Source organism: Arthrobacter sp. Soil_N43 (assembly GCF_057655195.1).
The window spans coordinates 1-57,671 of sequence record NZ_JBDGML010000113.1 but is presented as its reverse complement, the minus strand read 5'-3'; the positions used below and the strand labels follow the sequence as shown (position 1 = coordinate 57,671).

Sequence of the window (57,671 nt, the reverse complement as noted above, 5' to 3'; positions counted from 1 at the left end):
CGGGGCCACAACGCAGGCCAACATTTGCCTCGCCGTCGGGCGCTATCGGACAGCCTGCGGGCGTCCGGGGACGCCGATTCCCTACCGGGGCGCAAGTCATGCCGCCCTCCCCCGCACCCACCATGAAGAAGTGAACAGCCAACGATGCGCCAAAGAAACTCGCACCAAATTTTTGCCAGGTCATGTTCGCCGAGCCAAGAACGCCCATGAACTGGTATCGAACAACAACCCGTCCACCCAGGAAGGCAAGGATGCAACCGGCCACAGCAGCGGCCAGCAATGAAAAAGGCCCCCGAAGGGGCCCATAAGTGAACACTTTGTGCACACTCAGAGGCTAAAAAGCCCCTGAACAGGGAAAACACTGTGCCCGAGGTGGGACTCGAACCAGATTCTAGCCCTTGCAAATGCGGGGAACTCCTGAAAACATCGCCAATCCGAGCCAGTTCGAGGGCAGTACGACCGGGACCGACCCGAAAAGTGTTGACATTGTCAACACTTCCTTTTATTGGACTTCAGGCCCTTGCACACGATAGCCGCGCTCCCCCACTGAGGAGCGCGGCAAGGTTTGAATTCGTGGCTTTGTGCGCGATGTGATTCTGCAGAGCTTCCGAGCTCAAGGGCCGGTGCGGGGGCGCTTCCAATTACTGCCACTATCGAAGCCGGGCGGACGGGGCTGCCACAAGCCGAGTGTCGATGAGCGTCAGCGTAGGTGCGTTCCTCATCGTCATCGAAGGGACGCTTTCCCCGGCCTCGGCGCTTTCGCCTTAGGATCAAGTACCTATGACGATCTCGGGGGCTATCTTTTGGGCAACGGGAGTCCAGAGATCGATTTCAACATTTGGTGATTCGACACTCACCACGAGAGAGTACCGAACTCCCCGTTCACTCTGGTCGAACGCTCCCCTGTCCTTCCACCATCCGGCGACAGGGTAAACGGCGATCGCCTCCTTGTTGGCGAGCTCGACTGCTGGGCCCATCCAGATGTCCGTATGCAAGGACCCTGGCGCCTGTTGTTGATTAGTTCCAAACAGCCAACGTTGCTCCGAGGCACTACTGACCTGGAGTCTTGTTTCACCTTCGGTGCGGGCCCGGGTGTTGATGCGTTTTCGAAAGTCTTGGATGCTCTCAGTGGGCCGCCGAACTGCGAATCGGAGCCCATGGGATGGGTAAAGATAGCGTCCTGACCACCCTCTGCTTGACGGATTCGGCTCGATGAAATAGGAAAGGGTGACCCGCAGCTTCACTTCTACTTCTCCAAGGCCCTCCAGCTCGGCTTTGGGCCATGGAAGAGCATGAAGATTCATCTCCCTAGCTTTTCCGGTATTGGAGGACCCCTCACGTTCATAAGGTCGGATTTGAGCCTCAGCGATCAGGGTGAGAGCGTCGGCAGCGCTGCGCAAAGCTCTCTCGCCGCTCGGAACGCCCATGCCATATCGGCGCAGCCGGCTTACTTTTTCTGTTTTTGTCCGAGAGTCATTCAACTCAGACAGCATCGCAGGAGTCCACTCAGCTGAATGAACAACTAGGGCCCGTACGGTCTCCGGCCTAAGGTCTGGATAGGCCGCCATTACATCAGCTGCGATTGCGGCCACTTGGGCAGTCGCTGCGGAGGTGTCCCGGGTCGTCGTAAAGGCTCCTTGTCCCAGCCTCTGAAGTCGAGTGGTCAAGACTGCGAGACTTTCCGGGGTGTCAGCACCTGTACGGTCGGACGAAACCGCTACATTTCCACCTTCCGCAACAACGTCAGGCTTAAATGGCCACTTCTTTCGATCAAAGGTTACAGAGGTCCGGCTAACAGGTGAGAGCTGTCCTCGCGGAGAAAGCGGAACATAGCCCTCGAAAATGGGAAGAGCCCCCGACATATCATCCTTATCGGTGAAAGCCCCGACCGTCAGGCCGTTCCACGCCTGCGCAGGATCTTCGATCGGTTCCAGATCGCTGCGCTCCAACGGGTCGTCCGCGGGTGAAATGTCTCGGATGTTTCCTGCCGAGATCACAAATAGTCGCGGCCTGGCCGGTTGATCTCTATCGAGATACGTGAAATTAGGGTCGCTGTCATCGATGCTTCGCCCGTAGGAGAGTGCATCGATAGTCGCAGACCATGAAGTTGGCTTTCCATTATCCCGTTCTTGAGGCCCCAAGCCGTCCCCGGCGTGAGGTCTTGGGACTGTGACGGCAAGCATGAACACTCGCGGACGGTCAGCGTTCTGAATTTCCGGGCGATCGACGGAACGGGCGGTGATGGCCGCATAAAGGTCGCGCTCATTCGATCCGGAGTCGGGTAGGAACTTTACCGCTTCAAGTCGGTGAAGTAGGCGCACATCCCTGCCGGTGGAAAGGGCCTCCTGAAGGTCACCATAGAGTGCAAGACCCGCCATTTCAGTTCCGTGACCGAAGACGGGACGACGTTGCCACATCGCGTCAGCAACATGCGAGTCCTCATCACTCAGAGAATCTGCGAGGAGGGGATGTCCAGCTTGGACCCCGGTGTCGATTACACATACTGCAGGAGCATCGTCACCCGCAGTCTCTAACCGGTCTAAGAGATCTTGCACCCAGCTGGCTTGCTCCGAGGCAGGCATCTGCGTCAGAACCGTCGCAACGTCGTGCGGGCGTCGTAGCTCAGCGATATCGTCTATGGAGGTGAACATGTCCGCCAGTTCTTCAACGGTCGCCTGAAGCAATATCACCGTCCTGTCTCCGAAACCGATGTAATGAGCGCTCGTGGAATGACCGTGTTCTCTGGCGTAGGACTTGAAGCGTTCGAGTGCACGGCCATCCCGTTTCCGAAGCCAGACTTCCCACCAGTATCGGAGTCCGTCATTCTCAGGGAAGAGCTTCTTGGGCTCCGTCCACAGTTCCAAGATTGTCGCGCGCCTGATCGACTGGATGCCCTCCACCAGCGCAGCATTACGCACGCGGGCCAACCCTGACGTTTCTACATACTTCGCCAGCCGGTCGAGAAAGTAGCCCTTCTTACCCTCGGGCACATAGACCGTAGCCAACTGGACGATGCCAAAAACCGTCGTCTCTTCGGAAACGGCTACAAGTTCGGGCTGTTCGCCACGCCCTTGAGGGTCGAGACTCTGCAGGGCAAGCTCAAGGCCTGGAAACGAAACAAACGTGATATAGGTGCCGGCAGGTTCCGTATCCGCATCTGCCTCTTGAGGGGCGAGTGCTGCTGCCAACTCGCGCTGGAGTCGACGCCCGTGATTGTAACGCTCTAGTTGAAACGGCTCCGCATCCCGGCCGCCACCATTGCCTGTCAGGGTGAACGGCTCGCTAACTGGGGACGTGGGCACGAAGAGATGAGACCGATCACGATTCGCCATAGAGATGCTACGAACTCATGCCCGGCAGTTGTTTCGGAGAGCGCTCCAAAAGGGCTGTGACTAGGTCCTCCGTCAGAATTTGCGTACGGCCGGAAAGTACTGTTCGCTTCGCGGCATGAGCAGCTGCGGTGGCGATCTCAGCTTGGTTCAGCCCGACTGCAGCATCAAGAATTCGGTTCCAACCGAGATTGCCTATTTTAAAATTGGCCAAACGATTCTTGATGACTTCTTGGGCAACCACACCGTCAGGCAGCGGAAAATTGATAATCGTGTCAAATCGACGGAACAGGGCAGCATCAAGAAGCTGTGGGTGGTTCGTTGCCGCCACAATCAGGCTCTCAGAGGTATCTTGCTCTAGAAACTGAAGGAACGAGTTCAGGACTCTCCTGATCTCACCTACATCATTAGCTGCCGCACGGTCACCCGCTAGCGCATCGATCTCGTCGAAAAGATAAACCCCGCGCGACTCCGCAAGAGAATCGAATACTAGCCGCAACTTTGCCGCCGTTTCTCCCATGAATTTAGTGATGACCGAATCGAGTCGAATGGAAAAAAGTGGAAGCCCGAGTTCTCCCGCGATTAACTGCGCGGTTGATGTCTTTCCCGTGCCAGGCGGTCCAACAAGAAGCACTCTTCTCACGGGCACTAGCCCATGGCGCACAAGCTTGTCGCGCTGGCGCTGCTCCAAGAGCAGGTGCTCAAGCCGCTCCCGTACATCAGGCGTGAGAGAAAGATCGCCCAGGCGAACGTCCGGATAGGACACCGAAAGCAGGGACGCAAGCTCTCCGCGGGGTTGGTTGACTGGGACAACGGCAGCGATTCGGGAGGAGGCGTCCGCACGCTTGCGTAGCTCGTCGACCAAATCGCGGAGTTCGCGTGCAAACTTGTCTTGCCCTGCCCGAGCGGCCTTCGCCGCAACTTGCATCGCCACAGAATAGAATTGTGGATCGTCGCCGTCGGCATGACTCTTGATGAGTGCCTTTAGCTGGTCATTCGTTGCCACAGACTCAGCCTCCTATCAGCACTCAAAGTCGCCTCGTCAGGTTGGCCAGGCTACAAGCATTCTATTCTCTCCCTGGCTCTCCTTAGAGCGTAGGCTTGTCGGATGGGGCAGGATGCCTCATACATGGTCCCCAGATTCCATGGCAGAAGCTTCCACACGGACGGTGTCTTCCCGCCCTAACATGCCCGCAAGAAGCAGGGTAAGGACACCGAGTAGGTACAAGACGGACGCCAGCACGACGACCCCAAGGAAGTCGTTTTCGAACCCGAAAACAACAGTGATCAAGCATATGGCCAGTGACAAGATATTGAGTACAACTGCCGTCTCTCGCCATCCTGTAAGTCTTCGCCTCCACTTCCGCCGGGGAATCTTGACGGGAGACAGTCTTTCCTCGAGAGCCAAGATAACCAACAGCGCCGGAATGACCTGCGCAAACAATCCTGCAGCAGAGGTATCGAACGTCATGGACGGAGCCTAGCCGAAGCCAAGCGTCGAAATGTGCAGAGAGCCGCCGACGCAACGTGTCGGCTGCCGGAAACAACGGTGTCTCGTTCTAGTTAGTCACTAGCGGAAGCCTAGCGCCTCACTATTCCATCATTGGAACTCTGGAGCTGTCACCTCCCACGCGACGCTCACGAGGAAATGGCAAGCCAAGGCCCACCAGGACGAAAAGCACTGGTTAGTTGCTGGTATTAGACGCCAAGCCGTCATAACGGCTCACTTTTCGACCGTCACAGACATCGGAGCCGTACTTGCCTCGCATCACCTACGACGGTGCATCGTCGGGTCGCCAGAGTCAAAGGCGGCGACCGAACCTCGCGGGCTTCGCCACGAAGCCTGTCTTGGGGCCACCTGTTACAACGCCGGTGGCTTCACAGTTTCAACCAACTTTGAGTTCGGGCAGACCGATGGCATGCTGACGGAATGATTGAATCTTCCATCATTGAAGGCGTCGAGAACAAAGACCTGATCACCGCTGGTGCAGGCCTGATCGGCGTAGTGATCGGTGGTCTAGTAACGGCAGCAGGGCAGCATGCTACTCGGAGGCACGAATTCAGGCAGCGGATTCTCGAACAGGTCACGGAGTTATGCTCCGCCGCGCACGAATTTCAGACGAATGCGAACTCTCAACTCACACTTCTTGGCACCGCTCCTAAAGAAGTCATCGACGAACACTCGCGTCGCGTCAATGAGTCTTTGGTAGCAGTAACCAAGTGCGGTAACACTCTAAGCGTCCTTGCTGGTGGACCCATACAGCGGGCGAGCGTGCAGGTCGTGAACCGCGTTGTGGAAGCCCAGGACTACCTCCACCCGGCCCTGGGTGATGGAAGGGCAGAGGTCTTCGTAAATAAAGAGCAGTATCTCAACAACGTCAACTCCGCGCGCAACACTCTCATCAAGCTGGCGCGTAGGCGTCGATTTATGTCCTAGCCGGCGTCTCCAAGATCGGCGTTGAATGAAGCGTCTGAGCCGGCCCGAAATGAAACAAAGCCGTACACTTCGGACTGAGGCATGGTCGCTGACACATCATGAACATCCGCTGAGCCGTACTGAGGGGAAGGTCCGTTGCACTGGTCTGGCCATAGTTTCCTAGGGGCCAAATATGCCCGGCTCAAGCTTTGAACGCTCCGATTGCAGATGCCGCATATGGTCTGCAACATCACGCGCGTCAAAGTGCTCGCCGATCTGACCTATCAAGAATCCAACGCACTCGGTGATGCGGAGGCGCACCCGCCCCTCCAACGAGTCGGCCGGCACTCCGGAAGGATGGTTGAGACGAAGGACCGAGTACCGCAGTGCGCCAGCCCTCATAGCGTCCGCCCACTCCATCAATTCATCAATCAATGGCGCTGCATCTCCTGCGTCGAGCTTCCACTGCATGAGACTTTTTAGAATCCTGGCGTGAGCCCTTTTCGCCGCGGACTGATCTGTATCTGCTGACTCGTTTAGCTCGAAAAAGCCCTCCAAGACTTCAGCAGCTGCCTGAACGCGCCGGTTCTTAGCCTGCTCCAGAGTCTGCGCGGTTATCTGCTCGTTGGTTGCAATCCTTTGGGCGTTGATCTGCCGAGCGGTTGCCCTCCGCTGTGCAACAACTGTGACGATGATGACGACAAATGCTACAGCCGAGGAGATAAGAGCTCCCCAGAGGCCGCTGAGTAGGTTCTCGGTTCCACCTGTGGAGACAGTTGTCTTCGCGGCGTTGTCGATGTTGACGAAGCTGCTGGCTGAGAGAACACCACCGCTGGTGATGGACATCCAGCCCGCAAATGCCCATCGCCCAGGACCATTGTTCCCGCTGCTGGCGGAGTCTCCCACACTGTCCATCGGCGGGTAGAGATTCAGGCAAGCGTGGATGGCTCCCCCCAGCGCCACCATCAGCGCCCCGGCCAAAGCTGGACCTTGACGAAGGAACGCAGCTAGACCGAAAGCCAGCGTCGAAGTGACAACCGTCACCACCAAGCCAATAAGAAGGTGGAATTCGCCTCTATGAACTTCATCTTCGGCAATAATTAGGTCGCCCTCGGACTCCAGCTTTGAACAGTTTTCACACACCGCAGGATTTTATAGCTAAATAGGGGTTTCTTTGTAATTATCAGCTGGTCCGACGTGAAAATGCCCAGCGAAACGGCCCGCAAGATACATGGCATTTCGGTATGGAGAAGGCCGCCGAATAACCGGAACTTTCCCACCAGTCCGTCAGGGGGCCGATAGGGTGCTGTGGCTGATGACAAGCGCCTACCCTGAGGTGTTGCACGCGAGAGTCGTCGCGGGCGCTGGGGAGGTAGGTTCCTGTACGACTTGGCCTCCCATAGGCGTCTCTGGTGAGCGCAGATCTAATTCAAGAGATCGAAGTATGCAGGCCCCATGTTCCAATCGATACGGTGCAGCGGCGTGCCGGCCGTAGGATTCAACGCGCTGTACATCATCCCACTCCCCGCATAGATGCCCACATGACCCCAGTTGAATGGACCCTGCGGATTCTGCACCACTAGGTCGCGAATCTGCGGGTCGTCCGCCATTCGTCCCACCCGCTCCGCACGTGGAAGTTCGATTCCAACCTGTTGATAGATCCATTGAACAAAACCAGAGCAGTCCCTCGCCTTGAAAGCAGTGCCACCCCAGACATAGGCGCCTCCCACTCCCCTCTTGGTAAGCGGACAAAAGTCCTGCCGGATCTGACTCAAGCCCTCAGCTGGTACGACGTCGGGGCTGGCCCCGGCATGGTCCTGACATGCAGGAGCTGGTGCGTTCCTATCTAAGACATCCACGATTGCGGACGCTTGCGGTTCGATCGGGCGTACAGCTCAGGAAGCGTTGACACCTGCACCCCTTGGGCAGCCTGCCCTTTGCTCATTGAAGTCCAATCAGGGATTTCGAGGAGCCCGCGCGGACTTCCATGGTTAGGTCCCGAAGGCCCTCCAAAAAGGCCCGCGCGTTGCAGGCGATGTCCATCAGCTTCTGGACGCTCCCCCATCCCCCGGCAGGACGTTGCTGGGCTGAACCCAGGAGTCAAGGTTCCTCTATCCGCACGCCGTCGTGCGGATAGAGGAAAGACTCCGGTACGTCCTGTTGGCCGGTCCGGAGACTTGATTCCTCTAGCGACATCATGATGGCAATCACCAACGCCCGCGAGGCCAGCCGAGACCTCTGCCAACCGAAACGTACCCCTAGGCAAAGTTCATCTGTGCCGCTGAGGGCACGATGGGCCACACGATGGAAGCCGGCTCTGAATGCCTTCGCCACCCGTCATGGTCTGCTGTAGCAAAGGCCCAGCAGAGCTCACCGAAATGGCCCTGGAAGCTTCACATTTACACTGAATGGCATGATCAGACTGCTTCCCGGCGCTTCCCCGGACAACACGCTCAAGATGCTTACTGCCGCCGCGAACGACCTTGCCAACGTTTCCAGCGCCGGTTACGCCAGCGATCGGTACAACAGCTATCTCGAGTGGGCGACCCGGCATGGCAATCTGCTCGCCCATTATCTGTATCCCGATGAAGTGGGCCGGCTCGTGACCACAAAGCGCTACTGGTCACTACTCGCGCTTGATATTGTTACCGTCCAGCCCGGCACTCTGGCCGCGCTTGTTGGCGGGGAAGTGCAGCAGCGCAGCCTCAGTCTTGAGGAGGCCAAACGGAGAATTGAAGAGGATCTGAACCAGTGGGACGGCGGCAAGGCCGTGGCCGTTGTGCTCGACACCGGCGCTTGGTTGAAGTACTTCGACGACCCCCTGAGACATGACGAATGGCGTGAGCTGCTTGCCGAGCGTCCAGATGTCCCCTTGGTGCTCACCGTCCCGATGAAGGTCGTTGATGAGCTCGACGGCAGTAAGCGAAATCGCGCCGATGCCCCAAAGGGAGGCAAGTCGATCCGCTTCCGGGCGGGATTAGCCCTGAAATACCTCGAGGCCCACGCTGTCGTGCCAGGCGAACGAACGAAGCTCCACGAAGAAAGTATGGCAAGCCCGTCTCCGGCGTCGACGGTCTACCTAGCGGTCCTCGAACAGCCTCTTGACCAGTCACCTCTTCCCGACGCCGATCTGGAGATCATCGAGCGGGCAGGATCGATCATGTCGTATGCCAACCGGGTTCGAATGATTACCACTGACTACGGCATGGTCTACCGAGCAAAACAGGCCGGCATAGACGCCATCCGGGTCAAGGGCTACGAGGAGGAAATGGCTGATCAGCCCTCCGACCGTGACCGCGCAACATCCGGAAGGTAGGTAACGGGAAGCGGATTCGACTCAAATGCTTCGCCTGATCCCAGCCCAATGGAGCGATTGGTTGGTGGCGTAAAGCTTCAACGCGCCTGGGTTTCGCACTGTGATTATGGGTGCCGATTCGCCCACCTTCTTGTACGTGTCGAGGAGGAGAAAATCTTTGGCGATTTCGACGGGAAACGACCAGGCACTTGCCGGCCGTCGACAGCACGCTCGCCTGAAACAAACATCAAGTAGGGACCTCACGTCGCAAGCGTGCCGAAGCTGGCCGGGTCGTTGGTGCGCAGAAGGTCGAGATGGAACACGATACCGTTCATACACGGGGTGTTCGCGAGCGACACGCAACCTCACTGTCGTGGGCCAGTGGCTGACGCGCTGGCACGTTAAGCCAGGCCTGCTTACCGATGTGCTGGCCGGCGTTAAGTTCTTCGCCAAGCGGCTCCGTCGTAAACAGATTCATCAGTCCCCGGAGGGCCGACTTCACCGTTATGCCCGCCGTCTCTCTGGCACCGCCGGGACCCTGGGAAGGCCCAGCTGCGTATCCCCTAAAGGACCGCAACTCAACGTTAGTGTTGACACTGTCAACACCCTCCTTATCAGGACAAACCGCGCGGCCACAGCTCGCCTCAACCTGCAAGGGAGCGTTACACGAGATTTGGAGACCCAAAACCACAAGGTCATGTAGTACTCATAAATCCGAACCATGAACTGGTGTTGGACACCCACGCCCAACCCGACAGAACCGGAACGAGGAACCGCATAAAGCAAGCGCAGAGCAGGCGGAGGGCCCACCAGCCAGGGCCTTGGACCCGCCACCCATACACCTGAATAGGCCACCGCGGCGGCCAAGCCACAGCCCGCGAACCAACCCGTCAGATAACGCGAAAACAAGCTTTGTCAACACATCAAAGCAAAATCGCCTCTGACGAGGGAATATGTCGTGCCCGAGGTGGGACTCGAACCGCATTCCAGCCCTTGAAAACACTAGGAACACCAGAAAACATAGGCATTCCGAGCCAATCCGACCGATGTATAACCCAGTCCGAAGCCAAAAGTGTGGACATTGTCCACACTTCCTTTTTGCATATTCCGGCTCCAGACAACGGGCGTCAGGAGGGGCTTTTCTCTTGTGATAGTTATCGATGCTCCGCCCGGAACTCGGAACTGACAACTGTCGGTTGGAGACCGCGACACGTGGACACGGAGATTGCCAGATCTGAAGTGTGGCTGCCCCCTCTGGGGGGTCTCGCCGCGGGCGAGGCCGGCCTTCGACAGTAACAACCCAGACGTCCCCGGTTAGCGAGTTGCCGCGTGCCCGCGTGCCCCGAACCCAGAGCATGGTGCCGGAACCAGTCGTCATTTCAACATGGCAGAGAAGCAACTGGACGAGTTGGGCACCCGGCGGGGTCGGCCCGGGCTGATCTCATAGTCCCGCATGGTGACGCCAAGCAGGACCAAAGCTCCAGCCAGCACATCCACAAGGTCTGGTTGAACCTACAGGGACGCCAATGACGTGAGAGTTGTGGCGAGAGCGTCTGCCAGCTCCTTGCCTTTCGTCACGAAATGCTGGGAAAAGTAGTTGCTGTGCTCCTCGTGCTCGTGGAAATGGTGAGGAGTTAGGACGCCGGAGAATACTGGTACGTCCGTTTCCAACTGCACTCTCATAAGGGCGTCCACGACGCTTTGTGCGACAAATTCGTGGCGATAAATACCTCCGTCAACCACCAGGGCGGAGGTGGCTACAGCGTCATAGCGGCCGGACGCTGCGAGCCGTCGGACGTGTAGCGGAATCTCGAAGGCTCCGGGCACTTGGTGGGCATCGACATTGGTGATGCCCAGTTCCTTGAGCCGCGCCTGGAAGCTGTCGACTGCACGATCAACGATGTCGGCGTGCCATCGGGCACTAACGATCGCTACTCGGAAAGAGGAAGGGTCGAGACGTGACAAGGTGAAGTCCTTTCTTTGGGAGGCCATTGGAGGATTCTTTCACGCTGATAGTGACCTTGGCGGGTATGTGTCCAAGGTGTGGGCAGGCGCATGCTCACCGGTGGTGGTTTTGTTCCCGTCTTTCATTTGGATACTGACGGCCGGTTGCCGTGCCACCACGGGCCGCAGTTTTCGGCGTCGGTCGTTCCCATGTGGGAGTTACCCGATGACTTCGCCGGTTGCTTCGTAGGTCGCGATCTTGCCGATCCGGCGGATGTGGCGTTCGTCCTTGCTGAAGGGTTCCTGCAGGAAGGCATCGATCAGGGCTGTTGCTTCTTCCATGCTGTGTTGGCGTCCGCCGATGGCAACGACATTGGCGTCGTTGTGCTGCCGGGCCAGTGTGGCGGTGGAGTGGTTCCACGCCAGGGCGGCGCGAACGCCCCTGACCTTGTTGGCGGCGATCTGCTCGCCATTTCCGGACCCGCCCAGGACGATGCCCAGTGCGTGGATCCCTGCCTCCCGATCCTCAACTACCGCTAAGGCCGCGTTGATGCAGAACGACGGGTAGTCGTCCAGGGCGTCGTATTCCTTCGGGCCATGATCCGTCACGTAATAGCCCTTCTCCGACAGGTACCTGACCAGGTGGGCGCTCAACTCCATGCCGGCATGGTCGGTGGCGATATGGACGCGGGGAAATGCAGGAGATTGGGTGACTGTAGCTTCCTTTTCTTGTCATATAGAGCCGGGGTTTAGCGGATAGATGCTCCCCTGGGGCACGAGATGGGCCCCCGTCAACCCCTTCCGCGAACGAGTTCATTGACAGGCGGTTGTGGCTTGCGTAACATTATTGCACATACAGTCACTACTGAATGGATATGCAAAATGTTAACTGCAGATGCTTCCCAGGCCGCATCCTGGCGATCCCTCCGCCAGGAGGTGTTGGCCGGTGACGCCGACTTCCGCTCCGAGAAGTTGCACGAGCGTGCCCAAGCCACCCGCCGCTCGATCTTGAAAATGATCTCCGACTCCGGTCAGGGACACATCGGCGGAGACTTCTCCGTCACCGACATCCTGACGGTCCTTTTTGACGCCGTCATGAACGTCGATCCCGAGGATCACCGCAAGGAAGACCGCGACCACTTCATCCTCAGCAAGGGCCACTGTGCAGCTGCGCTGTACTCGACCCTTGCCCACAGCGGGTTCTTTCCCGTGGCAGAGCTGGACACCTTCATGGCGCCGCTGTCGGCGTTGAACGGGCACCCGAACAGGGTGAAGGTCCCCGGTGTCGAAACGAACACCGGCCCGCTGGGCCATGGACTCCCGGTGGCCGTCGGCACCGCAATCGGCGCCAAGCTGCTGGGTACCGGCACCCGCGTCTTCGTGGTCACGGGCGACGGTGAAATGCAGGAAGGCAGCAACTGGGAAGCGCTGATGTCGGCCTCCCATCAGAAGCTGGACAACCTGACCCTCGTCGTTGACCGCAACCGCCTCCAGCAGGGCGCGCGGACGGAAGAAACAAACGGGCTGGACCCGCTCGATGCCCGGCTTGCCGCCTTCGGCATGGAAGTACGGGTCGTCGACGGCCACAACTACAACGAACTCATCGAGGCACTGCGCCCGTCCACCACAGGCTCCCCCGTCGCCATCATCGCCAACACCATCAAGGGCAAAGGCGTCTCCTTCATCGAAGACCGCGTCGAGTGGCATCACAAAGTACCGTCCAAAGAACAAACCCTTCAGGCTTTCCAGGAGCTGTCATGACGACAACCACCGTGCAAACCGACGCACCCACGTTCGATAACCGCCAGGACTTCGCGGACGAACTCATCAATCTGGCCCGCACCAACGACCGAGTGGTCGCCGTGTGCAACGACTCTGTGGGCTCCAGCAACCTGACGAAGTTCCGTGAGGAGTTCCCGGACCGGCTGATCAACGTCGGCATCGCCGAGCAGAACATGGTGGGCGTCGGCGCGGGTCTGGCCAACGCCGGTTTCATTCCCTTCGTGTGCGCAGCTGGGCCCTTCCTGACAGGTCGTTCCCTGGAACAGATCAAGGCAGACGTGGCCTACAGCCAGCACAAGGTCATCCTGTGCGGCATGAGCCCTGGGATGGCCTACGGCGAACTCGGCCCGACCCATCACTCCGTCGAGGACTTCTCCTGGTTGCGGGCACTACCGGGCCTGGACATCGTCGTTCCCGCTGACGGTCCGCAGACCCGCTCCGCGCTCCGCAACGCCGTCGCCGATCCGCGGCCGACGTACATCCGGGTTGGCCGGTTCAAAGTTCCGCAGGTGTCCAGAGACAACTCGACGCTGGAACGCGGCAAGTTTGTCCTGGCCCATGAGGGAAGCGACGTGACCATCATCGCCACCGGCACCGAGGTGTCCCGTGCGCTGTGGGCCGCCGCATCACTGGCCTCCGAAGGTGTCTCGGCGCGCGTCCTGAACGCCGCCTACCTGAGCCCGTTGGACGAGGATGCGATTAAAGACGCGGCCCGCCAGACCGGTGGAATCATCACCGCAGAGGAAGCCAACGTTGCCGGCGGTCTTGGAGCGGCAGTAGCCAGCGTCGTAGGCCAGCTGGAAGACGGTGCCCGCGTACCCATGCGCATCCTCGGCCTGAAAGACCACTTTTCTCCCACCGGCAGCACGGCCTTCCTCCTGGACCACTTTGGCCTTACAGCCGACCACATCGCTGCCGCGGCTCGTGAGGTTCTGAACCGTGACTAACCTGGCCCCTGCCCCTGCCGGATCCGCCGTCGTCGTTGCGGTGGATCAAGGCACGAGCGCCACGAAGGCCCTGGTCATGGATGGCTCGGGAGGAATCATCGCCCGGGCGCAGGTCAGTCTCACGCAGCAGCATCCCCAGCCCGGGTGGGTCGAACAGGACCCGCTCGTCATACGCGACAGCGCAGTTCAGGCGGTCACTGACAGCCTGAAGGGACTGGACACCATGGTTCTGGGCCTGGGTGTGAGCACCCAGCGCGAGTCAGCAATGATCTGGGACCGTGAAACGGGCCAGCCCCTGGGACCCGTTCTGGGTTGGCAGGACCGCCGGACGGCCGAACAGGCAAAAAACCTCATCGGCGACGGCGCAGGCGACCTGGTTCGCCGCTCCACCGGCCTGCCGATCGACCCGATGTTCTCGGCACTGAAAATCCAGTGGCTGCTCGATGAGGCTGACCCGGGCCGTCGTCTCAGCAAGGCGGGTAAGATCGCGGCCGGAACCGTCGATTCATGGCTGTTGAGCTGCCTGACCGGTGAACACAGGATCGAGGCGGGCAACGCAAGCCGCACCCAGCTCCTGAACCTGGATGCAGTCGATTGGGATCAGCAACTGCTGGAACTCTTCAACGTGCCCCGCCAGGTCCTCCCGGAGGTCGTGGCGTCCAACGCGGCGAGCTCCCCACTGTTGGGCGGACTGGCCGGCGGCTCCCGGGTGCACGCGGTCATGGGCGATTCACACTCGGCGCTGTATGCACACGGTGTCCGGGGCCCTGGAACGGTCAAGGCAACCTACGGCACGGGCAGCTCGATCATGGGCCTGCTCCAGGACGAAGCTCATCCCGCCGATATGGGCGGGCTGGTGAGGACGCTGGCCTGGCATGACGGCGCACCCCGGTATGCCTTCGAAGGGAACATTCTTGCCACCGGCGCGACCGCGGTTTGGCTGTCTCAAGTGCTTGATTGTGACGTTGCCCATTTGGACTCGCTGGCCCGGACGGTCGAGGACAGCGGCGGGGTCAACCTTGTCCCGGCGTTCGCCGGACTCGGTGCTCCTTGGTGGGACGAACGGGCAGAAGCCACGATCAGCGGATTCAACCTCGGCACGACCTCGGCCCACCTGGCCCGGGCAGCATTCGAATCCATTGCCCTGCAGATCGAAGATGTGCTGCGGGCGGCCGAGAATTCGGTCTCGCCGCGCATCAGTTCCGTTCTGGCCGACGGTGGACCGACTTCCAATGCCTGGCTGATGCAGCTGCAGTCGGACCTAAGCCAGCGCACCGTGCTGCGCAGCGCGATTCCGGATCTTTCAGCGCTGGGCGTCGCCCACATGGCCGCGATCGAGACCGGACTGCTCAGCCCGGAGGCAGTTGAAAATCTCCCGCGGAGCAGGACGGCGCTCGCGCCGGCCATGGCGGTCCACGACGCGGGCCGGAGGCGCTCAAGCTGGTCCCGGGCGGTGGCCAGAGCACGCTGGTCTCCGGAAGAAACCACCCGGGTCCCCAACTCACCCGGCACAATGCACGACGCATTGGCCCCGGCAGTAACGGAGTGACACCAATGAACACCATCGGATCTGAGATTTTTCAGGGCCACTTCAAGGGGCGCCGTGCCCTGGTGACCGGCGGAGCCAGCGGCATCGGCTACGGCATCGCCCAGGCCTTCGCCGAAGCCGGCGCATCGGTGCTCCTTGTTGACCGCAGCCCCCAGGTCAGCGAGTCCGCTGAGAAGCTTAGGGCAGCAGGTTTTGACGTTGAGCACGCGATAGCCGATGTCACCGACGAGGACCAGGTCAAAGCGGCGTTTGCCAAGACGGTGGAGCTTTGGGGTGGGCTCGACATCCTGGTGAACAACGCCGGGATCATCACCATCTCGAATCTCGAAGACCTTAGCCTGGACGAATTCAACAAAGTCCTGGCCGTCAACACCACGGCCGTGTTCCTGTGCTGCCGGGAAGCCGCTCCCCTGCTGAAAGCCAGCAAACACGGGGTCATGCTCAACGCATCCAGCGGGCAGGGCCGGCAGGGGTTTATCTTCACGCCCCACTACGCGGCCAGCAAGTTCGGCGTCATCGGTCTTACTCAGTCCCTGGCCAAGGAACTCGCCCCATCCGGGGTCCGGGTCAACAGCTACTGCCCCGGCATCGTCAAGACCGAGATGTGGGAATACAACGACCGCGAATGGGGCAGCCGGCTGGGTGACTACAAGCCCGGCGAGCTGATCCAGGAGTGGATCGACGGCATACCGCTCAAGCGCCCCGCCGAAGCAAGCGACGTGGCGAACCTGCTGCTGTTCCTCGCATCGGACGCGGGCAGCTACATCACCGGACAGGCCATCAATATTGATGGCGGAATGTTCATGAACTAGGGCCAACCTCTACTGCCAACGGAGTCAATCATGAGTCAACAACTAGCCCACCGGCCCGGTGGAGCACCACAGGAAAACGGCGCAAAGGCGCCAATGTTTTCACAACTCAGTGCACGCCTGTTTTCGGGTAGCGGCGGGGCCCTGCTGGGCCTGATCGCCCTGTTCACCGTCCTGAGCTTCGCCTCGCCCTTCTTCCTAACCGGCCGCAACCTCATCAACATCCTGGACCAGGTGACCGTTCTTGGCATCCTGTCCGTCGGAGCAACAGCGGTAATCATCACCGGCGGCATCGACCTGTCAGTGGGTGCCGTCCTCGGACTTTCCACGATGGTCCTGGGCTGGCTCTCCCACCAGGGCGGCTGGCCAATGTGGGCCGCCATGCTGGCAGCCATAGCCGTGGGCGCACTCGCCGGTTCGCTTAACGGCCTGGGCATTACGTACGCCAACCTGCCACCGTTCATCGCCACTTTGGCCATGCTCTCCATAGCCCGCGGCCTGGCGAACCTGATTACCGACGGCCAGCAGATCGTGGGCTACCCGGAGTGGTTCTTCAACCTTTCCTCCGAACGGTACCTCGGGTTCTTCTCCATCACGCTGCTGGTCGTAGTGGCGTTGTATCTGGCCGCCTGGGCGTGGCTGAAGTACCGGGCCTCCGGGCGCTCCATTTACGCCATTGGCGGCGGCGCAGAAGTGGCCCGCCTGGCCGGCATTCACGTCAAGAAGGTCACCATCTGGGTTTACGTCGCGGCAGGCGCCCTGGCCGGCCTTGGCGGAATCGCGTTGGCCAGCCGTCTGGATTCCTCCCAGCCCAGCGCCGGACTCGGATATGAGCTTGACGTCATCGCCGCCGTTGTCATCGGTGGCGCAAGCCTGAACGGCGGCGTCGGACGCATCGGCGGAACGATCATCGGTGTTCTGCTGATCGGCGTGCTGCGCAACGGCCTGAACCTCCTGGGCGTTTCACCGTTCATCCAGCAGATCGTTATCGGCCTCGTCATCGCCATCGCCGTGATGGCAGACGTGCTCCGGCGCAAGAAGGCCTAACCAGTCCCATCCCTCACCAGCATTACCAACCAAGCAGTACCCCCAGTCGGATTTATCAATGGAGATGAAAATGTTTCGAAAAATCGCAGTAGCCGCGGTCGCCGTGGCCACCACCTTTTCCCTGGCCGCCTGTGGCGGCGGAAACGCGGGCACGGGCGGAGGCGGCGGGGAGCAGCAGAAGACCATCGGCCTGGCGGTAGCCAACCAGCAGGCAGACTTCTTCAACCAAATCCGTCAGTCGGTCGAAGCGGCCGCCAAGGAACAAAACGTCAAGGTCGTCGTCGCCGACGCGAAGGGCGACTCCAACACCCAGGTCTCGCAGATCCAGGACTTCATCACCCAGCAGGTGGACGCGATCATCTACATCCCCGCCGGTGCGACCGCGGCAACTGTCCCGGTCCGGGCGGCCAAGTCAGCGAACATTCCCATCGTTGCTGTTGACCGGAACCCCGAAGGCGCACCCGGTGACACGTTCATCGCCACCGACAGCGTCGGGGCAGCCAAGTCCTTGGGCGAGTGGGTCGGTAAGCAGGTTGACGGCAAGGGACAGCTCGGCGTCATCCAGGGCCAGATCGGAACGACGCCTGAGGTCGCCCGTGACACCGGCTTCAAGGAGGCCATGAAGCAGTTCCCCGGCATCAAGGAAGTCGCCCGCCAGGCCTCACAGCAGTGGGCACAGGACGAGGGCTACCAGCTGGCCACCGACATGCTCCAGGCAAACCCGAGTATCAACATCTTCTTTGGCCGCGCCGACGCCTTGGCTCTCGGGGCTGCTCAGGCCGTCCGTAACGCCGGCGTCAAGGGTGTCACCATCGTCGGGTTCGACGGCGACAAAGCCGGCCTGGAAGCGGTAAAGAACGGCACTCTGGCCGCGACCATCACCCAGCCGACCCAGGGCATGGGCAAGCTCGCCCTCGAATCTGCGATCAAGCTGGCCAACGGTGAGAAGCTGCCGGCCGAGCAGCTCCAGGAAGGCGTTCTGACCACCAAGGAAAACGTCGAGCCCTTTATCGCCAACCACCCTTAACCCGTCCCACGGGTGGTGCCCCGCCGGGGCACCACCCGCCCAGGCCGTTTCTCTAGCCAATGGAGCCCCACATGCCTACTGCGGATAACCGCGGACTTCGCGTCCGCGGCGCCACGAAAGAATATCCCGGCACTATCGCTGTCCAGGACATCGACTTGGACATCAATCCCGGGGAAGTCGTTGCCCTGCTCGGAGAAAACGGGGCCGGTAAGTCCACCCTCTCCAGCATCATCGCCGGGGTCACCCAGCCGACCACCGGAACCATGACCTGGAACGGAGAACCTTACGCACCCACGTCCCCCGGTGACTCCATCGCCGCCGGGATCGGCCTGATCCATCAGGAAATGCGCCTGCTTCCGGACCTCACCGTCGCCGAGAACGTCATGATCGGACGCTGGCCCATGCGCAACGGCTTCCTCGACGCCCGCACCATGCGCGAGAAAGCCAAGAACCAGCTCAAGCGCCTGGGCTTCAACGGCAGCATGGACGCCAAAGTCCGGGACCTCAGCGTCGCCGGCCAACAACAGGTCGAAATCGCCAAGGCCTTGATGCTCGACGCCTCACTGCTCATCCTCGATGAGCCCACCGCCGCACTGGGCCAAGCCGAAACTGACGCCCTCTTCGAGTGCGTCAGGGCCCTGAAAGCCGAAGGCGTGTCGTTCATCTATGTCAGCCACCGCCTCGCCGAAATCGCCCTGATCGCCGACCGCATCGTCGTTCTCAGGGACGGCAAAAAGATCACGGAACACGCCTCCGGTGAGGTTTCCCCCCACCAGCTGGTCGAAGAAATGGTCGGACGCCCCGTCGAGCGGCTCTTCCCCGAAGTGCCCCCGCCCAGGGAGGAGATCGTGCTGGAAGTCATAGACCTGCACGACAAAGCCGGGGACTTCACTGATGTTTCCTTCACGGTCCGGGCCGGGGAGATCTTCGGCATCGCCGGCATCGTGGGAGCCGGGCGCACTGAGCTCGTCCGCGCGATAGCCGGCGCCGAGCACCGCCTCGGCACGGTCGTCGTCGACGGGAAAGACCTAAAGCCGGACGACCCCATGGCAGCCATCAAAGCCGGTGTCGTCCTGATTCCCGAGGACCGTAAACAGCAGGGGCTGGTTGTTAGCGACACGATTGAGAACAACATCGTCCTGCCCAACCTGGGCAAGGTTAGCTCATCAGGCTGGATAGCACCGTCCAAGGTGCGCAGCTTCGCCACAATCGTGGCGAAAGGCATCGGGATGAAGGGCAACGTGGCGCTGCCCGTGTCCTCCCTCTCCGGCGGCAACCAGCAAAAGATCGTGATCGGAAAATGGCTCCAACGCGATCCCCGCCTGATCATCCTCGATGAGCCCACCCGCGGCATCGACGTCGGTGCAAGGGCCTCCATCTATGAGGTCGTCGCTGAGCTGGCCCGCAGCGGAAACGCCGTCATCGTGGTCAGCTCCGACCTCGAGGAAGTCCTCGGCCTCGCTCACCGGGTCATGGTCCTCGCGCGCGGACGGAACCAGGGAATCCTCGACGCAGCCGAGGCCACGCCCTCAAAAGTCATGTCACTGGCCACACTCTAAGAGAAAGGAGGAACGTGAAATAATTGGACCCTTGCCTGACGACAACCGAAGGAACGCCGTGGCACCGAGAACGAGGACTTTCACGTCCCAACAACTTGGCCTGATGGTCAAGGCTGCGAGGATGTACCACGAGCAGAACCTGAGCCAGGCGTATATCGCGGAAAAGCTCAACGTCTCCCAGTCCAGGGTCTCCCGGTGGCTGACTGATGCTGTGCGAGAAGGCATCGTCCGGACCATTGTGGTGGCACCTGCCGGAACCGAATCGGACCTGGAGGACGCAGTGGCGGCCAAGTACGGCCTGCGGGCCGTGGTCATCGCAGACTTGCAGACCGACGATGAAGCAGCCATCATCCGAGGCATCGGCGCGGCAGCCGCGGGGTACCTCGAGGTGACGCTCACCGGAGGCAATAGGATCGGCCTGTCGTCTTGGTCCTCAACGCTTCTGGCCACGGTGGACGCCATGTCCCCGCGGAATGTCAAGACTGCGGAAAGCGTCGTCCAGGTTATCGGCGGAGTCGGGAATCCCGAAGTCCAGGTGCGCGCCACGCACCTGGCCGACCGGCTGGCAACGGTCACCAAGGGCACACCGCGCTACCTTCCCGCTCCCGGCATCGTGTCCAGTCGCGGCGGCCGTGACGCCCTGCTCGAGGACCCCTTCGTCGCTGACGTTGCCGCCGACTGGGACAGGCTGGACACCCTTCTGGTGGGCATCGGAAGCATCGAACCATCACCGCTGCTGCTCCAATCAGGCAATTCACTCAACGAATCCAACCTCAAAGCCCTCGCCGCGTCGGGAGCGGTAGGCGACATCTGCCTTCGGTTCTTCGACAAACACGGAAAACTCATCGAATCCGAACTGAATGACAGAGTCCTAGGCATCAGTCCTGAACAGATGCTCCGCGTCGACAGGCGAATCGGCATCGCCGGCGGCATCAGGAAGTACGCCGCGATACGGGCAGCCACCGAAGGCAAATGGATCAACGTACTCATCACGGACAAAAAGACCGCGCTGAAGCTGGAATCAGATAAGGCGCCATAAACCTCAAAGGACAGCAATTGAACCCGAAACTCAGCTTCGCCCTGGACGGACGAACAGCTCTCGTGACCGGAGGCGGCTCCGGTATCGGGCAGGCCATCGCTTTCGGCATCGCGCAGCAAAGCGGCGCCATCGGCATCGTTGACCTCCCCGGAGAAGGACCGGACGAAACCGTGCACCGCATCAAGGAAGCCGGAGGACGGGCCATCTTCGTCGCGGCAGACGTGACAAAAGCGGACGAACTTGAAGAAGCCGTCGCCAAGATCGAAGCCGACCTCGGTCCGCTCACCCTGGCCGTCAACTCGGCAGGGATAGCCAACGCCGCACCTGCCGAGGAAATGCCTTTGGCACAGTGGCAGAAGGTCTACGACATTGACGTCACCGGCGTCTTCCTCAGCTGCCAGGCCGAAGGCCGCGCCATGCTCCGGAACGGCGGTGGATCCATCGTGAACATCGCCTCCATGTCAGGGAGCATCGTGAACCGTGGCCTGCTGCAAGCACACTACAACAGCGCAAAAGCAGCGGTGATCCACCTGAGCAAATCCCTGGCAATGGAATGGGCCGATCGCGGCATTCGCGTCAACGCCCTCAGCCCGGGGTACACCATGACCAAGATGAACTCTCGCCCGGAGATGGTTCACCAGATGGGGATCTTCGCGGATGAGACGCCGATGAAGCGCATCGCCGACCCGTCAGAAATGGCCGGCCCAGCGGTGTTCCTTCTCTCGGACGCCGCATCGTTCTGCACCGGCATCGACCTCCTGGTCGACGGCGGCTTCTGCGCCCAATAGCCAGTGCTGCCGGAAGGCGGCCCTCGATTACTTCTCTAGGGCTGCCACCAGCTGGGCGATGCTGATAACGGGCAAGCCCTTTTTGCGCCCCAATTCCAGCAACCCTGGAAGCCGCATCATTTCACCGTCATCAGCCACCACCTCGGCGATCACCCCGACCGGGCTGAGGCCGGCAAGCTTCAGCAGGTCAACGGCGGCCTCGGTGTGGCCGGGACGCTCCCGCACTCCCCCATCCACTGCACGAAGGGGAAGCACATGTCCCGGACGGATCAGGTCACCCGGGCCGGAGGAAGGATCGGCCAGCACCCGCAGGGTCCGTGCCCTGTCGGTCGCGCTGATACCGGTCGTTGACTGTCCGGCCGCATCCACGGTGATCGTGTATGCAGTGCGGAGGGAGTCCTTGTTGTCCTCGGTCATCAGCGGCAGCTTCAGTGCATCGGCCAGTTCGTTCGTCATCGGCGCGCACACGAAGCCGCTGGAAACCCGGATGATCCAGGCCAGCCATTCGGGGGTGGCGTGCTCGGCGGCCATGATGATGTCGCCCTCGTTTTCGCGGTCCTCATCATCCACAGCGATGATCGGCTGCCCGGCTTTCAGGGCAGCAACTGCCACATCGATCTCAGCAAGTGCCATGTTTTTCCTGTCTGTTTCTTCAAAAACTACAGATTCATACTAGTGCAGCAGTGAATAGCCATTCGCTGTTGCATTACCCCGCGGAATATCCGGTCGGCCGGCTGATCCATCCTCCCAGAAGCCCGGAAGCTCAGCCTCATCCCGTCCCCTGCGTCCGAACGAGAGCACGATTCACATGTCAACAGAAAACCTTCCCGCATCCGGCGACAATGCGTCCCGCGCACTCTCCCCGGACTCCAGTTCTGACCGCGCCCCTACCACTCCCACCCAGCAGCTTTCCGACGCCGGTGTTTCCATCTGGCTCGATGACCTCTCCCGGGGCCGCCTGAAGACCGGCACCCTGCAGAAGCTGATCGAAGAGAAGAACGTCGTGGGCGTCACTACGAACCCGTCGATCTTCCACGCCGCCATCACCACCGGCCACGACTACGACGCCGTCATCGCCAGGGAAGCCGCGGCGGGCGCGTCCATCGAGGACACCATCCTCGAGATCACGACGACGGACGTCGCCGACGCCTGCGACCTGTTCGCACCGGTCGCCGCGGCAACCAACGGTGTTGACGGCCGCGTGTCCATCGAAGTCGACCCCCGCCTTGCCTGGGACACCGCCGGAACGATCGCCGAGGCCAAGCACCTCTACAAGAAGGTCAACAAGGACAACGTCCTCATCAAGATCCCTGCGACCCTCGAGGGCCTGGAGGCCATCACGGCCACTCTGGCCGAGGGCATCAGCGTCAACGTGACCCTGATCTTCTCCCTGGAGCGCTACCGCGCCGTCATCAAAGCCTTCCAGTCGGGCCTGGAGCAGGCCAAGGACAACGGGCACGACCTCTCCAAGATCCACTCGGTCGCTTCGTTCTTCGTCTCCCGCGCGGACAGCGAAATCGACAAGCGCCTCAACGCCATCGGCACCGAGGAAGCCAAGGCCCTCAAGGGCAAGGCCGGCCTGGCCAACGCCCGCTTGGCCTACCAGGTCTACGAAGAGCAGTTCTCCACCGAGCGCTGGGCCGTACTCGCCGAAGCCGGCGCCCTGCCGCAGCGCCCGCTGTGGGCCTCCACCGGTGTGAAGGACCCGGCCTACCCGGACACCCTCTACGTCACCGAACTCGTTGCCCCCGGCGTCGTGAACACCATGCCGGAAAAGACCCTGGACGCCACCTTCGACCACGGCGTGGTCACCGGCGACACCGTCACCGGCACTTACGCTGAGGCAAACGACACGCTCAACGCCCTGGAGGCCCTCGGCGTCTCCTACAACGACGTTGTGGCCCTGCTGGAATCCGAAGGCCTCGACAAGTTCGTTGCCAGCTGGAAGGAACTGCTGGCCGACGTTGAGGGCGCCCTGGCCAAAGCACGGACGTGCACGGCCTCCTCTGCACCGGGAGAAACGCCCAAATGACGCGCTCAACCAGGCAGAGGGAGAGCGGTGACACCAGCGTTCCGGCTCCCGAGGACTGGACCTCACTCCAGCCGGGCGACCTGGTGGAAGTCACCGAACCCAGCGGATACACCTACACGGCGAGGATCGAGACCAAAACCGAGAAATCGGACATCCTGTGGATCCGAAGCCATGGCATGGGCACCCGGCATTTGCTGCACAATCAGGACGGCACTCGGCTGCAAGCCAGGCAAACAATCGAACAGCCCCCGGAAGCAATAACCTGCCGACGACATGGCTCGCAGGGGCACGCATTTCGGCCAGCAACCCACGCGGCTGAAGCGAAAGAACATGCGCCATTCACAACAAGCAATACGGAGGAACACATGAGCACGCCCGCCAACAGCGCCTTTGACCGGACGCCCTTGATCGCCGGCAACTGGAAGATGAACATGGACCATATCCAGGGAACCAGTCTGCTGGAACATCTCGCTGAGACTCTGTCCGAGGCAAAGCACGACTATGGCCGTGTGGAAGTCGCTGTCTTCCCGCCCTTCACTACCCTTAGTGCGGTGCAGACCCTAATCCAGGATGACGGTTTGGACCTCGTCTCCGGCGGCCAGGACCTGTCCCAGTTCGACTCAGGCGCCTACACCGGCGACATCAGCGGCCAGTTCCTGGCCAAACTCGGCTGCAAATACGTTCTCGTAGGTCACAGCGAACGCCGCACCATCCACAGCGAAACCGACGAAACCCTCAACGCCAAGGTCAAGACCGCCTACCGCCACACACTCACCCCGGTACTCTGCGTAGGTGAAGGCCTGGACATCCGCCAGGCCCGCACTCACGTCCAGCACACCCTCAGCCAGCTGCGCGCCGGCGTCGAGGGACTCACACCCGGCGAGGCCGCAGGGCTCGTCGTTGCGTACGAGCCCGTGTGGGCCATCGGCACCGGGGAAGTCGCCGGGCCCGAAGACGCACAGGAGATGTGCGCCGCGATCCGCACCGAACTCAGCAATCTGTTCGATGCAGATGCCGCCGCCAAGACCAGGCTCCTCTACGGTGGCTCGGTCAAGGCCAGCAACGCCGCATCCATCCTGAACGAGACCGACGTCGACGGCGTCCTAGTCGGGGGCGCGAGCCTTGATGCCGCCGAATTCGCCAACATTGCAGGTTTCGAGCGCCAACTGGCCAGCTGACTCAGTTTCAGATCCTATGCCCGCCCGACCCGGCCATGCGGGCATAGCCCTCGGGTGCAGCTGCGCTTGCGGCTGCACCCCCGGGCGTTGTGCCCGGACGGGCTGCCGCTACTTCTCGGTTTGGGGCCTGTCTTGTTCCATCAGGTCGCCGACCCACGGCAGATAGCCCCGGTGGAAAGCCATTCCTTCGGGTAATCCCTGGATGGATACGTCGGACCCGGAAATGTCGATGGTGATCGGGCCAGCGCCCATCGGCGCGTTGCTGATGTGCAGGTTGCCATAGGATTCCGGGAGCACAGGATCCATCCAAACTCCCCCTTGGGAAACGTCCGGGTCGTAGCGCATCAGAGTTGTCACCAGCATGATGGGTGTCGTAGCTGCCCAGGCCTGAGGCGAGCACGCAGTCGGGTAGGGCACGGGCGTCCCGAACTGCTCCCGGCTGAAGCCGCAGAACAGTTCGGGCAGTCGCCCCTCCGAAAACTCTGCGGCCTCCAACAACGCTGTGGAGACTCGCTGCGCCTCGGCGACAAAGCCGTAGCGCATGAGGCCCACTTGGATTATGGCGTTGTCATGAGGCCAGACAGAACCGTTGTGATAACTGGCAGGGTTGTAGGCGTCCATATCGGAAGCCAGTGTGCGTATGCCCCAACCGCTGAACATCTCGGGGGACATCAACCGCTCCACCACCAGCGGCGCCTTGTCGCCATCAACAATGCCGGTCGGCAGGCAGTGGCCCATGTTGGAAGCGCAGGCATCGACGGGCCGCTTGTCTTTGTCCAGTGCTACGGCATAGTAGCCTTTGTCCGGCAACCAGAACTGTTCGTTGAACTGCCACTTCAGGCGGACCGCCCGCTCCCGCAACTCGGCCGCCTTAGCCGAGTCGCCAGCATCATGGGCCATCCACGCTGAGGCCAGAAGAGCGCCATATACGTAGCCCTGCACCTCACAGAGCGCAATGGGCGGCTCGGCAAGGGTTCCATCAGCGAAGTTAATCCCATCCCAGGAGTCCTTCCAGCCCTGGTTGATCAACCCTCGATCGTTGAGGCGTGCATACTCGACGAAGCCGTCTCCGTCTTTGTCGCCGTAGTCCTGAATCCAGGACCTGGCTCGGTCCGCGTGGGGCTGGAGCGCGGCGATGCTCTCCTTGGCAAACCCCCAGCGGCTCACTTCGCCCAGCACCATGAGGAACAACGGCGTGGCATCCACGCTGCCGTAGTAAACCGATTTCCCGCCCAAGGCTAACCCGCTGGATACGTCCAGCCTGACCTCATGCAGGATCTTGCCCGGCTCCTCCTCGGTCATCTGGTCTACCACCGTACCCTGACGCTGCGCCAAGGTCTGCAATGTACCAAGGGCCAGGGACGGATCTACCGGGAGTGCCATTGTCGATGCCCACAGCGAGTCCCGTCCGAACAGGGTCATGAACCAGGGCGCCCCGGCAGCCACCACCACCCGGTCCGGATGTTGCGGATCCTCGATCCGCAAAGCGCCGAGGTCGTCGTAGCTGCGTCGAAGAGTCCGCTCGATCGAGCGATTTCCCATTTGCAGCACTGGTATCTTGGCCACCCACTCCAGCCGACGGCGATCGCGTGGGGACCCGCCCTCGTCCGGATGCTCAAAGAGCGAGACACTGCCCGCACTGTCCGTTCCCGGGACCACGCTCACCTGCGTCGTCCAGTGGCCGTGCCGCGGGATGCTCACTCTAAAAGTTAAGGCTTCAGCCTCGACTGTTGCTTCGTCAGCGTGAATGACTACAGCCTTAACGACGTCCTGCCACGCTGCATGGATGATCAACGAGTGCCCGTCCAGTTCGCGGGTTTCAGCCCAGCGACGTTGCACCCTCGCCTCTTTGACTTCGAAGAGATCCGCAAAATCAGATCCGACGATCAGTGCGACCACGCACTCGACGGATTGCCCCGAGTGGTTCCGAATGGTGATCTGCTCCAAGATGCCGGCGCCGACTTCCCGCAGTCGTTCTACGATCAGCGGGCTGTCCGCCTGCCCGTCAATGCGTGGCACGCGGCCCGCGAAAAGCGCTCGGTAGGGCTCCTTGGTTTCTGCCGCCAGCGGCTCCAGCGACTGCTCGTTCACCTTCAGATTCCAGCGCGAGAGGATGCGCATGTCCTCATAGAAAACTCCGTGCGGGTATTCGGGAAGGATGTCTCCGTTGGTTGAGGAAATGCAAAAGTTGGATCCTTCGACCAGCGTGACTGTCCCGCCTAATGGCCCCGCTGCTGTATCAGCGTTCCATCCTGCCATCGCAGGCTCCTTTGCGTTTTACACCGACGGTTCGCACGGCCAATCTAAAGTTTCGAGCCGGTCTCCATCAGTTGCAACGAAGCTACTCCTGCCAGTCCCCAGGTGCCAGACCCGAATTGACTATTTGAAGAGAGGTCTCCCACTCCACGGCCACCGTGCCCTTCCAAGGCTTCAGCGGACGCTATTTACCCTCCGCCCGCCCCGTCAGCGACGGGGCGGGGAGGCTCGCTGAATAGGCCTAGGCCGCGGTATAGGCCCCGTCCACTACCAATTCGCTGCCACTCATGTACGAGGACTCGTCTGAGGCGAGAAACAGCACGGCGGAGGCAATCTCTTCGGGGCGGGCCCACCTGCCGAAGGGGAAGCTCTCCGGCGGCAATGAGGTGCCGGGTTCGGCGCTGTTGAGCAGCATGGGCGTCTCGGTCTCACCTGGGCAGACAGCGTTTACACGGATGCCGTCCGCGGCTAGCTCAAGTGCCGCGGCCTTTGTCATCCCCCGCACCGCCCATTTCGAAGCCACGTAGGCGAAGTTGTCCTCGAAGGCGACGAGACCGGAAGTAGAACAGATGTTCACGATGGAGCCACCGCCTGCGAACCTCATCGCTGCGATGACACTTTGCATGCCCAGGAACGGACCCACTTGGTTCACGTCAATGACAGAACGATAGGTCTGCTCGGTGGCGCTTTCGGCCCGCGTCGATCGAAAAATGCCGGCGTTATTGACCAGGACCGTGGGCGCCCCGAAAGTGAAATGACAGTGGCGTACCACTTCGGCCCAGTCTGATGTTGAGGCGACACTGCGGTTAGGAAGGAACTGAAAGCGGTCGCCGCCCAACTCGTCAACAAGGTTGGGCCCCTCTCCTTCCGTGATATCAAAGCCCACCACTCTTGCTCCCTCGCGCACCAAGGCGCGGACGTGCTCTACGCCCATTCCGCTTCCGGCACCGCTAACGATCGCGATCTTGCCTCTGACTCGATCCATGTTTTTCTCCTTTCTGTTCATTGGGGTGCTACTGCGCGGTGTAGGCACCGTCAATGACAAGTTCGCTGCCGCTCATGTAGGACGATTCATCCGAGGCAAGGAATACGACGGCGGAACTGATCTCCTCCGGCTGCGCCCACCTTTTGAAGGGCAGGTTGTCGGCAGGCGGGAGAGCCCCCGAGGGTGTATCGGCAATCGCGCGGATCATCGGGGTGTCCGTGTCTCCGGGGCACACTGCGTTAACCCGGATGCCATCTCGTGCCAGTTCGAGCGCTGCGGCCTTCGTCATCCCCCGCACGGCCCATTTCGAGGCGACGTAAGGGAACAAATCGGCAAACGCCACCAGCCCGGCCGTCGAGGCGATGTTGATGATGGATCCGCCAGCTTCCCGCAGTGATGGAATTAGCGCCCGCATTCCCAGGAAGGTGCCCACCTGGTTGATATCCATGACATGCCGGTACTCTTCCTCGGTCACCTTTTCCAAGGTTTGCAGTGGAGAGATGCCCGCGTTGTTGACCAGCACGTTTGGAGTGCCGAAATGCTGCCGGCCGGCAGCCACCACCCGATCCCAATCCGCGGCTTGCCGTACGTCCCCGCGAAGGAAGAGCAAATTGTCTTTACCCAATTCCTCCACGAGCTGCGGGCCGGAACCCTCGTTGAGGTCGAAGGAGATAACACGGGCCCCCTCTTGAATCATCCGGCGGGTGTGGCTGACGCCCATGCCGCTGGCTCCGCCGCTGATGACAGCGATCTTGTCGGAGAGGCGTTGTGTCATGTTGGTGTCCTTTTCAGTAGTCATGTAATAGGTCGTGGCAAATCCGCCTACTGGCGGCCGATTTTTTCGTAGACCCCCGGCTTCGACTTCTTCAGCCAGCGCGCGTACACAATTCCACCCACCCAGACCAAGGGGATGAAGAGGGTCAAGGACAGGGAGGCTAGCGGTCCTGCGCCGATGAGTGCGTCAACGTTCAGAAAGCTGAGCACGAGCACCAAGGTCAGGCTGCCCAAGGCCAGCAGCGGGGCTACCCTTGTCTTCCATGCACCGCGGCCTGGCACGATGTGCCGTCTGAAGTAGATGAGCACCGCTACCGAAACGAGGACCAGCAGCGCTACGACGACGATCGCTCCAAGTCCGTTCAGGCGGATGTAAACCGTAAAAGCGACCGCGCCCGTAGCCTCGAAGGCCGTACCTGCCGCAATGGCAATGACTGCTGCGACTTCGAGGGCGCTGACAATGAGGGACGCAACAAACGGGGAATGGTGCCGGGCGTGTGCAACTCCAAGTATGGGCGGCAAGGCGCCATCCTTGCCCAGTGAGTATGCGTAGCGGGCCACGGCGTTGTGCTGGGCAAGCAGGCATGCGAACGTCGAGGAGATCACGAGAACATTGATGATGCCCGGAACCACGCTGCCGACATAGGAGGCGGCTAGGTCGCCGAACATGGAGGCCACGGCGCCGCCGGCGCGGGCGTCCGCGACGCCCTGCGGGCCCAGGGCAGTCAGCATTGCCCATGCTGCCACTATGTAGAACAGCCCAATCAGGATAACGGCAACGTAAGTGGCCCTGGGGATCGTCTTGTTGGGGTCTTTTGCTTCCTCGCGGTAGATGGCCGAGGACTCGAACCCGCCGAAGCACAGCATCGCGAACAACAGCACCAAGCCGAAATTGCCGGTACTTGCGGCTTCCCAGGCCAAGGCATTCAGCGGCGGACCGTCGGGACCTCCGTCTACAAAGACCCTGAGGTTGAACACGAGGACGAGTACGACTTCCAAGATCAGGGCAACGCCGACCGTCTTTGCCGAGAATTCGATCTTCCGGTACGCAGCTACTCCGGTAAGGACAGCGCCAAGCAGCCCGTAGAGGTACCACGGCAAGTCCGGCCCGTGAAATGTGTCGACGACGAGCTGGCGCCCATACACGCCGAACGCTGCCCATGTGGAGAGAAGAAGCACCAGGTAACCGGCCATGGCGAGGAAGGCGCCACCAAGGCCTACGTCCTTTCCCAACCCGGCAGTGATGTAGGCGTAGAAGGCTCCGGGGCGTTCCACATATCTGGTGACTGCTGTGTATCCCACGGAGAACAACAGGAGGATGATCGTGGCTGCTGCGAGTGCGGCAATAATGCCGCTGCCCCCGTAGGCGATCATTGACGGCATAAGGCCCACAACAACCAGGAGCGGCGCCGCCCAGGCGACAACGGAGAACAGGATGCTCCCGACTCCGAGCTGGCCGCGAAGCCCGTTTTGCGTTCCGGTTGCAGTGGTGAGGGCCGACTCGTCACGTTCGGCGCTGGTGTGTTGGCTCATTGGTTTCCCTATCGAATGACAAAAGGTATTCGGTGAGGTCGAGACTCCTGCAGGTACATCTTCGGACCTTAGGGAAGACCCTAGGCGAACGAGTGTTCGTTACACAAGGGCTAAAAGAAAAACGCCCTCAACTGAGGGCGTTGTATCAGGGACCAAACCACGCGTGTCATGCGTGCCGCCTGAGGCTTAGACGGGGATGGGACTTTGTGTCGCGAGGATTGACCGGCTCACTGCAACCGCATTCGCCAGCAGTTTTTCCAGCGATTCCGGGCTTCCATCCCAGTTAGCCCAACGGCCTGCACCGTCCAACAGAGTCAGAATCATGTAGGTGTTCTGACTGGAGAGGGAAAATCCCATTTCTTCGGCCGCTGCAGCAAACATGTCCTCGTGCAGGCGCAACCAGGTGGCAACTTCTTCACGCGTCTCATCGCCGAGGAATTGCCCGACTCGATCCGTTGCAACAAGGAGGTCCCAGAGATCAGCTTCCGGCCGCTGCAGTTGCTGCGAGAGGTGGAAGCGGACAAGGGCCGCCCAGTACTCCTCCGCATTTGCCGTCTCTTCCGCCGCGGCGAGCAGATCTTGCCCGAACCTATGTGTAAACCAACTCAGCGCCTCGGCGACGATCTCATCCTTCCCACCGGGGAAACTCGAATACAAGCTGGACGGCCTAAGATCCAACTCGCCGCTCAGAGTACGCATGGACACGGCGTTGTAGCCGTTCGTGGTGGCTAACCTCAGGAATGCCGCAAGGATCCTCTGCCTTGCTGGCGTCTGGGTCGACCAATCGCGACGGGACAAAAACTCGCGGACAGCAGCGTTGGCCTGTGCGCGCGAAGTGGCTTTCATTTCTACCTCAAACCTTGTCGTCAGCTCTCCATATTAGCGAACGATCGTTCGCGGATCACGTTGTGGCAACAACGTGATCAGTAAAAACTGCCGGCAAGGACAACCCTATCTCCCATGTTCGATCCACCCGTCCTAAGCCGGCCGCCTTCATCTAGGTCGCCCCGAGCATCGTCAGCCTGGATCACACCCCAACCGGAGAATAGCAGCGCCGCAGCATGACGGAGGGCCGGTTATCGGCGTCATACAAGCCTTGGAAATGGGTATGTTGGAACTCCAACTCATGTTTCTGCCTAGTATCAGTGCAGCCCTGATTGCCTCGGCTGAGCCTTAGGGTTGACGAAGGAGTCATTGGTCTCCAGGTTTGGCTGCTAGTCGTCAAGGCGGGGTTGAGATAGTTCGTAATCCACGACAACTGCTTGTCCGCGATCCAATAGTCACTGTGCCCGTACACGTGTTCCCCGGCTTCAGGAGGATCCCTGATTTCGGTGTTCCGCCGCTCCGCGGCCGCCGGATCTTCGTCCGGCCCGGCCAGGGGTGTTGCGATGGGATCGGTGGATCGCCAAAAATTAGCCCAGCCATCGCTCCCGGTGACTACTCGATGCGGGAAGAACTTGAAGTAGAGCGACCCGAGCGGCGTACCACAGGTGACGAGTGCAGGCCGGTTTCCTTTCAGGCGGCAGCGTGATTCGCGACAGCCCAGGCTGCCAGGACCGACCCTTGGCTATGCCCGACCAGTACTCTTGGTTGATCTGACCTGACAGTGAGGGCTTCCGTGATGCCGTGCACGGCATCACGACGGTAGGTTCTTGCGCCCAACGGTTGGAGGGTTATTGGCCAAAAGCCGACCACGTCGGCGGTGCTGGCCAGTACGCATTGAGAACGGGTAGAGGGTTTGCCCTGCGGACTATAAAGAAGCTTGCCGCGGCACTAATATCTGCAAGCCAACCTATGAATTAGCTGGGTGGGCAGGCAATCCATGAACAGAGTACAGTGCTCCCCTTTTTGTTCACGGTCCCGAAACAAGGCAACCAATGCCGCGCCAAAAAACCAGTGCACAGACCACGAAAAATACGGATGTGCGGATAAGAATGCGGGGAAGATGACCCACCACTTCATGAGCCCAGCGCAAGAACTCTGGGCGGTGCCGGCCATCTTCGCATTAGCAGCCCACGCCCCCGTCGGCGCGCGTTCCCAAAAAACACTCTGAGGAACCTCTATACAGCGACCATCTTTCTTGCTAGATTGCTGCCTAACGTTAGTTAGCTCACTCACTCTCGTTACGTACATCACTAGGAACCCGACACCGTAACAGCTGGGCTGTGGCTGGGTCGGACCCTACAAGCAGGAAGAACTTCACAATGTCATCCACTATTAACGAGGTCGGCCACCACGCCGATGCCATTGTCGTGGGCGGCGGCCTGTCGGGAATGGCTGCCGCTTTCACCTTGGCGCAGGAGGGACTGTTGGTCACTGTGCTGGAGGCTAAAGACCGCGTCGGCGGTCGGACGCACTCGGACCCGGACACGCCTGGTGGTCCGTTGGATCTCGGCGGCATGCTGATCGGCACGACGCATGACCGGTCCCGTCTCCTTGGGGAGACTCTTGGCCTTTCGTGGGTTCCGGCCCGCCCGTCGGGCAGCATGACGTACCGGGCCGAGGGCCAAGTCGTTCGGGCACCTGATGGCGGCTACCCCGATTCTGTGGCAGGTTCAACCGCGCTGGACGCTGAGTTGACGAGGGTCAACGGGCTTTTTGATGAGTTGGCCGAACTCGTAGGCGCCGAAGGTCCGTGGGACAACGCCGAGCATGTGGCGTTGGACGCGATGACGGTTGAATCGTGGCTTGAGCAGAACGTCCCAGACCCTGTGGCGCGCCGTATTGTCAGGACAGACCTGAACATCATTGTTGGTGCTGATACCACCGAGATGTCCATGCTGTTTTGGGCTCAGTACGTTGCCAAATGCGAGGGCATGCGTGCGCTGCAGGTAACCGCCAACGATGCTCTTTGGCTCGGCGGTTCCCAGCAGATCTCCCAGCGCATTGCTGAACTCCCGGGTATCACCGTGGTCACCGACGCCCCGGTCAATTCCGTGTCCTACACGCAGGACTCTGTGGTCGTGGAGTCCTCGAAGGGGCGTTTCACCGCGCCGGCAGCAACAATTGCTGTCCCTCCCTCGGCTGCCAATGTAATCCGGTTCTCCCCTGAACTGCCTCTTGCCCGCCGCCAGCTTCAGGCACGGGCTCCCATGGGCCGGGAATCGAAAGTTCAGGTCCGGTACAGCCGGCCGTTCTGGCGTGATGCAGGACTTTCTGGCGAAGTCTTCGATCTGGACCTGGGCTATCTCTCCCTGGACGTCACCCGCCCCGGGGACGACTGGGCAACGATCGTGGCATTCATCGGCGGCAAGGACTATGACGCCTGGTTCGGTCTCGGAGCGGACGCCCGCAGGAAGGCCGTGCTTGATTCCCTCGTGGCCGTCCTTGGCCAGGAAGCGGCGAATGTCTTGGGCTACCACGAGACTGATTGGCCCAGTGTGCCGTACACGATGGGCGCACCGGTCACGGTGATGCCCCCGGGTCTGCTGAGCAAGATCGGGGATGCATTGAACGCACCGGTGGGACCCTTGCGGTTCGCCGGCACCGAAGCGGCCTCGATGTGGACCGGTTATATGGAAGGCGCCGTCCGGGCCGGCGAAGCTGCAGCACACAGCATCTTGGCCACCCATAAAGCACTCACGGCAGGAGCAGTCTGATGACAACACGAGAATCAACGACACCGACCGGCACCACTGACTTTACGTACCTCATCCCCGAAGGTATGGAGGAAGTCGGTGAGACATACGGCCTCGCCCCCGGCGTGCGCAGCGGATCTCTCATTTTCGTCTCCGGTCAACTTGGAATCGACGAAACCGGCACCATCCCGGCCGACGGCGCCCGCCAGGCAGAGCTGGCAATCCTTGCAGTAGAACGTATCCTCGCCGAGGCCGGGGCCACGCTGCGGGACATCGTGCAGCTGCAGACCTTTCACAAGGGCGGAATGGCAGCGACCAACGAGTGGTTCCTGCCGGTCAAGTCCCGCTTCTTCCCCGCTCCCTACCCGTCCTGGACGGGCTTCGGGGTCGCTGACCTTGGTGGAGAAGGCGCGTTGATCGAGATCGGCGCCATCGCGCGCGTCCGCTCCTGACTCCTGTAACGGCCGCCCGCTCATTATATGGGCGGCCGCACAGGCGGGACCCCTCACGGTCCCAACTCTTTTCTGGCGGCCAGCTGGGGGCGGCTCCCGGTCCTATATATTGATTCGCATCAAAAAGAGGCAAACAACAATGAGGAATACAACCCCTCCCACGGCCCCAAGCGCCGCAACCACCGAGACCAAAGACCGGCTCTCGGGGGACCTGGGCACGACCTCGCTCGTCCTGAGCGTGCTCGCATTCTCCGCCCCGATCGTCACCGTCTCAGGCTTTATCGCCTTCACGGTCCTTTTCGCCGGGACGACGTCGCCCATTGCATTCCTGACCGCCACAGTCGCCCTGACCATCTTCGCGGTCGGATTCACAACCATGACCAAGCACATCCCCCGCCCGGGCGCCTTCTACGCCTACGTCACCATGGGCCTGGGAAAGATCGTGGGCCTGGGCGGCGCCTACCTCGCTATCGTCTCGTACTCCATGATCATCACGGGACTGTACTCATTCACCGGCATCACCACGGCGGCGCTGATCCAGAGTTTCGGCGGACCGGAAACCCCATGGTGGGTATGGTCGTTCGCCGCTCTGGCACTCGTCGGTGTCCTCGGCTTCTTCCATATCGAGCTCTCCGCGAAAGTACTGAGCGTGGTCATGGTCCTGGAAGTCGTGATCGTTATGACCTTCAACGTCGCTACCCTCTCGAAGGGAGGAGCCGAAGGACTGTCTGCCGCACCCTTCAACGCCGTGGAATTCTTCTCCCAAGGCGAGGTTGGCGTGGCCTTGCTCTTCGCGTTCCTGACGTTCATCGGATTTGAAGCGACCGCTCTTTACCGAGACGAGGTCAAGGACCCCAACAAGACCGTTCCCCGGGCCACCTATCTGGCGGTGATCTTCGTCGGTCTGCTGTACTGCCTGTCCTGCTACGCCCTCGTCAGCGCCTACGGCTCCTCCGCCGTGGAAACCGCCACGAACAACCCGGCAGGCATGTTCAACGACGCCCTCGACCGGTTCGTTGTGCCCGGTTTCTCCAACGTCTCGTTGGTCCTGGTGGCATCCTCCTGCGTCGCTGCCCTGATTTCCACGCACAACGTCATCGCCCGCTACCTGTTCAACATCGGCTCTGACCGTGCGCTGCCGTCCTACCTTTCCAGGGTCCACAAAAGCCATCACTCCCCGTACAAGGCGTCTGTCACGGTGTCCGTCGTGATCGCCCTGGCCCTGCTTTCCGTTGTCATCTCAGGCGCGGACCCCGGGCAGTTCTACGGTCAGATGGCCGGTCTTGGTTCCACGGGCGTTCTCGTACTCATGGCTTTGGTGAGCCTCGCGGTCGCGGCCTTCTTCTTCCGTAAGGGAGTGCCGGCCAGCGAAAACAACTGGAAGGTGTTCATCGCCCCTATCGTGTCCGCGGTTGCGCTCACGGCTGTTGTGGTGTTCGCCATCATGCGCTTCGAACTCGTCGTCGGTGGTGAACCCGGCCAAAACCTTGGGCTTCTGTATGTCCTGGGCGCAAGCCTCCTGCTCGGTATCCTGTTCGCCGCATACGTTCGGTCCGCCAAGCCGCAGATCTATGCAGGCTTGGGCCGGCAGGAAACAGCCGAGCCAGACATGTCCTAACCCACTATGGTCTGAGGGGGCGCCTACTGGCCGCCCCCTCAGACATTTCCGGCCACTTGACACTCTTACCCAGCCGCAGCAAACGTCGCAGCCTCATGCATTGGACTTACGATGGGAAGACGGTCCCACCGGGGGCACGGCACGAACGAGAACCATCAATGACACAGATCCAGGAGTGACATGCCAGAGACAGCGCAGCGCGTGCAGGCCCTTGACGTTGTGCGGAAGGAGATCGCCACCTTCGACTGGTCAAAGCTGACCGACGGGAAGCGGCTCATCCTGGACGCATTCCTGCGCATCGTCACCACTGAGGGCTACGCAGCAGTTACCATGCGCGGCCTGGCCAGGCACGTCAACATGAAGGCCGGAAGCCTCTACAGCCACTTCCCCGGCGGCCGGGAAGAAGTAGTAAATGCAGCCCTCCGCTGGCACTTCTACCAATTTGCCAAAGGGACCATCGAAGCCGTCGAAACCACCACGGATGCATCGGATTTCTGGACCACACTGGTCGATCACCATGTTCGCCGACAGCTGCAGGACCCCGAAAACGACATGTTCGACCTGATACTGTCAACCGACCGGATAACCCAGTTCCTCCCCGACGAAACACGCCAGGACATCAACCATCTCGTTGACCTGAACGCTGCCCTGTTCAAGGGAGCCGCCCTGGACATGGGATACCAAGGCGACATCGACCTCGCTGTAGCGATCGTTATCACGACCCTCGATGGGGTCCACTCCTGGAGCCACTGGATTGGGAACCCCGATGAAGCGGACCGCGTCGCAGATGCCGCCATACGCACCTCCAGAGCCACTCTGGATGCGCACCTTCTAACCAGCACCACCTAACTGGGAACCAGCGACAACTGGCGCCTACCCCGGACATGTCAGGTGTCTGAACGATTCCGAAAGTTGGAACCGGCCAGATAGAGCCTGCGCCGCATGGGCCTGAGCCAGTATTGCACCAGGCTCAGGCCCTTGCGCTTTGTCGCGACCCTTCCTGTGTTGCAACGAGTGGATGTACTCGTACAGTTCTGTTTCCGATGCGCCGGTGGTGAGAAACCGGAGCTCTAGAGTTTCAGCCGGTCCCCCAATCGTCGCCACGGCCTCGGGCAGCGGACTGTTGGTGAGCGAAGGTTCGGCGACGTACCAACGGTTTAGGAATTCATCTGCCGGTCGAAGAGGTTTACACGACGGGTGAGAGGTAAAACTTCCGGTCGCCGACGTGGAACTCGGTCTCCCCCCGTGGCCCGCTTTTCGTTCGGAGCTGTGGCGTCGGAACTTTCGGTTCAGCTGCTGGCGCTTCTTCCGCCGGGCCTCGCAGACCAGACCAAGCGGCTGTCCGCAGTCGCCCGTTCTCATTGCGCAACGTCTGCAGTTCCGACTCCGCCTACGGCGCTACCTGAGTGCCTTTGGTCGACCTATCGGCCGGGGCGCCGCCCGTCTTCGCTTTCGCTGCGGGTACCCTTGGCCACTTCTTGATGTGCTACGTCGACGACAGGTGGAACCGCACGCTCTCCACCGGTCATGTAACGCGCTTGGTAATTCGTGCTCACACCGGGCATTGTGGCCGCCGGTGCAGACCTGCAGCCGCGCTCAAACGACGCCCCCGCGGCCCCGCGATGCTCCTCAGACAACCAACTCCCCGTCGACACAAAACTGCTCCCCTCATGTCAGCAACTGTATCTACAGTCCGGCCTGAGCGGAGCAGTTCAAATCGTCGGCGCACGGGCCGGTAATTTTGGGCTCAAAGCGCTGAATCGATAATGGCTTTTTCGGTGACGTGGGTGGCTACTTCCTTGGCTACCGCGATGTGTAGTGGGTGGGCCATGTATTCGGCGAGGGCGGTTTCTGATTCGTGGTGGGACACGAGGACCAGGTCCCAGTGCGTACTGTCCTTGCCAAGGTCGGGTCGAACCTGAAGGTCGAGCAGGCCGGGGATCTGGCGGCTATCCAGTTTTCGGAGTTCGGCTTGGGCCAAGTTCGATTGCCGGCGCTTACCCTGCGTGTCTTCCGCGCTTAGGCGGAAAGCGACTACGTGCTGGATCAATTTGTCTCATTTCTCATAGTTGGTGGGGTGTCCCCGGCTTCGGAGTGCCGAGGGGCGTGGCACCGCGCTGCTTCCCTTTCGCCCCCGATGCCTACGTCGGGCTGAACGCAGTGCACCCCCGGCCGGATTTGCGAGGCCGGTCCGGGGGGCGGGTGGTGCGTTGAGGGGTGCCCAGTGAGAGGGTTAGTCGCGGTAGTCGATGTCGATATCGGCGATCTCCTGGTTTTGGAGGTTGACCACGATGTTGTCCGGCTGGCGGGTCGTGAGCCAGATCAATTCCTTGGTGCGGCTTGCGTTGCCTTCGATGTGGGGCATGTGCGGGGGTACGAAGATGAAGTCTCCTTCGTCGGCGTAGACGATTTCCTCGAATCGTTCGCCGAAGCGGAGGAAGGCGCTGCCCTGCAGAACGTATCCGCCTGTTTCAGCAATGCCGTGGTGGTGGGGGGCTGATGCCTCACCCACTGCGGTGTAGACCTTGCCAAACCAAAGGTGCTCGACCTCGGTGTTCCGGGGTGTGACGCCGGCGAAGCGGCGGGCCTGTGAGGTCTGGTCCTGGTCGAGGTATGGCAGAGCGTCTGCCTTGGTCACGCTGGGGCGCTTGTACTCCGTACGCTGCTCGGTCATTGTTGTTTCCTTTCATGGTGTCCGCTGCAGGCGGGCTGTTCAGGTTGCTCGGATGTGCTGTGCGGCCGGCGCCGCTGATTGATCGTTTCCAAGGCGTATGGTGTTGCGCAGGTCGCCGATGCCTTCGATGCATGTGCGAAGGACATCGCCGGATTGGAGGAAGCGCGGTGGCTTCCGGACAAATCCGACACCTCCGGGGGTTCCGGTCGCGATGATGTCTCCCGGTTCCAGGGTCAGGAACTGGCTGATGTAGAGCACGAGCTCGGTGACGCTGAAGATGAGGTCTGATGTGGTGCCAGACTGCTCTACTGTGTCGTTGACCAGGGTCTCGACCCGCAGGCCGGTTTCCGGGTCGATTTCGTCGGCTGTGACCATTACCGGTCCCACGGGTGTAGATTTGTCGAAGTTCTTGCCCTGGAACCATTCCGACGTGCGGCGTTGCCAGTCCCTAATGCTGATGTCATTGAGAACTGTGTAGCCGGCGACGGCGTCACGCGCCTGTTGCTCGTTGGCCTGGTGGGTCCGCTGACCGATGACCACGGCCAGTTCAGCCTCCCAGTCGACCTCGGTGCTCAGGCCTGGCAGCCGGATCTCGTGCCGGGGCCCGGTCAATGCTGTGGACACCTTGCTGAAAAGGGTGGGTACTTCCGGCGCCGGTTTGCCAACCTCCGCGGCATGGTCGTAATAGTTCAGGCCCACGCAGATGGTTTTTCCCGGTCGGGTGACAGGAGCAAGCAGATCATCCGGCGCCGGTACTTCGCCCTCCTGTGCGGGAAGCCGCTCCCAGTCAGGGATATTCAACAGGCTGCCGACATCCTGGACGTCGTAGTAGAAAGTCCTGTCACCGTCTTGCCGGAACGCACGGCTCTGCTCGCCGTACCGGACAGTGCCGAGCTTCATAAGCAGTTTCCCCTAGACCAGCGTCATTCCGCCGTCGATCATGATGCACTGGGCCGTCATGTAATCGGAATCGCCCGACGCCAAGAACAAGGCAGTGCCAACGATGTCCTTCGGGTACGCCTTTCGGCCCCGGATGATTCCCTTTTCGAACTCATTCAAAGCAGTGCCGCGCTTTTCGATGTCCCCGATCGCGTACAGGTCCTCGTCGAGTTTGTCCCACAATGGTGTTGCAACGACGCCCGGGGCGAACGCGTTCACGGTGATTTCGTGCTTCGCCAGGGCCTTCGCTCCGGACTGGGTCAGCGATATCACCGCCGCCTTTGACGCACTGTACGGCGCGAACGTAGGGAAACCTTCCCTGCCCGCAATCGAGGACGTGTTAATGACCTTCCCGCCCTGGCCCTGGCCGATCATCTGCTTGGCAGCCTCCTGGGTGCCAATCAGAATGCCCAGAGTGTTAATGTCCATCACCTTCCGGAAGTTCTCCTCCGTGATGTCGAGGAACTGCATCGGAGCGTTAAAGCCCGCATTGTTGAACCACACATCAAGGCGACCGAATTCGGAGACAGCCCTCTGAACGGCTGCCGCAACCTGAGCACGGTTAACGACATCCGCGACAGCGTAGGCCGCCGAACCGCCGGCATCAACGATGCCCTCAACAGCCTTCTTCGCGGCGTCCTCATTCAAATCAACGATCAAAACCTTCGCACCTTCACGAGCGAACGCCTCACCAAAAGCAAGACCCATACCACTGGCCCCACCGGTGATTCCAATAACTTTGCCTTCAAGCCTTCCAGCCATGAGAGCCCTTCCTCCTGCGCGTCACTGCGCCCTAGTACTGAAACGTTAGAAGGAGCTAACTAACGTTAGGAAGCAAATGTAGCAAAGATCACGCCAAAAAACAGCCCCTCTATAGAAAAAAGATCGCCGACGAGCTTCTTACGCCAGCAGGGGAAGCCCAACCCTCATATCCAGGCCCTGGGGCACGCTGGTTTCTGTGGAGGAGGTTCCTCGCCGCGCTGCCAGCTCTGCAACCTACTCAGCGGTGGGTATTCGTATCAGCGAAACCCAGCCATATCGGACTGAGCAGCGGATCACGCCCCGTACTCGATGTCCGATTGCGATGGATTCACCGGAAATCGCTTCACTGACCGGCGACAGAAGGAATGCAGCAAGACCCGCCACATCGCTGGGTCGGCATTGCCCGCTCGCTCCGCGCTCAGTGGTCTGGGACGGAGTTTCCACGACTTTTCCCGGGCTGACGGTATTAACCGTGATACCGGTACCAACGAGCGAGTCGGCAAGGTTTTTTGCCGCGATGATAAGGCCGGCATTGCGAATCGAGCCAGCGACGTTGCCAGTCAGAAAGGCATTTTGACCACTAATGCCAAGAATTCGTCCGTAACGTTGTTCTTGCATGATTGGAAGTGCTGCATTGGCAGCACGCACGAAAGTAAGCACTTTCGCCTCGAATGCCTGCTGCACCTGCTGCGGTTCAGCGTTCTTTGACGCATCTAGGGTTCGTGCACTCGGCGCCGCAGTGACAACCAGCCCGTCCAGGCGGCCGTGAGTCCGGCGGACGTGTGCGAAGCCGCTTTGCACCGACTCGTCATCGGCGGCGTCGAGGACGATCCCGTCCTGCGCATTCCTCGACGCAGGAACAACTATGGCCCCTTCCGCCCGCAACTGCTGCACTATGGCGCTCCCGATCAAGCCGTGCCCGCCGATCACTAGTATGACGCGGTTCTGCAGGTAGAGGTCCACCCTCTCACCGTAGCAACGAGATCAAGGAACAGGTATTGGATCCTGTTGGCCCGGCCGGCCTGTCGAACACACAGCCGCGATTCACCGCATGTTGGTGCTCGTGGCAAAGATGAAGATTCCGGCCAGGGCCACCAGGAAGGCAGCCGCATCCGGCGGAACAGCAGGGATGACGCGCCAGGTGGCCGTGGGACGAGGCTGACGGGCAGCCCTGGTTGAACGTCGCCCAAGCAGGCTCAGCCCGGCCGCCAACAGGATCAGGAATATTCCGAAGTACTCCACCTACGCCACCCCGTCCGCCGAACCAGGATCCAGCGCGAGCCCCAGATGCACGCTGGAGCGCTCCGGGTCAACCTGCGTGACCTGCATGGCACAACTGAACCCATCTGTAAGGACAAGCGCATCAGCATCGCCCTTGGCCAAGGCCGGTATGACCGAATGCCCGGCAACCTTCATCGACATATCGAAATGTTCAGCCTCGAAGCCGAAGTTGCCGGCCACCCCGCAGCATGAGGACGACTCCACGAGATTCGACACCCCCCAGGCTTCCAGGACGCGCTTCTGGGCGCCCGAACCAAACACGGCGTGCTCGTGGCAATGGGTTTGCAACACGGCCGTTTCCGGCGGCGTCGTAGCCGGCTTCCACCCGCGCTTGATGGCATCATCCACGGCCACGGAAAACGAGCGGACCCTTCCCGCCACCCTGGCGGCAACCGCGCCGCCCACCAGCTTGGGACCTTCGTCGCGGATAGTCGCCGCACAGCTGGGCTCGAGGACGATAATGTCCCGATCCGTGCCGTCATCGAGCTTGCCGATCAACCGGGCCAGCCGCCGTCGTGCACCCTCACGCTGCCCGGTAGAGATCCACGTCAGCCCGCAACAGGCGTCCGGTGCACATCCCACAGAGCTGCCGGAAGCGCGAAGCACCCGCGCCGCTGCCGGAATTACCTCGGGCCGGAAGGCTCGGGTGAAGCTGTCGATGAACAGGAGGACATCAGCGTCGCCGACGAAGCCGGCTTCCAGCACCCGCCGGCGGATACGGCTGGACTGCGCGAAGTCCGGGAGCCGCCGTCGTGCACTGACGCCCAGCAACTCCCCCACGAACCGGAACGGCCGGATCCGGGTGCCGAGGTTCGCCAGTGCGGAGACCCTGGTCAACAGCGGCAGCCACCGGGGCAGCCAGCCGATGGAGTAATGCGTGAACGGGCGGATCCTGCCGCGGTAGTGCTCATCCACCAACTGCGACTTGGCCTCTGCAATGTCCACGCCCGTGGGACAGTCCGCGGAACAGGCTTTGCAGGACAGGCAGAGGTCCAGGGCCTCCCGGACTTCCGGGCTCGACCAGCCGTTGCGGCTGCTTCCCCTGGTCCGCGTCAGTTCCTGCAGGACCCTTGCCCTGCCGCGTGTGGAGTCCTTCTCGTCCTTGGTGGCCCGATAACTGGGGCACATGAACCCGCCGGTTGTCGCCCTGCAGCGGCCCACCCCGATGCAGGCATGGGTATTGCCAACGAAGGGATCCACCACCGGGAGCAAGCTTCGGTTGTCGGAGGAAGGTACGACGGCGGCACGCGGGACCGCGTGCAGCTCAACGTGGTCGGTCGCAGGCTGGGGTACACCTTCCAGAGCAAGCGACGCAGCGAAAGGCTGCGGATCCACGATGATCCCCGGGTTGAGGATCCCCGCAGGATCCCACAGGTGCTTGAATGCCTTGAAGATGCCCACCATCCCGCGGGAGTACATCACCTCAAGCAGTTCGCTGCGCGCCCGCCCGTCACCGTGTTCCCCGGACAGCGAACCGCCATGGGCTACCACCAGCCTGGCCGCTTCGCGGGTGAAGTCGGCGAAAGCCTGCCGCCCCGCGTCACTTCGGAAATCGTAATCCAGGCGCATGTGGACACAGCCCGCGCCGAAGTGGCCGTACATGAAAGCGGTGTAGCCGTACCTCTCCACCAAAGGCAGCAATTCCGAGAGGTAGTCTGCCAGCCGCTCCGGTGCCACAGCGGAATCTTCCCAGCCCGGCCAGGTCTGGACCCCGTCGATCCTCCGTGATGAGAGCCCGGCACCGTCCTCGCGCACCCGCCACAGCTTTGCGCGTTCTCCGGGTTCCGTGACGACGGCATGGTCAACCACCCGGCCCTCGGCGCCGAGTTTCGCCAGCAGGCGTTCACAATCGAACGCTGCCTGCTCAAGCGTCTCAGCGGAAAACTCGACCATGAGGAAGGCCTTGCCCTGCGGCAGGGAATCTACGCTGGCGGCGCCGCGCCGGTGGCGCATGATGTCCACGATCGAGGCATCGAGGCCTTCGATCGCGCTGGGGTTCGCGGCCAGGATGGTGACCACATCGCGTGCCGATTCAATGGTGTTCGCGTATCCAAGGCACAACAGGGCGGTGGTGCGCGGCATAGGGACCAGGCCCACCTTGGCCCGCACCACAACGGCGCATGTACCTTCGCTGCCTGCGAGGGCGGCGGCAACATTAAGACCGTGTTCCGGCAGCAGATGTCCCAGGTGGTATCCGGAAACCTGCCGGGGTATGGATTGCAGCTCCATGCGGAGTGGACCCAGGTTTGCCTGTGCCAACTCCTTCAGGCCCTGCAGCAGTTGGATGGCCCGGGCAACGGAGTGCAGGTCCGTTTCATCCACCGCCCGCAGGAAGTCCCGCCCAGCGTGGAGGTGGGCGCCGTCGGCAGTGACGAGTTCCAGTTCCTGGACGTGATGGGTCATGCGGCCGTAGGCCACGGAGTGGTTTCCGCAGGCATCATTGCCGATCGAACCTCCGATCGTGGCCCGCGTCATTGAGGAGGGGTCCGGAGCGAAAGTCAGCACCCCATGGGTGGCCTTCTCAACGTATGAGCGCAGCTCCCCCAGCACAACGCCCGCGTCCGCCCACACCGCTGCATGGCCGGCGTCGAGCCTCCCCACCGACGTCATGCGACGGGAGAGGTCGATCACCAAGGAGTTGCCGATGGCGTTGCCCGCCATCGAGGTGCCGCCGCCGCGGGCAGTGACGGGGACGCCCAATGCCGAGCATGCCCGCAGGACTGCCCGCACGTCCTCGACAGTCGCCGGGAAGGCAACGGCGGCGGGCCGGATGCGGTAGTTGGAGGCATCGTAGGAGTACTCGGAGAGCCGCCGGGGAGAATCATCCACCTCGATTCCGTGCCCTTGCAACGCGGCAGTCAACTGCCTCAGCTTCGTGTCTCCGCCGCTATCGGGCATGGTCGCGTTCTCCAATCGTCGGTTATCCCAAGGAAGTGTAGGCAGGAGGGTGCGCTGCCGGAGTGTGCCAAAACAGAACGGGCGCAACGGATGGATCCATTGCGCCCGCTCCGTTGGAAACTGCCTACTTCAGGACTTCGGAGAGGTTTTCCTCGGTGATGAGCGTGAAAGGCAGCGTGTATCGGTTGTCGACGTTTGCGCCGTTGAGGAATTCGGTCACAACTTCCACCGCTTTTACGCCCTGCCCTGCAGAGTCCTGGCGGACCGTTGCCGACATGGTGCCCGCCTTGATGTTCTGGAGTGCGGGTTCGGTGCCGTCGACGCCGACTACCGCCTTGAATTCGGCCGTGCGGCCGGCGTCGGCGATGGCTGAGGCTGCACCGATTGCCATTTCGTCATTGTTGGCCACCACCGCGTCGATCTTGCCCTTGCCGAGGCGCTGCAGGGTGTCTTCCATGTTTCGCTTGGCCTCGTCACGGCTGCCCTTCGCCTGGAATTCCGCCACCACCTTGAAGTTCTCGTTGATCTTGCTGTCGAAGCCCTTCTTGCGCCGATCGGTCCAGGAGGCACCGTAGATGCCCGCGGCGAAGACGATGTTGCCGCCTTCGGGCAGGGTCTTGTTCAGGTACTCCGCCTGCATTTCACCGGCCACGGTGTCGTCCACACCGATGTAGCTCTTGTAGGCCACATCGGCGCCTTCTGCGAATTCAGTGGAGAGGATGAAGAGGGGGACGTTAGCCTCAATAACCCGTTTGGCGGCGTTCTGGCTGCCTTCCCCGTCCAGTGGCTGCATGATAACTGCGTCCACCTGGCGGGTGAGCAGGTCCTCCACCTGGTTGAGTTCGCTGCCGACGTCCTTCTTGGAGTCCGTGATGTTGAGCTTGACGCCCTTTTCGTCGGCAGCCTTTTTCATCGCATCCGTCATGTGTGCCAGATCCGGGTCCTGCAGGTCGAGCACTACAACGCCGATGTTGTAGGACTTACCTGAGTCCCCGGAGCTGCTGGCAGCGCTGTTGCCTGCGCAACCCGTCAGGGTAAGGGCACCAGCGGCCAGCATGGCGGTGGCAGCAGCGAACTTCTGTCGCATTCCCATGGTTGTTCCTTTCAATGGGTTTGATGCTTGGGAGGTTGTTTTGTTGATAATTGCGAGAGCCCGCGGTGCGGGCCATCTTGTCTCGCGGTGGTTAGTCCGACTTCCAGCGGTTCAGGAGCACGGCGAGGACCAGGATGACTCCCTGGACGCCCTGTTGGTAGTACGAGGAGACGCCCAGCAGGTTCATGCCGTTCATCACGACGCCGAGCAGCAGCACGCCGATCACCGTGCCCCTGACAGTGCCTACGCCACCGAACAGGCTCGTGCCGCCAATTACGACGGCGGCAATCACCTGGAGCTCATAGCCGGTACCTGCAACTGGTGCGGCACCATCAAGACGGGCCGTGAGGACCAGGCCGCCCAGTGCTGCTGTCAGGCCACCGATCAGGTAGACGGTGAACAGCACACGGGAGGTGGAGATGCCCACCTTTTTTGCAGATTCCTCATTGCCGCCCACGGCGTACACGTGGGAGCCGAACTTGGTGCGGCTCAGCACGAACTCGCAGATAACGGCGGCGATCAGGAAGATGATGACCGGAACCGGGATCGGACCGACAAATCCGGATCCAAGCCATTCCGCGGGTCCGCTGAGTCCGGATACCACCTGCCCGTCGGTGATAACCAAGGCGGCCGTGCGTGCGATCGCCATCGTTGCCAACGTCGCCAGGAAAGGCAGGATGGCGCCCCACACCACCATTGCTGCGCTCAGGAAGCCGACGAGCAGCCCCACTGCCAGGCCCGCAAACAGGGGTATCCAGAAGGCCCCGCCGCTTGCAGGTGCCATGATGGCGAACACCATGCCGGCCAGGCCGACGATGGACCCTACGGACAGATCGATGCCGGCCGTGATCATGACGAAGGTCATGCCCAGCGCGATCAGCCCGATGATTGATGACTGCCGGACTACGTTGACGACGTTGTTCAGCGTCAGGAAGTTCGGTGCCGCAACCGCAAGGAAAATGATGATGAGGGCGAAGAAGATCAGGATCCCGTAGTCCCCGACGAAGCGCTTGACCTTGGTGGACAGGGCACCGTCCGCGAGGTCCGCGGGGCCCAGCTTCGTCTTCAGGCTTTCCATGGTGAGGCTCATGCGTCGCTCCCGTTAAAAGTTGCTCCACGTGCCGCCATGGCGTCCACAACGGGCAAGGAAGAGGTGCTGCCGATCTTGCGGCGCTCCTCGGGAATGCCGGTCCCGTTGTCGACATAGTTGTCCAGGGTGCCGTGGGAAATGAGGTGTGCGACCTCGGCTTCGCTGACGTCTCCTACGTTGAAGCGCCCCACGACTTGTCCCTGGCGCATAACGGCGAACCTGTCGGCAACAGCAAACGCCTCGTCCAGGCGGTGGGTGATGATGATGACGGCGATACCCAGGTCCTTGAGTCGCTGGGTCACCTCAATAAGCTTGTCCACTTTGGCCACCGACAGGTTTGCCGTGGGCTCGTCCATGATGATCAAGCGGGCATCAAAGGCCAATGCGCGGCCAATTGCGACGGCCTGCCGCTGGCCACCGGAGAGGCGCTTGACCTTGAGGCGGGGGTTGATGGGAATATCCAGCCGTTCAAGCACTCGGTTGGTCTCGGCTTCCATCTTCTTGCGGTCGATAATCCGCAGGAACGGACCAAGGATGTTCTTCTGTGGTTCCCGTCCCAGGAACACGTTGGTCCGGACGTCCAGGTTGTCTGCCAGCGCAAAGTCCTGGTACACCATCTCCACCCCCTGGTCGCGGGATGCTGAAGGCGTAGGGAATTCGGTCTTCTTCCCATCCAGCTCGATGGAGCCCCGATCGGGCTGGTAGACGCCCGTCAGTACTTTCATGAGCGTGGATTTGCCGGCGGCATTGTCTCCAAGGAGCGCGAAGGTCTCGCCGGGCATGACATCGATGCTGACTCCGCGTAATGCGGATACCGCCCCGAACGTCTTATGTATGTCTTTGAGGGCAACCAAGGGAGGGGTCGCTGGTGGTGCGTCGGTCATCTCATCCTCGTTAGATAGGGCCGTGCAAATGAACCGGTGAAAAACGTTGACGAAGGAGAGCCAAACTACGTTGTTTGATTCTGCAGGCTCGGGGGTGACTCCAAGGAGTTCCCATCAGCCCGTGACCTTCGCCACACTGTTTCACTTACTTGAACTTTGACGGATGGGGGGAACAGACATGTGTGCCAGTTTGGAACAGGCTCTTTGAGACGATTCAAAACGAGCAGCTTTTGCGCAAAAAAGCCTGGCTCCGGGCTTCTGACGTCGTTGCGAAAACGTCAGAAGCCCGGAGCAGGCGGCATTTTGAACAGCTAGCTGAGATCGACCGCTATCGCCTTACCGGTCCTGGCGGATTGCTCCGCCGCGTCCGCAAGAATCAGCGCAGCGCGTCCGTCCTCGAATCCAGGGCTTCTTGATGGAAGCCCACGGACTGCCCGGAGGAATTCGGCAACTTCCAGACGGTAGGCCTCCGCATAGCGTTCCAGGAAGAAGCTTTGGTAGGGGCTGATCCCCTCGACGGACCTGGCGCCCCAATGCCGGACCAGGCTGTCGTTCTTGTTGGCTACCTGGAGCAACCCCGTTGAACCGAAGGCTTCGATGCGCTGGTCATAGCCAAACGCGGAATGACGCGAGTTAAGGATAGTCACGAGTTCATCCCTGGAACCCCGCAGGGTGACCACGGTTGAATCGAAGTCATCGGCCTGGCGGATGTTGTCGCTGAACACGTTCGCACCCCGGGATGACACCTCAACGATGTCTGGAATGAAGTAGCGGGCCATGTCCAGGTCATGGATGGTCATGTCCCGGAAGATTCCCCCCGACTGCGGAAGATAGGCCGCCGGCGGTTCCCCTGGGTCGCGGCTGGTGATCACCAGTTGCTCCAGAACCCCGATTTCATCGGCCGCAACGCGACGTTTGAGCTCCACGAAGTGCCTGTCGAAGCGTTTGTTGAAGCCCAAGGCAATGGGGACGTCCGTGGCGGCTGCCTTGGCCCGGAGTGCGTCCACACGGGAAATCTCCAAGTCGATGGGCTTCTCGCACAACACCGGAATGCCGGCGTCGATCGATTTTTCCATCAGGTCCACGTGGGTGGCCGTTGGGGAGGCCACAATGACGGCATCGACTTCCCCAGAGGCAAACACTTCCTCGGGGTCATCACTGACACGCCCACCGAACTCGCCGGCCGTGCGCTTGGCGCCTTCAATAAAGGGGTCGCATACCCATGTCAGCGTTGCTTCTTCCAAGGTTGCCAGGCTCATGGCGTGTACTTGACCGATCCTGCCGGTCCCGAACAGGCCAACTCTGATCTGTTGCGTCATTGCAGATCTCCAGATATTAAAGTGGGGGGAATTTTTAGTCGATCTTTTGCCGGCCCAACCGGGCATAAACATCCGGGCGCTTTGACCGCAGGAAGTATGCATAAACAATTCCGCCAATGAACAACGCGAAAGTGAAGGTCATGAAAATGACCGTCATGACTGTCGAGCCGCCGATCAGCTCGGGGTAATTCGCGATGGCCAGGTAGGTAATCAAGCCGAGGAAGATCACGCTAACGATTGGCGCCAGGATAGTCTTCCATACCGATTCCGGAGCGAAGCTGCGGCGGCGGAGGAAGTACACCAGTACAGCGAAGCTCGTGATGAACATCAGGAGCAGGACGGAGAAGGTGCCGCTTCCGCTGGCAATCGGGTACAGCGCCTCAGGGGCAGTCCCAATCACGGTGAACACCACTGTCGCCACTGCCCACAGGGCGCCGACGGCAAGTGCGGAGACGTAAGGAGACTTGTGCCGGGGGTGCACCAGGCCCAGGGCCTTAGGAAGCGCTCCATCAGCCCCAAGCGAGAAGCTGTACCGGGCCGCGATGTTCTGGATCGAGAGCATCGAGGCCAGGATCGATGTGATGAGCAGGACTACCCCGATATCTGCAAAGATCCTGCCGACCAGTGCAGTGGCGCCGTCGTTGAACAGGTTCACTGTGTTGGCCTCGGCCGCGGCCTGGACGTTATCGGCACCCAGGAACGCCGTGTAGGCCCAGGCCGCCACTGCATAGAACAGGCCGATACCGACCACGGCCAGGTAGGTGGCCCTGGGGATGGTCCGGTCGGGGTTCTTGACCTCGTCCCGGTAAATAACCGTGGCTTCGAAGCCGAAGAAGTTGCCAACGGCGAACAGCAGCGCGAGGCCCAGGCCGGCGTCGGTGATCCATGGCATGGAGAACCCTACGCCTTGTGCGACGTCACCCGAGGCGAATGCGGCAACATCGAAGACGATGACGACGGCGGACTCGAGCAGCATGACCACGGTCAACACTTTCGCGGAAAGGTCGATGCGGTTGTACGCCAACACGGTGGTGATGGCAATGATGCCGAGCCCGTACCAGTACCAGGGGACATCCGGACCGTTGAGGGTGTTCACCACAAAGCTCTGCAGCGTCAGTGCGAACAGGGACGGTGCGAAGAACCCGATGAAGACGTACCCCACCAGGGCCAGGAGCGCCCCTCCCAGGCCTGCTGGCTTTCCCAGGCCTGCTGTAACGAAGGAGTAGAAGCCTCCCGGGGCCTCGACGCTCCGGCTCATTTTGACGAAACCTACCGAGAAGATCAGCAGCATCAGGGTCACCAGAAGGTAGATGCCCGGAGCAGTGTGGCCGCTGAAAAGGAGCAGCACGGGCAGGGTGCCCGCGACGGTGGTCAGCGGGGAGGAGAAGGCGAGCACGTTCATCACGAGCTCGCCCACGCCCATGTTTCCGCTGAGCTTGGCGTCCTGGGTTTGGGTCGGCGTTATCGTCGTACCTTTTGTTGTGCTTGACATGTAATCCTCGTCACTCAAGTTGTAGTGCAGAATCACACTACCGACGCGGATTGTGGGAGCACTGTACCAGCTTGGGACACGATTTTTGGAGCAGCTGGACCCAGCTTTTTCAGGTCAACGACGTCGTTGAGCGGCTGGCCTGTCTTCCAGTTCAGCAGGTTCCGTGCAAAGCAGTCCACCACCCGGCCACGCCATCCGATCAGGTCGCCTGAGGCATGGGGGGACACCAGGATGTTGTTGCGGCTCCACAGCGGGTTTTCCGCTGCCAATGGTTCATGTTCAAAGACATCCAAGGCTGCTGCACCCAAATGTCCTGCGTCGATGGCGTCGAGGAGATCCTGTTCCACCACTACAGCGCCGCGGCCAACATTGACCAATCGGGCGCCCTGCCGCATTCTGTCGAACCGGGCCGCGTTAAACAGGCCCCGGGTCTCCCGGGTCAGCGGAAGCGTCAAGACCACATCCTGGGCCTCCCCGAGGAGTACGTCGAGGTCGTCGAAAGACGCGATGGCCCCAAGCTGCGCGTCGTCCCGGGCAGTCCTGCCTACGACGGTCACATCCATGCCTGCCGCGCGCAGCAAGAGGACCGTTTCCCGCCCCACCGGCCCCGGGCCAACTACAAGGACCTTTCGGTCCAGCAGCGGCTCTGTTTCGCGGTGCTGCCATATTCGCCCCCGCTGAAGTTCTATGGTGCGGCGCAGGTCCTTGGTGAACATCAACAGTACGCCCAGGACCCACTCTGCAATGGGCCGCTCGCACACCCCCCGCGAGTTGCTGACCAGGATGTCGCTGTTGATGATCTCATCGGTCATGAGGCTGTCGACGCCGATGCTGGACGTGTGAATCCACCGCAGTTCCCCGGGGCCTACTTCGCGCAGGAGCTTGGTGCGGAAATCGTTAAGGAACAGTATTTGAGTTCCGGGCTGGGCAGCCCGGAACTCATCTGCCGTTCGAACGACGACGACCTCGGCCTCCTCATCCAAGCGCTCTAGAGGAGGAACCGGGCGGCCCTCCTGGACAATCACCATCACTTTTGGTCGTGACACGCCGTCTCCTTCCGGGCCGTTCCCGCAGGAACTGCCCTCAATCCTTTGTTCGTGATTGCGGCTGTTTACCAGCCGCCCTGCCAACCGCTCATCAGGCCATAGGGCAGCCGTTGCGGCTCCTCATCCGGCAAGCCCTTCAGGAAGTCAAAATCACAGCCCTCGTGCGCCTGGTTGACGTGGTCTATGAAGAGGCGCCCGTATCCGCGCCGGTACTTTGGCTCGGGGAGCTTGAGTCCGGCGAGCCGGGCTTCGATCTCCTCAGCGGGGAGGTCCAGGTCCAGGCGCTGGTTCTCCACGTCCAGCACGATCGGGTCTCCGTCGCGGACAATTGCAAGCGGTCCGCCCACGGCAGCCTCCGGCGAGACATGCAGCACGGTCGTACCGAACGCGGTCCCGCTCATCCGGGCATCGGAAATGCGGACGATGTCGCGCACTCCCCTGCGCAGCAGCTTCTGCGGAATGGGAAGCATGCCCCATTCGGGCATGCCGGGCGCTCCGACTGGGCCGCTGTTGCGCAGCACCAGCACAGAGTCCTCTGTGATGTCCAGGTCCGGGTCGTCGATCCTGCGTCCGAGGTCGTAGATGTCCTCGAAAACCACGGCAGAGCCTTTGTGCTGCAACAGGTCCTTGGACGCAGCGCTCCGTTTGATCACCGCCCCGTTCGGGGCCAGAGAGCCGCGGACGACGGCGATGCCTCCTGAGGCATCGAATGGCGCCTCCAGCGTACTTACGACGGCGCCGTCCGGCTCGGGTGCCGAACTAAAGCCTTTCTCCAGGGACTCGCCGGTGACGGTGATCGCGTCCTTGTTGAGCAGCGGTGCCAGGGCTTTAAGCACCGTGGGAATACCGCCTGCCTGGAACAATTGCTGTACAAGGTATTCCCCGGAGGGGCGGACGTTAACTATGCGCGGTGTCCGCTGCGAGATCTCGTGGAATCGGTCCAGCTGCAGTTCGTAACCCACCCTCCGGGCGAGCGCAAGGAGATGTACAACGGCATTGGTTGAACCGCCCACGGCCATGAGCAGTGTGATGGCGTTGTCGAAGGCTTCCTTCGTCAGCACCTCGCTGGGTTTTGGACCCTGCGACAACGCCATTTCCACTGCCCTGCGGCCGGTCGCTTCGGCTGCTGCGGCGCGACGCGCGTCGACTGCAGGGATGGACGCGGTGCCGGGCAGGCACATGCCGAGTGCCTCAACAAGGGACGTCATGGTGGATGCTGTGCCCATCTCGCTGCAGTGTCCGGCAGAAGGCTTCGCGGCCGACTCAAGTTCGTCAAAGTCTGCCTCTGTGATTTTGCCTGCCCGCAGTTCGTCCGCGTACTTCCACGTATCCGTGCCAACCCCGAGCTGCTTCCCCCGGAAGTGCGCAGGCTCCTGCGGCCCACCGGTCAACATGATGGTCGGGATATCGGCACTGGCTGCGCCCATCAGCTGGGCGGGAACAGTCTTGTCACAGCCTCCCAGCAGCACTATTGCGTCCAGTGGGTAGGCGCGAATGGATTCCTCTACGTCCATTGCCATCAGGTTGCGGAACTGCATTGCGGAGGGCTTCATGAGGCTCTCGCCCAAAGAGATGGTGGGGAACTCAAGCGGCAGGCCGCCGGCTATAAGGACACCACGCTTCACCGCCTCAGCAAGCAGCTTGAAGTGGATATTGCAGTTGACCAACTCGGACCATGAATTCGCAATCCCGACAACAGGCCTGTCCTTAATGGCAAACCGTGAGAAGCCTTCGGCCTGAATGGCCGTGCGGTGCACGAATCCTGTGAGGTCGTGCGGCGCGAACCAGCGCGCGCTGCGAAGGTCGTTGTACTTCGACTCTGGCATATCTTTCAAAGCTCCTTGGCTTGTCTGAGTTTTGTGAGGTGTTGGCGAGGCAGTTATGCGGCGGAAGTGCCGCCGTCGAACGCCATGCTGGTTCCGGTCGCGAACGTGCCCTCGACCGCAAGAAAGTAGATGGCAGCGGCAACTTCTTCCGGGTCCGCGAGGCGGCTCAGCGGCACAGTGCTTTCTTTCTGCTGCAGAGCCAGGACCGGGTCCGGTTCCGCATCCAACCCAGCCCGCAGCATGGGCGTGTCAATTGGGCCTGGGCAGACGGCATTGACGCGGACATCGGGCGCCAGTTCCAGAGCCAGCGCCCTGGTGAGTCCCACCACGCCGGCCTTGGCCGCGCAATAGTGGGCCAATCCGGGAACTCCCATGGCAGCGAGGTCCGAAGCGACATTTACTATGGCCCCTCCCCCGGACTTCCGCATGTGGAGGCCGGCTTCCCGCGCGACGTAGAACGTGCCGGAGAGGTTGGTGTCCAGCACCTCATGCCAGCGGTGCTCATCCAAGTCCTGGAGGGGAACGTAGCTGGCAACCCCGGCAGCGTTCACGGCCACGTCGAGGCCACCGAGGGAATGGATCGCCCCGCGGACCCCGTTCCTGACGGATTCGGCGTCGGCGACGTCGGTTACCACCGCGTGCGCACCGCCGTCGATCTCTTCGACAACGCGCCGGAGTTCCGCCGGCCGTCGGCCCAGCAACGCCACCCGGGCACCACGCTGGGCGAAAAGCTTGGCCGTCGCTTCCCCGACGCCGGACGTGGCGCCCGTGATGAGTACCCGGAGGGGTTCCGTTCGGGTCTTACGCTTGCGGTCCATCATTGTCGACGGGCTCCTTTGCTGGCGTGGGCTGATGTTACGTACCACTCCATCAGCGCAAGGCTGCCGCCGGATGTCTCACATTGAGACACAGCGCACACCCTCCGCGTTCTTAGGCTGATCGCAGATGCCGCCACAGTCGGCACGCTACCGCCTGAGGGCGGCAAGACTAAGGAGTCCTCTTGGAACAGAAAAACCGCATTGGGGTTGGCCTTGTATCGGTGGGGTGGATGGGCCGCCTGCATTCCCGCGCCTACCTCGCCACCAGGCAGTTCTTCCCGGAACTGCCGCGGCACCCCGAGCTTGTGATCGCCGCTGATCCCGACGACGCCGGCCGTCAGCACGCCGAGGATGCGCTCGGTTATAGGGAGACGGCCACGGACTACCGCAAGGTCCTCGAAAACCCGGACGTGGATGTTGTATCCATCTGCTCCCCCAACTTCCTGCACCATGAGATAGCCCTTGCCACCATCGAAGCCGGCAAGCATTTCTGGATCGAGAAGCCGATGGGCCGCAGCGCGCAGGAGTCCCGGGAGATAGCCCAGGGCGCCGAAGCCGCAGGACTCATCACATCGGTAGGGTTCAACTACCGGCACGCACCGGCCGTGGCAGAAGCCCGGCGGCTCATCCGGTCCGGCACTCTCGGCCGGATCACCAACGTGCAGATCCGCCTCCTCACCGGCTATGCCTCGGACCCCACCCAGGTCTTTACATGGCGGTACGAGCAGGCGCGCGCGGGCTCCGGCGTGCTGGGCGACGTCCTCAGCCATGGGTTCGACCTGGCCCAGTTCCTGGTTGGCCGGATCACTTCCCTGAATGCCGTCACCGAGACGTTCATCAAGGACCGACCGTTGCCCGCCGGCAACTCCTCCAATTCCTTCGACATGGGCCAGGCGTCCGACGTCACCCGCGAGGTGGAGAACGAGGACTACACCGCCATGCTCGCCCGCTTCGAGGGCGGCGCAATCGGTATGTTCGAATCCACCCGCGTCGCGATCGGGCCGCACGCCGAATACATCATCGAGGTTTACGGCACGGAAGGATCCCTGCGCTGGAACTTCGAACGGATGAACCAGCTGGAACTCGCCACGGACCGCAGCGGCTACCGCACCATCATGACTCCTCCCACATTCGGGGAGTTTGGACGCTTCCAGCCCGGTCCGGGCCCTGGTATCGGGTTCAACGACCTCAAGACCATCGAGGCTGCCCTGTTCCTGCGGTCGGTGGCCGAAGGCAGGCAGCTCGGACCCTCCGCGGCCGACGGCTGGTCCGCATCCGAACTGGTGGATGCATCGCTGCGCAGCGCTGGCTCCGGCGGCTGGATTGAGATTCCGGAAGTTACAGGTCACACGACCTACCAGGCCTGAGCACCTGGGTTCCCAGGCTGCTGAGCTCTCCTGAACAAGGAAAGGGAGGCCGGATCACAAGGAAGGGAGGCCGGATCGTGATGATCCGGCCTCCGTTTTTTATGTTCTGGCTGCCTCAACGAAGTCCTTGTTCAGGTTGAACCACTCCGCGGCGGTGGCCAAATCCTTGTCTCCCCTGCCGGACAAGTTCACGATCACAACTTTGTGGCCCGCTTCGGCAGCGGCGCCGCCCTCAGCCGCCAGCCGTTGACCCACCTTAATGGCACCGGCGAGTGCGTGAGCGGACTCGATGGCAGGAATGATTCCCTCGGTGCGGCACAAAAGACCGAACGCTTCCATAGCTTCCGCATCCGTAATCGGCTCGTACTTGGCGCGCCCAATGTCGGCGAGGTAGGAGTGTTCCGGCCCGACGCTGGGGTAATCCAGTCCCGCAGAAATGGAATGCGATTCGATAGTTTGGCCGTCGTCATCCTGCATAAGGTAAGACCGGGCCCCGTGCAGCACGCCCGGCAGTCCGAGCGTGATTGGGGCCGCGTGCCGGCCCGTCTCGACGCCGGCCCCGCCGGCCTCAAAGCCGTGGATCCCCACGGCAGGGTCGTCCAGGAAGGCGTGGAAGATGCCGATGGCGTTGGACCCACCGCCGATGCAGGCACAAACCGCGTCCGGCAGCCGGCCGGTCCGTTCCAACACCTGGCTACGTGCCTCATCGCCGATGACCTGGTGGAAATACCGGACCATCGCCGGGAATGGGTGGGCGCCCGCTGCCGTGCCCAGCATGTAGTGGGTGTTATCAACGTTCGCCACCCAGTCCCGGAGGGCATCGTTAATGGCATCTTTAAGAGTCTGGGAACCCGTGGCGACCGGGATGACGGTGGCGCCCAGGAGCTCCATCCTTGCCACGTTCAGCGCCTGACGACGGCAGTCCTCGGCGCCCATATAGACGACGCAGTCGAGGCCAAGTAGGGCTGCCGCTGTTGCACTGGCCACACCGTGCTGGCCTGCGCCCGTCTCGGCGATAACACGTGTCTTGCCCATGCGCTTGGCAAGGAGTGCTTGGCCCAGCACATTGTTGATCTTGTGCGAGCCGGTATGATTCAGGTCCTCCCGCTTCAGGAAAATCCGGACCCCTCCGGCGTGCTCTCCAAAGTTCCTGGCCTCGGTCAGGGGCGAAGGCCGACCGGCATAGTTCTTGTTCAGGTCTGCGATTTGTGCGGCGAAGCCCGGATCGGCCTTCGCCCTTTGGAACGTGTCGTCAAGCTCGTCGAGGGCAGCGATCAGTGACTCGGGCATCCAGCGTCCGCCGTATGCTCCGAAGTAGGGTCCGGGGGCGTAACGCAGCGAGGCGCCATCCTCTAAGCAATCATTGGCCTGGTCATCGCCAGAGCTGGCTGCTGGAACATGCGCCACTAGTCTTACCATCCTTCGTCATTCTGGTGGATGATGCCCGGCACCAGTCACCCGCACGGCATGCGGGTGAATGGTGCCGCAGACCCATCCCCACCCTCGGCCCGCAGCGCCGGTTTTGCGCTACCTCGCGAAGCGGAACAGCTTCTTGTTGGCGAACTCCAGCATGCCGACCTTGCCAAGCTCCCGTCCGTAACCCGATTTCTTGACGCCACCGAACGGAACGTCCGCACCGCTGAGGTCGTAGGCGCCGACGAACACCATCCCGACGTCGAGCTGGTTGCCGACTCGCTCGGCGCGGTCAAGGTCGTCGCAGATCACCACCGATCCCAGGCCGTAGGGCGAGGAGTTGGCAAGCTTGATCGCTTCCTCGTCACTGCTGACCTTGTACAACTGTGCGACAGGTCCGAAGAGTTCCTCGCTGTAGACGTCCATGGACGGGGTGATGTTGGTGATCACCGTCGGGGTGTAGACATTTCCCTCGGGCTGGTTGTTGCCCACCAGGATTTCGGCGCCCTGCTCCAGGGCACCCTGCACTTGTGCGGTCAGGAACCTGGTGGCCGAATCCGACGAGAGCGGGCCGAAATCACCGTTCTCGTAGGACTGGCCGGCAATCGCAGTCTTGAACTTCTCCGAGAATTCGTCGAAGTACTTGTCCATCACCACGATCCTCTTGGAACCGTTGCAGGACTGGCCGGTGTTTCCCATACGGCCCATGACGGCCTTCCTAACCGCGACGTCAACATCGTCCGTGTCGAGCACCAGGAACACGTCAGCCCCGCCAAGTTCAAGGACGCACTTCTTCAATGCCCGTCCGGCCTGCTCACCCACAATGGCGCCT

The 57,671-nt window shown here is 61.3% G+C and carries 48 protein-coding genes and 1 pseudogene; 19 read left to right on the top strand and 30 right to left on the bottom strand.

Annotated features, from left to right (window positions below):
• Positions 1-130: 130 nt before the first annotated feature.
• Positions 131-283, top strand: coding sequence for a hypothetical protein (locus AC3A3W_RS16950; protein ID WP_487444170.1), 153 nt, complete (start codon positions 131-133; stop codon positions 281-283).
• A 487-nt stretch (positions 284-770) separates the two neighbouring features.
• On the opposite strand, the gene AC3A3W_RS16945 is transcribed toward AC3A3W_RS16950, so the two are convergent.
• The 3 genes from AC3A3W_RS16945 to AC3A3W_RS16935 form a co-directional block, all read right to left on the bottom strand.
• Positions 771-3,332 carry a S8 family peptidase gene (locus AC3A3W_RS16945; RefSeq protein ID WP_487444169.1) on the bottom strand — a complete coding sequence of 854 codons (2,562 nt, stop codon included), beginning with the start codon at positions 3,330-3,332 and terminating at the stop codon, positions 771-773.
• Between the two features lie 7 nt (positions 3,333-3,339).
• Positions 3,340-4,335, bottom strand: coding sequence for an AAA family ATPase (locus AC3A3W_RS16940; RefSeq protein WP_487444168.1), 996 nt, complete (start codon positions 4,333-4,335; stop codon positions 3,340-3,342).
• 117 nt (positions 4,336-4,452) lie between these two features.
• The gene (locus tag AC3A3W_RS16935) at positions 4,453-4,800 is read right to left on the bottom strand and encodes a hypothetical protein (protein WP_487444167.1); all 348 of its coding nucleotides are present in this window, start codon (positions 4,798-4,800) and stop codon (positions 4,453-4,455) included.
• A gap of 459 nt (positions 4,801-5,259) precedes the next feature.
• On the opposite strand from AC3A3W_RS16935, the gene AC3A3W_RS16930 reads away from it, so the two are divergent.
• Positions 5,260-5,766, top strand: a complete 507-nt coding sequence (locus AC3A3W_RS16930; protein ID WP_487444166.1) for a hypothetical protein — start codon at positions 5,260-5,262, stop codon at positions 5,764-5,766.
• Positions 5,767-5,925: 159 nt separating this feature from the next.
• Here AC3A3W_RS16930 and AC3A3W_RS16925 read toward each other — a convergent pair whose 3' ends face one another.
• Both AC3A3W_RS16925 and AC3A3W_RS16920 read right to left on the bottom strand, forming a co-directional pair.
• On the bottom strand, positions 5,926-6,888 hold the full coding sequence (locus tag AC3A3W_RS16925) for a hypothetical protein (RefSeq protein WP_487444165.1): 963 nt from the start codon (positions 6,886-6,888) through the stop codon (positions 5,926-5,928).
• A 281-nt stretch (positions 6,889-7,169) separates the two neighbouring features.
• Complete coding sequence (locus AC3A3W_RS16920) at positions 7,170-7,475, bottom strand: C40 family peptidase (protein ID WP_487444164.1); 306 nt, start codon at positions 7,473-7,475, stop codon at positions 7,170-7,172.
• A gap of 683 nt (positions 7,476-8,158) precedes the next feature.
• Between AC3A3W_RS16920 and AC3A3W_RS16915 the strand changes: the two genes are divergently transcribed.
• On the top strand, positions 8,159-9,061 hold the full coding sequence (locus tag AC3A3W_RS16915; RefSeq protein WP_487444163.1) for a PIN domain-containing protein: 903 nt from the start codon (positions 8,159-8,161) through the stop codon (positions 9,059-9,061).
• 1,491 nt (positions 9,062-10,552) lie between these two features.
• Here the strand turns inward: AC3A3W_RS16915 and AC3A3W_RS16910 are convergent.
• Positions 10,553-11,032, bottom strand: a complete 480-nt coding sequence (locus tag AC3A3W_RS16910; RefSeq protein ID WP_487444162.1) for a 6,7-dimethyl-8-ribityllumazine synthase — start codon at positions 11,030-11,032, stop codon at positions 10,553-10,555.
• Between the two features lie 171 nt (positions 11,033-11,203).
• Positions 11,204-11,665: a ribose-5-phosphate isomerase gene (locus AC3A3W_RS16905; RefSeq protein ID WP_487444220.1), complete on the bottom strand. Its 462-nt coding sequence runs from the start codon at positions 11,663-11,665 to the stop codon at positions 11,204-11,206.
• A gap of 201 nt (positions 11,666-11,866) precedes the next feature.
• On the opposite strand from AC3A3W_RS16905, the gene AC3A3W_RS16900 reads away from it, so the two are divergent.
• The 9 genes from AC3A3W_RS16900 (at position 11,867) to AC3A3W_RS16860 (ending at position 21,531) form a co-directional block, all read left to right on the top strand.
• Positions 11,867-12,745, top strand: a complete 879-nt coding sequence (locus AC3A3W_RS16900; RefSeq protein WP_487444161.1) for a transketolase — start codon at positions 11,867-11,869, stop codon at positions 12,743-12,745.
• Positions 12,742-13,713 (top strand): transketolase family protein, encoded by a 972-nt coding sequence (locus AC3A3W_RS16895; RefSeq protein ID WP_487444160.1) that lies wholly within the window; start codon positions 12,742-12,744, stop codon positions 13,711-13,713. Before AC3A3W_RS16900 ends, AC3A3W_RS16895 begins: the two co-directional genes overlap by 4 nt.
• Positions 13,706-15,262 (top strand): FGGY-family carbohydrate kinase, encoded by a 1,557-nt coding sequence (locus AC3A3W_RS16890; protein ID WP_487444159.1) that lies wholly within the window; start codon positions 13,706-13,708, stop codon positions 15,260-15,262. Before AC3A3W_RS16895 ends, AC3A3W_RS16890 begins: the two co-directional genes overlap by 8 nt.
• A gap of 5 nt (positions 15,263-15,267) precedes the next feature.
• Positions 15,268-16,074, top strand: coding sequence for an SDR family NAD(P)-dependent oxidoreductase (locus AC3A3W_RS16885; RefSeq protein WP_487444158.1), 807 nt, complete (start codon positions 15,268-15,270; stop codon positions 16,072-16,074).
• A gap of 93 nt (positions 16,075-16,167) precedes the next feature.
• On the top strand, positions 16,168-17,118 hold the full coding sequence (locus tag AC3A3W_RS16880) for an ABC transporter permease (protein ID WP_487444157.1): 951 nt from the start codon (positions 16,168-16,170) through the stop codon (positions 17,116-17,118).
• 70 nt (positions 17,119-17,188) lie between these two features.
• Positions 17,189-18,145, top strand: coding sequence for a substrate-binding domain-containing protein (locus AC3A3W_RS16875; RefSeq protein WP_487444156.1), 957 nt, complete (start codon positions 17,189-17,191; stop codon positions 18,143-18,145).
• A 71-nt stretch (positions 18,146-18,216) separates the two neighbouring features.
• Positions 18,217-19,704, top strand: a complete 1,488-nt coding sequence (locus AC3A3W_RS16870; RefSeq protein WP_487444155.1) for a sugar ABC transporter ATP-binding protein — start codon at positions 18,217-18,219, stop codon at positions 19,702-19,704.
• A 58-nt stretch (positions 19,705-19,762) separates the two neighbouring features.
• Positions 19,763-20,743 carry a sugar-binding transcriptional regulator gene (locus AC3A3W_RS16865; protein WP_487444154.1) on the top strand — a complete coding sequence of 327 codons (981 nt, stop codon included), beginning with the start codon at positions 19,763-19,765 and terminating at the stop codon, positions 20,741-20,743.
• 17 nt (positions 20,744-20,760) lie between these two features.
• Entirely contained in the window at positions 20,761-21,531 is a 771-nt protein-coding gene (locus tag AC3A3W_RS16860) for an SDR family oxidoreductase (RefSeq protein WP_487444153.1), read from the top strand.
• Positions 21,532-21,561: 30 nt separating this feature from the next.
• On the opposite strand, the pseudogene ribB reads toward AC3A3W_RS16860, so the two are convergent.
• Positions 21,562-22,164: pseudogene (ribB, locus tag AC3A3W_RS16855) on the bottom strand (3,4-dihydroxy-2-butanone-4-phosphate synthase); the annotation flags it as partial.
• A gap of 175 nt (positions 22,165-22,339) precedes the next feature.
• Here ribB and tal point away from each other — a divergent pair.
• A complete protein-coding gene (tal, locus tag AC3A3W_RS16850) occupies positions 22,340-23,563 on the top strand; it encodes a transaldolase (protein WP_487444152.1) in 1,224 nt (407 codons plus the stop codon).
• A 365-nt stretch (positions 23,564-23,928) separates the two neighbouring features.
• Complete coding sequence (gene tpiA, locus AC3A3W_RS16845; RefSeq protein ID WP_487444151.1) at positions 23,929-24,741, top strand: triose-phosphate isomerase; 813 nt, start codon at positions 23,929-23,931, stop codon at positions 24,739-24,741.
• Positions 24,742-24,849: 108 nt separating this feature from the next.
• Here tpiA and AC3A3W_RS16840 read toward each other — a convergent pair whose 3' ends face one another.
• The 5 genes from AC3A3W_RS16840 to AC3A3W_RS16820 form a co-directional block, all read right to left on the bottom strand.
• A complete protein-coding gene (locus AC3A3W_RS16840) occupies positions 24,850-27,000 on the bottom strand; it encodes an amylo-alpha-1,6-glucosidase (protein WP_487444150.1) in 2,151 nt (716 codons plus the stop codon).
• A 238-nt stretch (positions 27,001-27,238) separates the two neighbouring features.
• The gene (locus AC3A3W_RS16835; RefSeq protein WP_487444149.1) at positions 27,239-27,982 is read right to left on the bottom strand and encodes an SDR family NAD(P)-dependent oxidoreductase; all 744 of its coding nucleotides are present in this window, start codon (positions 27,980-27,982) and stop codon (positions 27,239-27,241) included.
• A 28-nt stretch (positions 27,983-28,010) separates the two neighbouring features.
• Positions 28,011-28,757: a glucose 1-dehydrogenase gene (locus AC3A3W_RS16830; RefSeq protein ID WP_487444148.1), complete on the bottom strand. Its 747-nt coding sequence runs from the start codon at positions 28,755-28,757 to the stop codon at positions 28,011-28,013.
• A gap of 47 nt (positions 28,758-28,804) precedes the next feature.
• A complete protein-coding gene (locus AC3A3W_RS16825) occupies positions 28,805-30,289 on the bottom strand; it encodes an APC family permease (protein ID WP_487444147.1) in 1,485 nt (494 codons plus the stop codon).
• Between the two features lie 186 nt (positions 30,290-30,475).
• On the bottom strand, positions 30,476-31,135 hold the full coding sequence (locus tag AC3A3W_RS16820) for a TetR/AcrR family transcriptional regulator (protein WP_487444146.1): 660 nt from the start codon (positions 31,133-31,135) through the stop codon (positions 30,476-30,478).
• A gap of 1,358 nt (positions 31,136-32,493) precedes the next feature.
• Here AC3A3W_RS16820 and AC3A3W_RS16815 point away from each other — a divergent pair.
• The 4 genes from AC3A3W_RS16815 (at position 32,494) to AC3A3W_RS16800 (ending at position 36,786) form a co-directional block, all read left to right on the top strand.
• The gene (locus AC3A3W_RS16815; protein WP_487444145.1) at positions 32,494-33,888 is read left to right on the top strand and encodes a flavin monoamine oxidase family protein; all 1,395 of its coding nucleotides are present in this window, start codon (positions 32,494-32,496) and stop codon (positions 33,886-33,888) included.
• Complete coding sequence (locus AC3A3W_RS16810) at positions 33,888-34,319, top strand: Rid family hydrolase (protein ID WP_487444144.1); 432 nt, start codon at positions 33,888-33,890, stop codon at positions 34,317-34,319. Before AC3A3W_RS16815 ends, AC3A3W_RS16810 begins: the two co-directional genes overlap by 1 nt.
• Positions 34,320-34,458: 139 nt before the next feature.
• The gene (locus AC3A3W_RS16805) at positions 34,459-35,937 is read left to right on the top strand and encodes an APC family permease (RefSeq protein ID WP_487444143.1); all 1,479 of its coding nucleotides are present in this window, start codon (positions 34,459-34,461) and stop codon (positions 35,935-35,937) included.
• 180 nt (positions 35,938-36,117) lie between these two features.
• Positions 36,118-36,786, top strand: coding sequence for a TetR/AcrR family transcriptional regulator (locus tag AC3A3W_RS16800; protein ID WP_487444142.1), 669 nt, complete (start codon positions 36,118-36,120; stop codon positions 36,784-36,786).
• Positions 36,787-37,684: 898 nt separating this feature from the next.
• Here the strand turns inward: AC3A3W_RS16800 and AC3A3W_RS16795 are convergent.
• The 15 genes from AC3A3W_RS16795 to AC3A3W_RS16725 all read right to left on the bottom strand — a co-directional run bounded on the left by AC3A3W_RS16795 (position 37,685) and on the right by AC3A3W_RS16725 (position 54,062).
• Positions 37,685-37,987, bottom strand: a complete 303-nt coding sequence (locus AC3A3W_RS16795) for a Dabb family protein (RefSeq protein ID WP_487444141.1) — start codon at positions 37,985-37,987, stop codon at positions 37,685-37,687.
• Positions 37,988-38,170: 183 nt separating this feature from the next.
• Complete coding sequence (locus AC3A3W_RS16790; protein WP_487444140.1) at positions 38,171-38,611, bottom strand: cupin domain-containing protein; 441 nt, start codon at positions 38,609-38,611, stop codon at positions 38,171-38,173.
• Positions 38,612-38,650: 39 nt separating this feature from the next.
• On the bottom strand, positions 38,651-39,511 hold the full coding sequence (locus AC3A3W_RS16785) for a fumarylacetoacetate hydrolase family protein (RefSeq protein ID WP_487444139.1): 861 nt from the start codon (positions 39,509-39,511) through the stop codon (positions 38,651-38,653).
• A gap of 12 nt (positions 39,512-39,523) precedes the next feature.
• The gene (locus AC3A3W_RS16780; protein ID WP_487444138.1) at positions 39,524-40,312 is read right to left on the bottom strand and encodes an SDR family NAD(P)-dependent oxidoreductase; all 789 of its coding nucleotides are present in this window, start codon (positions 40,310-40,312) and stop codon (positions 39,524-39,526) included.
• A gap of 234 nt (positions 40,313-40,546) precedes the next feature.
• A complete protein-coding gene (locus tag AC3A3W_RS16775) occupies positions 40,547-41,275 on the bottom strand; it encodes an SDR family NAD(P)-dependent oxidoreductase (protein ID WP_487444137.1) in 729 nt (242 codons plus the stop codon).
• An 81-nt stretch (positions 41,276-41,356) separates the two neighbouring features.
• The gene (locus tag AC3A3W_RS16770; RefSeq protein ID WP_487444136.1) at positions 41,357-41,554 is read right to left on the bottom strand and encodes a hypothetical protein; all 198 of its coding nucleotides are present in this window, start codon (positions 41,552-41,554) and stop codon (positions 41,357-41,359) included.
• Positions 41,555-44,491: an FAD-binding and (Fe-S)-binding domain-containing protein gene (locus AC3A3W_RS16765; protein ID WP_487444135.1), complete on the bottom strand. Its 2,937-nt coding sequence runs from the start codon at positions 44,489-44,491 to the stop codon at positions 41,555-41,557. It abuts the gene before it with no gap.
• A gap of 124 nt (positions 44,492-44,615) precedes the next feature.
• A complete protein-coding gene (locus AC3A3W_RS16760; RefSeq protein ID WP_487444134.1) occupies positions 44,616-45,584 on the bottom strand; it encodes a sugar ABC transporter substrate-binding protein in 969 nt (322 codons plus the stop codon).
• 91 nt (positions 45,585-45,675) lie between these two features.
• Positions 45,676-46,674: an ABC transporter permease gene (locus AC3A3W_RS16755; protein WP_487444133.1), complete on the bottom strand. Its 999-nt coding sequence runs from the start codon at positions 46,672-46,674 to the stop codon at positions 45,676-45,678.
• Positions 46,671-47,558 carry an ATP-binding cassette domain-containing protein gene (locus AC3A3W_RS16750; RefSeq protein WP_487444132.1) on the bottom strand — a complete coding sequence of 296 codons (888 nt, stop codon included), beginning with the start codon at positions 47,556-47,558 and terminating at the stop codon, positions 46,671-46,673. The genes AC3A3W_RS16755 and AC3A3W_RS16750 overlap by 4 nt, the downstream gene beginning before the upstream one ends.
• Before the next feature lie 311 nt (positions 47,559-47,869).
• On the bottom strand, positions 47,870-48,877 hold the full coding sequence (locus AC3A3W_RS16745; RefSeq protein WP_487444131.1) for a Gfo/Idh/MocA family oxidoreductase: 1,008 nt from the start codon (positions 48,875-48,877) through the stop codon (positions 47,870-47,872).
• A gap of 34 nt (positions 48,878-48,911) precedes the next feature.
• Positions 48,912-50,369 carry an APC family permease gene (locus tag AC3A3W_RS16740; protein WP_487444130.1) on the bottom strand — a complete coding sequence of 486 codons (1,458 nt, stop codon included), beginning with the start codon at positions 50,367-50,369 and terminating at the stop codon, positions 48,912-48,914.
• A gap of 32 nt (positions 50,370-50,401) precedes the next feature.
• Entirely contained in the window at positions 50,402-51,415 is a 1,014-nt protein-coding gene (locus AC3A3W_RS16735; RefSeq protein WP_487444129.1) for a D-2-hydroxyacid dehydrogenase, read from the bottom strand.
• A gap of 65 nt (positions 51,416-51,480) precedes the next feature.
• Complete coding sequence (locus tag AC3A3W_RS16730) at positions 51,481-53,241, bottom strand: dihydroxy-acid dehydratase (RefSeq protein ID WP_487444128.1); 1,761 nt, start codon at positions 53,239-53,241, stop codon at positions 51,481-51,483.
• Positions 53,242-53,294: 53 nt separating this feature from the next.
• Complete coding sequence (locus AC3A3W_RS16725) at positions 53,295-54,062, bottom strand: SDR family NAD(P)-dependent oxidoreductase (protein WP_487444127.1); 768 nt, start codon at positions 54,060-54,062, stop codon at positions 53,295-53,297.
• Positions 54,063-54,241: 179 nt separating this feature from the next.
• Here AC3A3W_RS16725 and AC3A3W_RS16720 point away from each other — a divergent pair, with 179 nt between their 5' ends.
• Positions 54,242-55,426, top strand: a complete 1,185-nt coding sequence (locus tag AC3A3W_RS16720) for a Gfo/Idh/MocA family protein (RefSeq protein ID WP_487444126.1) — start codon at positions 54,242-54,244, stop codon at positions 55,424-55,426.
• A 99-nt stretch (positions 55,427-55,525) separates the two neighbouring features.
• Here AC3A3W_RS16720 and trpB read toward each other — a convergent pair whose 3' ends face one another.
• Together trpB and AC3A3W_RS16710 are read right to left on the bottom strand one after the other, a co-directional pair.
• Entirely contained in the window at positions 55,526-56,833 is a 1,308-nt protein-coding gene (gene trpB / locus AC3A3W_RS16715; RefSeq protein ID WP_487444125.1) for a tryptophan synthase subunit beta, read from the bottom strand.
• Positions 56,834-56,953: 120 nt separating this feature from the next.
• Positions 56,954-57,671 (bottom strand): aldehyde dehydrogenase family protein (locus tag AC3A3W_RS16710; protein ID WP_487444124.1); only part of this gene is annotated, 718 nt, incomplete at its 5' end.

What these genes read in the sequence shown, in the direction of transcription:
- AC3A3W_RS16875 (WP_487444156.1), top strand. Translation starts at nt 17,189, where the DNA reads ATGTTTCGAAAAATCGCAGTAGCCGCGGTCGCCGTGGCCACCACCTTT.
- AC3A3W_RS16785 (WP_487444139.1), bottom strand. Translation starts at nt 39,511, where the DNA reads ATGAAGCTCGGCACTGTCCGGTACGGCGAGCAGAGCCGTGCGTTCCGG.
- AC3A3W_RS16915 (WP_487444163.1), top strand. Translation starts at nt 8,159, where the DNA reads ATGATCAGACTGCTTCCCGGCGCTTCCCCGGACAACACGCTCAAGATG.
- AC3A3W_RS16880 (WP_487444157.1), top strand. Translation starts at nt 16,168, where the DNA reads ATGTTTTCACAACTCAGTGCACGCCTGTTTTCGGGTAGCGGCGGGGCC.
- AC3A3W_RS16930 (WP_487444166.1), top strand. Translation starts at nt 5,260, where the DNA reads ATGATTGAATCTTCCATCATTGAAGGCGTCGAGAACAAAGACCTGATC.
- AC3A3W_RS16805 (WP_487444143.1), top strand. Translation starts at nt 34,459, where the DNA reads ATGAGGAATACAACCCCTCCCACGGCCCCAAGCGCCGCAACCACCGAG.
- AC3A3W_RS16815 (WP_487444145.1), top strand. Translation starts at nt 32,494, where the DNA reads ATGTCATCCACTATTAACGAGGTCGGCCACCACGCCGATGCCATTGTC.
- AC3A3W_RS16800 (WP_487444142.1), top strand. Translation starts at nt 36,118, where the DNA reads ATGCCAGAGACAGCGCAGCGCGTGCAGGCCCTTGACGTTGTGCGGAAG.
- AC3A3W_RS16725 (WP_487444127.1), bottom strand. Translation starts at nt 54,062, where the DNA reads ATGATGGACCGCAAGCGTAAGACCCGAACGGAACCCCTCCGGGTACTC.
- AC3A3W_RS16945 (WP_487444169.1), bottom strand. Translation starts at nt 3,332, where the DNA reads ATGGCGAATCGTGATCGGTCTCATCTCTTCGTGCCCACGTCCCCAGTT.
- AC3A3W_RS16820 (WP_487444146.1), bottom strand. Translation starts at nt 31,135, where the DNA reads ATGAAAGCCACTTCGCGCGCACAGGCCAACGCTGCTGTCCGCGAGTTT.
- AC3A3W_RS16730 (WP_487444128.1), bottom strand. Translation starts at nt 53,241, where the DNA reads ATGCCAGAGTCGAAGTACAACGACCTTCGCAGCGCGCGCTGGTTCGCG.
- AC3A3W_RS16870 (WP_487444155.1), top strand. Translation starts at nt 18,217, where the DNA reads ATGCCTACTGCGGATAACCGCGGACTTCGCGTCCGCGGCGCCACGAAA.
- AC3A3W_RS16745 (WP_487444131.1), bottom strand. Translation starts at nt 48,877, where the DNA reads ATGACGCAACAGATCAGAGTTGGCCTGTTCGGGACCGGCAGGATCGGT.
- AC3A3W_RS16935 (WP_487444167.1), bottom strand. Translation starts at nt 4,800, where the DNA reads ATGACGTTCGATACCTCTGCTGCAGGATTGTTTGCGCAGGTCATTCCG.
- AC3A3W_RS16895 (WP_487444160.1), top strand. Translation starts at nt 12,742, where the DNA reads ATGACGACAACCACCGTGCAAACCGACGCACCCACGTTCGATAACCGC.
- AC3A3W_RS16885 (WP_487444158.1), top strand. Translation starts at nt 15,268, where the DNA reads ATGAACACCATCGGATCTGAGATTTTTCAGGGCCACTTCAAGGGGCGC.
- AC3A3W_RS16910 (WP_487444162.1), bottom strand. Translation starts at nt 11,032, where the DNA reads ATGGCCTCCCAAAGAAAGGACTTCACCTTGTCACGTCTCGACCCTTCC.
- AC3A3W_RS16900 (WP_487444161.1), top strand. Translation starts at nt 11,867, where the DNA reads ATGTTAACTGCAGATGCTTCCCAGGCCGCATCCTGGCGATCCCTCCGC.
- tpiA (WP_487444151.1), top strand. Translation starts at nt 23,929, where the DNA reads ATGAGCACGCCCGCCAACAGCGCCTTTGACCGGACGCCCTTGATCGCC.
- AC3A3W_RS16840 (WP_487444150.1), bottom strand. Translation starts at nt 27,000, where the DNA reads ATGGCAGGATGGAACGCTGATACAGCAGCGGGGCCATTAGGCGGGACA.
- AC3A3W_RS16835 (WP_487444149.1), bottom strand. Translation starts at nt 27,982, where the DNA reads ATGGATCGAGTCAGAGGCAAGATCGCGATCGTTAGCGGTGCCGGAAGC.
- AC3A3W_RS16755 (WP_487444133.1), bottom strand. Translation starts at nt 46,674, where the DNA reads ATGAGCCTCACCATGGAAAGCCTGAAGACGAAGCTGGGCCCCGCGGAC.
- AC3A3W_RS16740 (WP_487444130.1), bottom strand. Translation starts at nt 50,369, where the DNA reads ATGTCAAGCACAACAAAAGGTACGACGATAACGCCGACCCAAACCCAG.
- AC3A3W_RS16760 (WP_487444134.1), bottom strand. Translation starts at nt 45,584, where the DNA reads ATGGGAATGCGACAGAAGTTCGCTGCTGCCACCGCCATGCTGGCCGCT.
- AC3A3W_RS16810 (WP_487444144.1), top strand. Translation starts at nt 33,888, where the DNA reads ATGACAACACGAGAATCAACGACACCGACCGGCACCACTGACTTTACG.
- AC3A3W_RS16830 (WP_487444148.1), bottom strand. Translation starts at nt 28,757, where the DNA reads ATGACACAACGCCTCTCCGACAAGATCGCTGTCATCAGCGGCGGAGCC.
- AC3A3W_RS16790 (WP_487444140.1), bottom strand. Translation starts at nt 38,611, where the DNA reads ATGACCGAGCAGCGTACGGAGTACAAGCGCCCCAGCGTGACCAAGGCA.
- tal (WP_487444152.1), top strand. Translation starts at nt 22,340, where the DNA reads ATGTCAACAGAAAACCTTCCCGCATCCGGCGACAATGCGTCCCGCGCA.
- AC3A3W_RS16780 (WP_487444138.1), bottom strand. Translation starts at nt 40,312, where the DNA reads ATGGCTGGAAGGCTTGAAGGCAAAGTTATTGGAATCACCGGTGGGGCC.
- AC3A3W_RS16765 (WP_487444135.1), bottom strand. Translation starts at nt 44,491, where the DNA reads ATGCCCGATAGCGGCGGAGACACGAAGCTGAGGCAGTTGACTGCCGCG.
- AC3A3W_RS16825 (WP_487444147.1), bottom strand. Translation starts at nt 30,289, where the DNA reads ATGAGCCAACACACCAGCGCCGAACGTGACGAGTCGGCCCTCACCACT.
- AC3A3W_RS16750 (WP_487444132.1), bottom strand. Translation starts at nt 47,558, where the DNA reads ATGACCGACGCACCACCAGCGACCCCTCCCTTGGTTGCCCTCAAAGAC.